General features: G+C 69.9%; 50 protein-coding genes and 1 riboswitch (1 of these 51 cut by a window edge). Of the genes, 34 read left to right on the top strand and 16 right to left on the bottom strand.

Translation table 11 applies throughout. From position 1 onward, the window contains the following. Positions 1-393: the 3' portion of a serine protease gene (locus ACIHFB_RS20275; RefSeq protein ID WP_365285338.1), read on the top strand. Its footprint begins 474 nt before the window's first position; the window shows 393 of its 867 coding nt (coding positions 475-867); the start codon falls outside the window, past its left edge; the stop codon is at positions 391-393. A gap of 102 nt (positions 394-495) precedes the next feature. On the opposite strand, the gene ACIHFB_RS20270 is transcribed toward ACIHFB_RS20275, so the two are convergent. Next, on the bottom strand, positions 496-726 hold the full coding sequence (locus ACIHFB_RS20270) for a hypothetical protein (protein ID WP_400127520.1): 231 nt from the start codon (positions 724-726) through the stop codon (positions 496-498). A gap of 440 nt (positions 727-1,166) precedes the next feature. Between ACIHFB_RS20270 and ACIHFB_RS20265 the strand changes: the two genes are divergently transcribed. The 6 genes from ACIHFB_RS20265 (at position 1,167) to ACIHFB_RS20240 (ending at position 8,164) form a co-directional block, all read left to right on the top strand. Continuing rightward, positions 1,167-3,290, top strand: a complete 2,124-nt coding sequence (locus ACIHFB_RS20265) for a DNA topoisomerase IV subunit B (protein WP_365285342.1) — start codon at positions 1,167-1,169, stop codon at positions 3,288-3,290. Positions 3,291-3,595: 305 nt separating this feature from the next. Beyond that, on the top strand, positions 3,596-4,120 hold the full coding sequence (locus ACIHFB_RS20260; protein ID WP_365285344.1) for a CcdC protein domain-containing protein: 525 nt from the start codon (positions 3,596-3,598) through the stop codon (positions 4,118-4,120). Beyond that, positions 4,117-5,268, top strand: coding sequence for a histidine kinase (locus tag ACIHFB_RS20255; protein WP_365285346.1), 1,152 nt, complete (start codon positions 4,117-4,119; stop codon positions 5,266-5,268). Before ACIHFB_RS20260 ends, ACIHFB_RS20255 begins: the two co-directional genes overlap by 4 nt. Next, entirely contained in the window at positions 5,265-5,951 is a 687-nt protein-coding gene (locus ACIHFB_RS20250) for a response regulator transcription factor (RefSeq protein ID WP_365285348.1), read from the top strand. The genes ACIHFB_RS20255 and ACIHFB_RS20250 overlap by 4 nt, the downstream gene beginning before the upstream one ends. A gap of 69 nt (positions 5,952-6,020) precedes the next feature. Next, positions 6,021-6,575: a DUF485 domain-containing protein gene (locus tag ACIHFB_RS20245; protein ID WP_365285350.1), complete on the top strand. Its 555-nt coding sequence runs from the start codon at positions 6,021-6,023 to the stop codon at positions 6,573-6,575. Beyond that, complete coding sequence (locus tag ACIHFB_RS20240) at positions 6,572-8,164, top strand: cation acetate symporter (protein WP_365285352.1); 1,593 nt, start codon at positions 6,572-6,574, stop codon at positions 8,162-8,164. Before ACIHFB_RS20245 ends, ACIHFB_RS20240 begins: the two co-directional genes overlap by 4 nt. Positions 8,165-8,248: 84 nt before the next feature. Here the strand turns inward: ACIHFB_RS20240 and ACIHFB_RS20235 are convergent, their stop codons facing one another. The 4 genes from ACIHFB_RS20235 to ACIHFB_RS20220 form a co-directional block, all read right to left on the bottom strand. Further along, positions 8,249-8,929, bottom strand: a complete 681-nt coding sequence (locus ACIHFB_RS20235) for a response regulator (RefSeq protein ID WP_365285354.1) — start codon at positions 8,927-8,929, stop codon at positions 8,249-8,251. Beyond that, entirely contained in the window at positions 8,926-10,602 is a 1,677-nt protein-coding gene (locus ACIHFB_RS20230; protein ID WP_400127519.1) for an ATP-binding protein, read from the bottom strand. Before ACIHFB_RS20230 ends, ACIHFB_RS20235 begins: the two co-directional genes overlap by 4 nt. A gap of 88 nt (positions 10,603-10,690) precedes the next feature. Next, complete coding sequence (locus ACIHFB_RS20225; protein WP_365285358.1) at positions 10,691-11,632, bottom strand: sucrase ferredoxin; 942 nt, start codon at positions 11,630-11,632, stop codon at positions 10,691-10,693. Between the two features lie 53 nt (positions 11,633-11,685). Further along, a complete protein-coding gene (locus tag ACIHFB_RS20220) occupies positions 11,686-12,942 on the bottom strand; it encodes a citrate synthase (RefSeq protein ID WP_365285360.1) in 1,257 nt (418 codons plus the stop codon). Positions 12,943-13,052: 110 nt separating this feature from the next. Here ACIHFB_RS20220 and ACIHFB_RS20215 point away from each other — a divergent pair, with 110 nt between their 5' ends. Next, positions 13,053-14,216, top strand: a complete 1,164-nt coding sequence (locus ACIHFB_RS20215; RefSeq protein ID WP_400127518.1) for a citrate synthase/methylcitrate synthase — start codon at positions 13,053-13,055, stop codon at positions 14,214-14,216. An 86-nt stretch (positions 14,217-14,302) separates the two neighbouring features. On the opposite strand, the gene ACIHFB_RS20210 is transcribed toward ACIHFB_RS20215, so the two are convergent. The 3 genes from ACIHFB_RS20210 to ACIHFB_RS20200 all read right to left on the bottom strand — a co-directional run bounded on the left by ACIHFB_RS20210 (position 14,303) and on the right by ACIHFB_RS20200 (position 15,753). Beyond that, positions 14,303-14,536 (bottom strand): hypothetical protein, encoded by a 234-nt coding sequence (locus ACIHFB_RS20210; RefSeq protein WP_400127517.1) that lies wholly within the window; start codon positions 14,534-14,536, stop codon positions 14,303-14,305. Positions 14,537-14,832: 296 nt separating this feature from the next. Further along, positions 14,833-15,069: a hypothetical protein gene (locus tag ACIHFB_RS20205; RefSeq protein ID WP_365285366.1), complete on the bottom strand. Its 237-nt coding sequence runs from the start codon at positions 15,067-15,069 to the stop codon at positions 14,833-14,835. A gap of 132 nt (positions 15,070-15,201) precedes the next feature. After that, complete coding sequence (locus ACIHFB_RS20200) at positions 15,202-15,753, bottom strand: DUF6082 family protein (protein ID WP_365285368.1); 552 nt, start codon at positions 15,751-15,753, stop codon at positions 15,202-15,204. A gap of 681 nt (positions 15,754-16,434) precedes the next feature. Between ACIHFB_RS20200 and ACIHFB_RS20195 the strand changes: the two genes are divergently transcribed. The 3 genes from ACIHFB_RS20195 (at position 16,435) to ACIHFB_RS20185 (ending at position 22,694) form a co-directional block, all read left to right on the top strand. Next, positions 16,435-19,278, top strand: a complete 2,844-nt coding sequence (locus ACIHFB_RS20195; protein ID WP_400127516.1) for a carbohydrate-binding protein — start codon at positions 16,435-16,437, stop codon at positions 19,276-19,278. Between the two features lie 5 nt (positions 19,279-19,283). Beyond that, a complete protein-coding gene (locus ACIHFB_RS20190) occupies positions 19,284-21,455 on the top strand; it encodes a ThuA domain-containing protein (RefSeq protein ID WP_400127515.1) in 2,172 nt (723 codons plus the stop codon). Between the two features lie 171 nt (positions 21,456-21,626). Next, positions 21,627-22,694: a CobW family GTP-binding protein gene (locus tag ACIHFB_RS20185; protein WP_400127514.1), complete on the top strand. Its 1,068-nt coding sequence runs from the start codon at positions 21,627-21,629 to the stop codon at positions 22,692-22,694. Here ACIHFB_RS20185 and ACIHFB_RS20180 read toward each other — a convergent pair. Next, entirely contained in the window at positions 22,691-25,147 is a 2,457-nt protein-coding gene (locus tag ACIHFB_RS20180; RefSeq protein WP_400127513.1) for a DNA topoisomerase (ATP-hydrolyzing) subunit A, read from the bottom strand. The two genes, ACIHFB_RS20185 and ACIHFB_RS20180, sit on opposite strands and share 4 nt — an antisense overlap. A gap of 317 nt (positions 25,148-25,464) precedes the next feature. On the opposite strand from ACIHFB_RS20180, the gene ACIHFB_RS20175 reads away from it, so the two are divergent. The 4 genes from ACIHFB_RS20175 to ACIHFB_RS20160 all read left to right on the top strand — a co-directional run bounded on the left by ACIHFB_RS20175 (position 25,465) and on the right by ACIHFB_RS20160 (position 30,275). Next, positions 25,465-26,856: a pitrilysin family protein gene (locus tag ACIHFB_RS20175; RefSeq protein WP_365285378.1), complete on the top strand. Its 1,392-nt coding sequence runs from the start codon at positions 25,465-25,467 to the stop codon at positions 26,854-26,856. Continuing rightward, positions 26,853-28,241 carry a pitrilysin family protein gene (locus tag ACIHFB_RS20170; RefSeq protein ID WP_365285380.1) on the top strand — a complete coding sequence of 463 codons (1,389 nt, stop codon included), beginning with the start codon at positions 26,853-26,855 and terminating at the stop codon, positions 28,239-28,241. The genes ACIHFB_RS20175 and ACIHFB_RS20170 overlap by 4 nt, the downstream gene beginning before the upstream one ends. A 202-nt stretch (positions 28,242-28,443) precedes the next feature. Beyond that, a riboswitch (cyclic di-AMP (ydaO/yuaA leader) is annotated at positions 28,444-28,610 on the top strand. A gap of 13 nt (positions 28,611-28,623) precedes the next feature. After that, the gene (locus tag ACIHFB_RS20165; RefSeq protein ID WP_365285382.1) at positions 28,624-29,385 is read left to right on the top strand and encodes a M23 family metallopeptidase; all 762 of its coding nucleotides are present in this window, start codon (positions 28,624-28,626) and stop codon (positions 29,383-29,385) included. Positions 29,386-29,579: 194 nt separating this feature from the next. Then, entirely contained in the window at positions 29,580-30,275 is a 696-nt protein-coding gene (locus tag ACIHFB_RS20160; protein WP_365285384.1) for a GntR family transcriptional regulator, read from the top strand. Positions 30,276-30,409: 134 nt separating this feature from the next. Here ACIHFB_RS20160 and ACIHFB_RS20155 read toward each other — a convergent pair whose 3' ends face one another. After that, on the bottom strand, positions 30,410-30,691 hold the full coding sequence (locus tag ACIHFB_RS20155; protein WP_003981826.1) for an HPr family phosphocarrier protein: 282 nt from the start codon (positions 30,689-30,691) through the stop codon (positions 30,410-30,412). 178 nt (positions 30,692-30,869) lie between these two features. On the opposite strand from ACIHFB_RS20155, the gene ACIHFB_RS20150 reads away from it, so the two are divergent. From ACIHFB_RS20150 to ACIHFB_RS20135, 4 genes are read left to right on the top strand one after another with little or no spacing between them, the layout of a single operon-like run. Then, positions 30,870-33,737, top strand: a complete 2,868-nt coding sequence (locus ACIHFB_RS20150) for a GNAT family N-acetyltransferase (RefSeq protein WP_365285387.1) — start codon at positions 30,870-30,872, stop codon at positions 33,735-33,737. A gap of 53 nt (positions 33,738-33,790) precedes the next feature. After that, positions 33,791-34,378, top strand: coding sequence for a DUF5998 family protein (locus ACIHFB_RS20145; protein WP_365285389.1), 588 nt, complete (start codon positions 33,791-33,793; stop codon positions 34,376-34,378). Next, positions 34,378-35,631 (top strand): nucleotide pyrophosphatase/phosphodiesterase family protein, encoded by a 1,254-nt coding sequence (locus ACIHFB_RS20140; RefSeq protein WP_365285391.1) that lies wholly within the window; start codon positions 34,378-34,380, stop codon positions 35,629-35,631. Before ACIHFB_RS20145 ends, ACIHFB_RS20140 begins: the two co-directional genes overlap by 1 nt. A gap of 38 nt (positions 35,632-35,669) precedes the next feature. Continuing rightward, complete coding sequence (locus ACIHFB_RS20135) at positions 35,670-36,317, top strand: thymidine kinase (RefSeq protein WP_365285393.1); 648 nt, start codon at positions 35,670-35,672, stop codon at positions 36,315-36,317. A gap of 2 nt (positions 36,318-36,319) precedes the next feature. Here ACIHFB_RS20135 and ACIHFB_RS20130 read toward each other — a convergent pair whose 3' ends face one another. Next, entirely contained in the window at positions 36,320-37,123 is an 804-nt protein-coding gene (locus ACIHFB_RS20130; RefSeq protein ID WP_400127512.1) for a VOC family protein, read from the bottom strand. A gap of 295 nt (positions 37,124-37,418) precedes the next feature. Between ACIHFB_RS20130 and ACIHFB_RS20125 the strand changes: the two genes are divergently transcribed. Further along, positions 37,419-38,273, top strand: a complete 855-nt coding sequence (locus ACIHFB_RS20125) for a sulfurtransferase (protein WP_400127511.1) — start codon at positions 37,419-37,421, stop codon at positions 38,271-38,273. Between the two features lie 70 nt (positions 38,274-38,343). Here the strand turns inward: ACIHFB_RS20125 and sepH are convergent, their stop codons facing one another. The 3 genes from sepH to ACIHFB_RS20110 all read right to left on the bottom strand — a co-directional run bounded on the left by sepH (position 38,344) and on the right by ACIHFB_RS20110 (position 42,298). Beyond that, the gene (gene sepH / locus ACIHFB_RS20120) at positions 38,344-39,366 is read right to left on the bottom strand and encodes a septation protein SepH (protein ID WP_400127510.1); all 1,023 of its coding nucleotides are present in this window, start codon (positions 39,364-39,366) and stop codon (positions 38,344-38,346) included. Between the two features lie 414 nt (positions 39,367-39,780). Continuing rightward, on the bottom strand, positions 39,781-41,100 hold the full coding sequence (locus tag ACIHFB_RS20115; RefSeq protein WP_400127509.1) for a D-arabinono-1,4-lactone oxidase: 1,320 nt from the start codon (positions 41,098-41,100) through the stop codon (positions 39,781-39,783). Further along, positions 41,060-42,298 carry an MFS transporter gene (locus ACIHFB_RS20110; protein ID WP_365285403.1) on the bottom strand — a complete coding sequence of 413 codons (1,239 nt, stop codon included), beginning with the start codon at positions 42,296-42,298 and terminating at the stop codon, positions 41,060-41,062. Before ACIHFB_RS20110 ends, ACIHFB_RS20115 begins: the two co-directional genes overlap by 41 nt. Before the next feature lie 181 nt (positions 42,299-42,479). On the opposite strand from ACIHFB_RS20110, the gene ACIHFB_RS20105 reads away from it, so the two are divergent. Both ACIHFB_RS20105 and ACIHFB_RS20100 read left to right on the top strand, forming a co-directional pair. Next, complete coding sequence (locus tag ACIHFB_RS20105; protein WP_365285405.1) at positions 42,480-43,607, top strand: ferrochelatase; 1,128 nt, start codon at positions 42,480-42,482, stop codon at positions 43,605-43,607. 8 nt (positions 43,608-43,615) lie between these two features. Beyond that, positions 43,616-44,431 (top strand): inositol monophosphatase family protein, encoded by an 816-nt coding sequence (locus tag ACIHFB_RS20100; protein WP_365285407.1) that lies wholly within the window; start codon positions 43,616-43,618, stop codon positions 44,429-44,431. An 82-nt stretch (positions 44,432-44,513) separates the two neighbouring features. On the opposite strand, the gene ACIHFB_RS20095 is transcribed toward ACIHFB_RS20100, so the two are convergent. Next, positions 44,514-44,687 carry a hypothetical protein gene (locus tag ACIHFB_RS20095; protein WP_167359198.1) on the bottom strand — a complete coding sequence of 58 codons (174 nt, stop codon included), beginning with the start codon at positions 44,685-44,687 and terminating at the stop codon, positions 44,514-44,516. A 417-nt stretch (positions 44,688-45,104) separates the two neighbouring features. Between ACIHFB_RS20095 and ACIHFB_RS20090 the strand changes: the two genes are divergently transcribed. The 4 genes from ACIHFB_RS20090 (at position 45,105) to ACIHFB_RS20075 (ending at position 48,614) form a co-directional block, all read left to right on the top strand. After that, entirely contained in the window at positions 45,105-45,758 is a 654-nt protein-coding gene (locus ACIHFB_RS20090) for a response regulator transcription factor (protein ID WP_365285410.1), read from the top strand. Between the two features lie 4 nt (positions 45,759-45,762). After that, on the top strand, positions 45,763-46,995 hold the full coding sequence (locus ACIHFB_RS20085; protein ID WP_365285412.1) for a HAMP domain-containing sensor histidine kinase: 1,233 nt from the start codon (positions 45,763-45,765) through the stop codon (positions 46,993-46,995). Between the two features lie 394 nt (positions 46,996-47,389). Then, positions 47,390-47,686 (top strand): DUF4193 domain-containing protein, encoded by a 297-nt coding sequence (locus ACIHFB_RS20080; RefSeq protein ID WP_005481602.1) that lies wholly within the window; start codon positions 47,390-47,392, stop codon positions 47,684-47,686. A 13-nt stretch (positions 47,687-47,699) separates the two neighbouring features. Next, positions 47,700-48,614: a hypothetical protein gene (locus tag ACIHFB_RS20075; protein WP_365285415.1), complete on the top strand. Its 915-nt coding sequence runs from the start codon at positions 47,700-47,702 to the stop codon at positions 48,612-48,614. A gap of 56 nt (positions 48,615-48,670) precedes the next feature. Here ACIHFB_RS20075 and ACIHFB_RS20070 read toward each other — a convergent pair whose 3' ends face one another. Further along, entirely contained in the window at positions 48,671-49,135 is a 465-nt protein-coding gene (locus ACIHFB_RS20070; RefSeq protein WP_365285417.1) for a DUF3093 domain-containing protein, read from the bottom strand. 168 nt (positions 49,136-49,303) lie between these two features. On the opposite strand from ACIHFB_RS20070, the gene ACIHFB_RS20065 reads away from it, so the two are divergent. The 8 genes from ACIHFB_RS20065 (at position 49,304) to ACIHFB_RS20030 (ending at position 57,240) form a co-directional block, all read left to right on the top strand. Beyond that, complete coding sequence (locus ACIHFB_RS20065) at positions 49,304-49,888, top strand: PaaI family thioesterase (protein WP_365285419.1); 585 nt, start codon at positions 49,304-49,306, stop codon at positions 49,886-49,888. Then, positions 49,885-50,445 (top strand): dUTP diphosphatase, encoded by a 561-nt coding sequence (dut, locus tag ACIHFB_RS20060; RefSeq protein ID WP_365285421.1) that lies wholly within the window; start codon positions 49,885-49,887, stop codon positions 50,443-50,445. Before ACIHFB_RS20065 ends, dut begins: the two co-directional genes overlap by 4 nt. A gap of 1 nt (position 50,446) precedes the next feature. Further along, positions 50,447-51,214 carry a DUF3710 domain-containing protein gene (locus tag ACIHFB_RS20055; protein WP_365285423.1) on the top strand — a complete coding sequence of 256 codons (768 nt, stop codon included), beginning with the start codon at positions 50,447-50,449 and terminating at the stop codon, positions 51,212-51,214. A 192-nt stretch (positions 51,215-51,406) separates the two neighbouring features. Beyond that, the gene (locus ACIHFB_RS20050; RefSeq protein ID WP_400127508.1) at positions 51,407-52,588 is read left to right on the top strand and encodes an alginate lyase family protein; all 1,182 of its coding nucleotides are present in this window, start codon (positions 51,407-51,409) and stop codon (positions 52,586-52,588) included. A 183-nt stretch (positions 52,589-52,771) separates the two neighbouring features. After that, positions 52,772-55,339 carry a DUF4118 domain-containing protein gene (locus ACIHFB_RS20045; RefSeq protein ID WP_400127507.1) on the top strand — a complete coding sequence of 856 codons (2,568 nt, stop codon included), beginning with the start codon at positions 52,772-52,774 and terminating at the stop codon, positions 55,337-55,339. Next, positions 55,336-56,019 (top strand): response regulator, encoded by a 684-nt coding sequence (locus ACIHFB_RS20040; RefSeq protein ID WP_365285429.1) that lies wholly within the window; start codon positions 55,336-55,338, stop codon positions 56,017-56,019. The genes ACIHFB_RS20045 and ACIHFB_RS20040 overlap by 4 nt, the downstream gene beginning before the upstream one ends. Positions 56,020-56,064: 45 nt before the next feature. After that, positions 56,065-56,463 carry an OB-fold nucleic acid binding domain-containing protein gene (locus ACIHFB_RS20035; protein ID WP_316758537.1) on the top strand — a complete coding sequence of 133 codons (399 nt, stop codon included), beginning with the start codon at positions 56,065-56,067 and terminating at the stop codon, positions 56,461-56,463. 3 nt (positions 56,464-56,466) lie between these two features. Continuing rightward, the gene (locus ACIHFB_RS20030) at positions 56,467-57,240 is read left to right on the top strand and encodes a DUF3159 domain-containing protein (RefSeq protein ID WP_365285431.1); all 774 of its coding nucleotides are present in this window, start codon (positions 56,467-56,469) and stop codon (positions 57,238-57,240) included. Positions 57,241-57,369 lie beyond the last annotated feature (129 nt).

Here is a 57,369-nt window from a genome sequence, read left to right as displayed (position 1 = left end):
GATCAGGCGTACGAGCCGGGCACGGCTGCCACCGTCTACGGCTGGGGCGATGTCAGCGGTGCCGGTGACTACGCGCGCAGCCTGCGGGGGGCACGCGTGCATGTGCTTCGTGATGCCCTCTGCGAGCAGGCGTATCCGGGCAGTGCCGAAGGCACGTATCGCGCCGACACCATGGTGTGTGCCGGGGAGGAGAAGGGCGGCCACGACGCCTGCCAAGGGGACAGCGGAGGTCCGCTCGTCGCACGGGGAAAGCTGATCGGGCTCGTGTCCTGGGGCAGCGGATGCGGCCGCCCGGACAGCCCCGGCGTCTATACGCGGGTGTCCGAGGTCGTGAACACGCTGGGCGGGGAGAAACCTGCGGCGAGCCCTACGAGGTCGTCTGGCAGGGCCTGAGGGGCCATCTCCGGGTATGAGCGCGGGCGGCACCCCTGAGGAGCAGGGGTGCCGCCCGCGGGCCGGCCTGTGCCGGTGCTGGCTCGTCGTGGACGCGAAGTGTCAGCGCTCTTCTTCGGAGGCGGCTGCCGGAAGCTCCGTCAGTCGCTCCGTCTCGTCCTGTATCTCAGCGGCGACCTTCTTGAGTTCCGGCTCGAACTTGCGGCCGTGGTGGGCGCAGAAGAGCAGTTCTCCGCCGCTGAGCAGGACAACGCGCACGTAGGCCTGTGCGCCGCAGCGGTCGCAGCGATCGGCGGCCGTCAGTGGGCTCGCGGGGGTCAGAACAGTAGTCACGTCGCCTCTTCTCTAGCTCGACGAGCTGTCGTACCAGGGTCAACATCCAACCAGCCCGAAAACGTTCCCGCTCGTGGCTTTTCCTCGAAAAAAATCTTCGGGGCGGCTGTCTGCTGCCGGTTGGCGGCGAATGTGCCGTATTGCGTGTCTATGTGTCTTACGGTTTCGCGCTGTCGGTCAAGGTCGGTCCTCCCGGCTGGCTTGCCGGTTGTTCATGAGGACGTGCCCGGAGCCTAAATGGTTCATGCCTGGAAGGGAACGTGATGTGTGCTTCACTCCATCGAGGGATCGAACATGTATGCGACGCTGGGCTACTGTGAGTTTATGACGAGGGTGGCGTTACAACGGCTCTACCAGGCCTCGGTACCCTCTGAGCGGCAACCGAAGCCGCGCCCTTACCCAGAAGGGCCCTACCTGAAATTCAGCGAGGAGCGAACCGCGTGACCGCCGAGACGTCCGTGCCGTCCACAGCGCTGCTGGCAGGAGCAGACCGGGACGGTTCCAACTACACCGCGCGGCACCTGCTCGTCCTCGAGGGGCTCGAGGCCGTGCGGAAGCGCCCGGGCATGTACATCGGGTCGACCGACAGCCGTGGCCTGATGCACTGCCTGTGGGAGATCATCGACAACTCCGTGGACGAGGCCCTCGGGGGCTACTGCGACCACATCGAGGTGATCCTCCACGACGACGGATCCGTCGAGGTCCGGGACAACGGCCGAGGCATCCCCGTCGACGTCGAGCCCAAGACCGGCCTCTCCGGTATCGAGGTCGTCATGACCAAGCTGCACGCCGGCGGCAAGTTCGGAGGCGGCTCCTATGCCGCTTCCGGCGGTCTGCACGGCGTCGGCGCCTCCGTGGTGAACGCCCTGTCCGCCCGGCTCGACGTCGAGGTGGACCGCAGCAGCCACACCCACGCCATCAGCTTCCGGCGCGGTGTCCCCGGCTCCTTTGCCGCGGACGGCCCCGACGCCAAGTTCGAGGCCGCGAGCGGCCTGCGCAAGGCAAAGAAGATCCCCAAGAACCGCACCGGCACACGTGTGCGGTACTGGGCAGACCGCCAGATCTTCCTCAAGGACGCCAAGCTTTCGCTGGAGCACCTGCACCAGCGGGCACGCCAGACGGCCTTCCTGGTGCCCGGCCTGACCATCGTCGTCCGCGACGAGTACGGCCTCGGCCAGGACGGCAGCAAGGGCGAGGAGTCGTTCCGCTTCGACGGCGGCATCAGCGAGTTCTGCGAGTACCTGGCCACCGACAAGCCCGTCTGTGACGTCCTCCGCTTCTCCGGGCAGGGCACGTTCAAGGAGACGGTGCCGGTCCTGGACGACCACGGCCAGATGACGCCCACCGAGGTCACCCGTGAACTCGGCGTCGACGTCGCGATGCGCTGGGGGACCGGCTACGACACGACCCTGAAGTCGTTCGTCAACATCATCGCCACCCCCAAGGGCGGCACCCACGTCGCGGGCTACGAACAGGCCGTGGCCAAGACACTGAACGAGGTCCTGCGGGCCAAGAAGCTGCTGCGCGTCGCCGAGGACGACATCGTCAAGGACGACGCTCTGGAGGGCCTCACCGCGGTCGTCACCGTGCGCCTCGCCGAGCCGCAGTTCGAGGGGCAGACCAAGGAGGTCCTCGGTACCTCGGCGGCCCGCCGGATCGTGAACACCGTGATCTCCAAGGAGCTCAAGGCGTTCCTCACCTCCACGAAGAGGGACGACGCGGCCCAGGCCCGCGTCGTGATGGAGAAGGCCGTCGCCGCGGCCCGTACGCGAATCGCCGCTCGCCAGCACAAGGACGCGCAGCGCCGCAAGACGGCCCTGGAGTCCTCGTCGCTGCCCGCCAAGCTCGCCGACTGCCGCAGTGACGACGTCGACCGCAGCGAGCTGTTCATCGTCGAGGGAGACTCCGCGCTCGGTACCGCCAAGCTCGCCCGGAACTCCGAGTTCCAGGCGCTGCTGCCGATCCGCGGCAAGATCCTCAACGTTCAGAAGTCGTCCGTGACCGACATGCTCAAGAACGTCGAGTGCGGCGCGATCATCCAGGTCATAGGAGCGGGGTCCGGCCGGACCTTCGACATCGACGCGGCCCGCTACGGCAAGATCATCATGATGACCGACGCCGATGTGGACGGCTCCCACATCCGGACGCTGCTCCTGACCCTGTTCCACCGCTACATGCGGCCCATGGTGGAGGCCGGCCGGGTCTTCGCGGCCGTGCCACCGCTGCACCGTGTCGAGCTCATCCAGCCCAAGAAGGGTCAGGACAAGTACGTCTACACGTACTCGGACCGTGAGCTGCGCGACAAGCTGATGGAGTTCGAGAGCAAGGGCATTCGGTACAAGGACTCCATCCAGCGGTACAAGGGTCTCGGTGAGATGGACGCCGACCAGCTGGCCGAGACGACCATGGACCCGCGTCACCGCACGCTGCGCAGGATCAACCTCGGCGACCTGGAATCCGCCGAGCAGGTCTTCGATCTGCTGATGGGCAACGACGTGGCACCGCGCAAGGAGTTCATCTCCAGCTCGGCGGCGACGCTGGACCGGTCCCGTATCGACGCGTAGCCGCAGCGCTCGCCCGGGCGGGGAAGCGGCGTCGGTGGCGGGCGGCGGTCCCGTCGGGCGAGCGCCACGGCGCTGTCGGGCGGAGGCGCTGTGGCCGCCGACGCGCTGTCGAACAAGGCGTCGCAGGTGGCCGTCGACCGGAGTCACGGTCGGCCGTCTCCACCCGTGGGTGGAGACGGCCGCCGTCATGGATCCACCCGTGATCCACCCTGGCTCCGATCTTCCGACCTGGGAATTTCCGTAGCGTCGAAGGCGTCGGCAGCACTCGCTGTCGGCACAGTCCTTCTTCGCTCACGGAGGCTTCGATGCCCGGGCTTGTCGACGCGTTGGTGATAGTGGCCGTTGCCGCTCTGGTGATCGTGCGCCAGTTCCGCGCAAGCAGGATCGACACGGAGAAGCGCTGGTGGCTGGTCCCTGTGATCCTGGCCGTCATCGCGCTGCGCGACTCCGCCATGATCGACACCGACCACCGCACCGAGTCGGTGCTTCTGCTCGGCGCCGAACTTGTCATCGGCCTCGCCATGGGAGCAGCGTGGGCGTGGACCACCCGCATATGGGTGGAGTCGGACGGCATGGTGTGGAGCAAGGGCACCAAGGCGAGTGCGGCCGTCTGGGTCGCCGGTATCGCCCTGCGCGCCGCGCTCTTCGGCCTGGGCGCGGTGCTGGGGGTGAAGCAGGACACGTCCGCCCTGCTGCTCGCCCTGGCGATCACGCTGCTGGTCCGCGGGGGAATCCTCGCCTGGCGCGTTCAGTCCCTGCACTCGGCCCCCGAGCGGAGCCCGGCGTACGGTGACGACATGTCCCGGCCCGCGTGGAAGGAACGTGTGTGACGGAGAACGCCTGGACAAGGTGGCCTTCCCGGGAAGCGCTCGGCCGCAAGGAACGCACCCGCCCCCGTCGACTGTTCACCTCGGCCGTGCGGCTCGTGGTGCTCGCCATTGTGCTGTGGGGCGCCTCCACCAGCAGCGTGGTCCATGGCTGGGGTGCGGTCGGGGCCACGGCCGGTGTGCTGGTTGCAGCCTTCGTCACCTGGGCCTTCCATCGAACGACGTTCGAGCACCGGCTCTGGTCGTCCCTGGCGCTCGTCACGGTGCTCCTCGGGATTGCCCTCGCCGCCCAGGCCGTTGGGTTCAGAGTCCCCGCCCTCGTCATCTGGTGCGGCTGCGCCGTGATCGCACTGGAGCGGCTGCCGCTCGCGGCCGCGCTGCCGATGGCCTCGGCCGGCCTCGCGTCGTATGCCGCTTTCAACGACGATCCCTGGCTGAACAGCGCGGCCACGGCAGCGGGGCTCGCGCTCGTCGGCTACGTTCTGCGGCTCGACGCCGAGGCCCGGGGCAGCGCCGAGCGGCTGCTCGCCCAGGAGCGGGCGGCGCTGGCGGCCGAAGCCGAGTCGGCGGCGCTCGGGGAGCGGGCCCGTATTGCCCGGGAGATCCATGATGTGCTGGCGCACAGCCTCTCGGCGCAGCTCGTGCACCTGGAGGCGGCCCGGCTGCTGATCGAGCGGAACGCCGGCCGGGACCAGATCCTTGAACGCGTGGTCGCGGCACGAGGGATGGCCCGCGACGGACTCGAGGAGACCCGGCAGGCCCTCTCGGCGCTGCGCGGCGAACTGACGCCGCTGGAGGACTTCCTGGCTCAGCTGGTGGACACGAACGCCGGGGCCGAGGTCACCATTGCGGGTGAGCACAGACCTCTGCCGGCCGAGGCGTCACAGGCCGTTCGGAGGGTCGCGCAGGAAGCGCTGACGAACGTGCGCAAGCACGCCCCGGGCGCCAAGGTGCAGGTGCGGCTGGAGTACGGCGAACACCAAGTCATGCTGGACGTAAGGGATTCGGGTGGCTCGGCAGGCGAGCTCGCCGGCTCCGGTGCCGGGTACGGTCTGCTCGGCATGCGGGAGCGTGCCGAACTGCTGGGCGGCTCGCTGCAGGCCGGGCCGGACAAGGAGGGGTTCGTGGTGACGCTGAAGGTGCCCGTATGACGGAGGAGACGGAGGTCGGGCCCGCGCGGGTGGTGGTCGCGGACGACCAGACCGTCGTCCGTGAGGGCATCGTGATGCTGTTGGGGCTGCTCCCCGGGATCGAGGTCGTCGGCGCGGCGGGAGACGGGGAGGAGGCTGTGAGGCTCGTCGCCGAACTCGCCCCGGACGTGGTCCTGATGGACCTGCGCATGCCGCGCTGCGACGGGGTGGAGGCGACCCGACGGATCAGGAAGGAGTATCCCGGGACGCAGGTCGTGGTGCTCACCACCTACGCGGACGACGAGTCGATGTTTCCGGCGCTGAGAGCGGGAGCGCGCGGCTACCTCACCAAGGACGCGGGCGGTGACGAGATCGTACGGGCGGTGCGCAGCGTGCTGTCCGGGGACGCGGGACTGTCGCCGAGCATTCAACGGCGGTTGCTGGAGCGACTGTCGGAACCGGAACCGAAGCCGGCGGCGGCACCGGCGGAGCCGCCGGACGGGCTCACCGCTCGGGAGACAGAGGTCCTGGGACTGATCGCCGAAGGACTCAACAACCAGGAGATCGCCCGGAAGTTGCATGTCTCCATCGCCACGGTGAAGACCCATATCAACAACATATTCGCCAAGACGGGGCTCTCGGACCGGGCCCAGGCGGTGCGTTACGCGTTTACGAAAGGGCTGGCGAGGCCGCCGGCGGGGTGAGTCACCTGATGGGGTGAAGAGCGGAGGGAAGAAGAGTCGGGGATCTTCCCGTTCTGTCCATCCTTGGGCATGCACTCAAGCAACGGTCGCCCCGGTGAAGGCGGGGGTGGACCCGAGAGTACGGCCGAGCGGTACGACGGTCGTGCAGCGGACTTCTCCCAGACGCCCGGAAGCGTGCGGTACGACGATCCCTGGTACGACGCGCTCGCCTCCGGCTGGGGTGAGTCGGGCGGTGCCGACGTACCCGTTTCCGCAGTTCCGCCCACGCGTGAGGAGCGTGAGCGGAAGGCGGCGGCCGATGTGTACCTCGAGGTGCAGCGGAGTGCGGCCTTCCAGGAGGTGCGCAGTCGGTACCGGCGGTTCGTGATACCGGCGTTCGCCGGATTCTTCGCCTGGTATGTGGGGTACGTCGTGACGGCCACGACCGCTCCGGGGCTGATGGCCCGGCCCGTGGCGGGCGCGGTGAACGTGGCGATGGTCGCAGGGCTGGGGCAGTTCCTCACCACGTTTGTGCTCACCTGGGCGTACGTCCGGCATGCGCGGCTGCGCAGGGACCGGGCCGCGCTCGAACTGCGCTGGGACACCCAGGAACTGACGCGCGGCGCCCGAGGCGGTGCTTCGTGACGGACAACCATCAGACGCTTGCGCTGCTCCTGTTCAGCGCGTTCGTCGCCGTCACCTTGGGCATCACGACGTGGGTGAGCGGCAAACGGCACGGTTCGGCGGAGGAGTTCTACGCGGGCGGGCGGCTCTTTTCTCCGATGGAGAATGGTTTTGCCATCGCGGGCGACTACATGTCGGCCGCTTCCTTCCTCGGCATCTCCGGGCTCATCGCCCTCTACGGCTACGACGGGATGCTCTACTCGGTGGGCTTCCTGGTGGCCTGGCTCGTGGTGCTGTTTCTCGTCGCCGAACTGGTCCGCAACTGCGGGAGGTTCACGCTCGCCGACGTGGTCGCGGCGCGGATGAGCGAGCGGCCGGTGCGGATCGCGGCGGGAACCTCCTCGGTCACCGTGTCCGTTCTGTATCTGGTGGCGCAGATGGTCGGTGCGGGCAGTCTGGTCGCACTGCTGCTGGGCGGCACCAGCGAGGCGGCGCAGGCCTGGACGGTCATCGGTGTCGGCGCGCTGATGGTGATCTATGTGTCGTTGGGCGGGATGCGGGCCACCACCTGGATCCAGATCGTGAAGGCGGTTCTGCTGCTCAGCGGCACCATTGCGCTGACCGTGCTCGTACTGACGCGTTTCCACGGCGACTTCGACAGGCTGCTGCTGACGGCAGCGGAACGCAGTGGTCATGGTGAATCGTTCCTGGTGCCCGGGCTGAAGTACGGCGGCGACTGGACCGCTCGTTTCGACTTCATCAGCCTCGGACTCGCCCTGGTGCTGGGCACGGCGGGGCTGCCGCACATCCTGTCCCGCTTCTACACCGTGCCGACCGCGCGAGCCGCACGGCGTTCGGTGGTCTGGGCGATCGGACTCATCGGCGGCTTCTACCTGATGACGATCGTCCTGGGCTTCGGCGCGGCAGCGATCGTCGGTCCGGATGCCGTACGCGGGTCGAACGCGGCCGGGAACACGGCGGTTCCGCTGCTCGCGCTCGATCTGGGCGGCGGTGCCGACTCCACTGGCGGAACGGTTCTGTTCGCGATGGTCGCCGCCGTCGCGTTCGCCACGATCCTCGCGGTGGTCGCCGGCATCACCCTCGCGTCCTCGGCGTCAGTGGCCCATGACCTCTACGCGTCCCTGCGACGCCGGCACGCCAAGCCGCGCAGCGAGGTGGCCGTCGCCCGTGTTGCCGCCGTCGGTATCGGCGTGGTCGCCATCGCCCTCGGCCTGCTGGCCCGCGACCTCAACGTCGCCTTCCTGGTGGGGCTCGCCTTCGCCGTAGCCGCCTCGGCCAACCTGCCGGTGCTGCTCTACTCGCTGTTCTGGCGCGGCTTCACCACGCGCGGCGCGGTATGGGCCGTATACGGCGGGCTGATCCCTGCCCTGGTCCTCGTGGTGCTGTCGCCGGTGGTGTCGGGCAGCCCTGACTCGCTGTTCCCCGGTGTCGACTTCCAGTTCTTCCCGTTGCAGAACCCCGGCCTGGTCTCCATCCCGCTGGGCTTCGTCGCGGGCTGGCTCGGCACCGTCACGTCGGCAGAGGAACCGGACGAGGCCAAGCACGCGGAGGCCGAGGTGCGGTCGCTGACCGGGGCGGGAGCGGTGTAAGCGGTGCCACGGAGACGGGGGCGCCCGGCATCCGTATGAGAGGGCGACACGGTCCCTTCCCCCGCCCCCACCCGGGCCGTGTCCTCAGGCGCGGGTCGCCCACACGTAACGGTGTTCCGGGCGGCCCGCGTCGCCGTACTTGAGGGTGAGGCGAGCCCGTCCGGTGCGTTCCAGGAGCTTGAGATAGCGCTGGGCGGTCTGCCGGCTCACCCCGGTCCGCTCGGCGATCTCCTGGGCCGACAGCGGGCCGTCGGCGTTCATCAGGGACCGGCGGACGAGCTCCGCGGTCGTGGGGGAGTGCCCTTTGGGCAGGTCGGGCTCGGTCTGTGCCGACAGCGCGCCGAAGATACGGTCCACCTCGGCCTGCTCCGCCTCGCCCCCGCCGTCGAGGGTGCGGCGCAGCTCCGCATACGCCTCCAGCTTGGCCCGCAGCCCCGCGAAGGCGAACGGCTTGACCAGGTACTGGAGCGCGCCGTGCCGCATCGCCGCCTGCACGGTCGTCACGTCCCGGGCCGCCGTCACCATGATCACGTCGGTCTGATGGCCGCGGCGGCGCATCTCCTGGACGACCGCAAGACCCGTCTCGTCGGGCAGATAGTGGTCCAGGAGGACGAGGTCCAGCCGAGGCAGCAACTCCACCTGGCGCAGCGCCTCCTCCGCGCTGTGCGCCTCGCCGGCCACATGGAAGCCCGGCACCTTCTCGACGTAGGCGGCGTTCACCCGGGCGACCCGGATGTCGTCGTCCACGACCAGGACCTCGATCATCGCGACTCCTCCTTGGCGACGCTCGTCGGCGCCGACGGGACCGTGAGCGCCGGTTCGAGGTCGGGCTGGGCCAGCGCCTCGGGCAGGATGACGGTGAACTCCGCACCCCCGCCGTGCGCCTCGCCGACGGTCGCGCTGCCACCCTGCCGCTCGGCCAGCCTGCGCACCAGGGACAGTCCGATCCCGCGCTTGCCGTGCGCCGGCGGCCTCTTGGTGGACCATCCCTCGGTGAAGACCAACTCCCGCTGCTCGGCCGGGATTCCGGGGCCGGTGTCGCGCACCCTGAGGACGACGGTCCGCCCCTCGGCGCGCAATTCGACCTCCACGCGCGCGTGCGTCGTGCCCGCGACGGCGTCGAGAGCGTTGTCGACCAGGTTGCCGACGACCGTGACGAGCCCACGGGGATCGACCAGCCGGTCGGGGAGCCGCGTGCGGTCCGATATTCGCAGGGCGACCGCGCGCTCCGCGGCGACGGTGGCCTTGCCGACCAGCAGCGCGGCGAGCAAGGGATCCTCGATCTTCTCCGTGACCTGTTCGGACGTCGCCCGGTGATCGCCGACGACCTCACCCACGAAGTCCACGGCGTCGTCGTACATCTCCAGTTCGAGCAGTCCCAGGAGCGTGTGCATGCGGTTGGCGTGCTCGTGGTCCTGGGCGCGCAGGGCGTCGATCAGACCGCGCGTCGAGTCGAGTTCCCGGCCCAGCTGCTCCAGCTCGGTGCGGTCGCGCAGGGTGGCGACGGCACCGCCGTCGTCGGTGGGCATCCGGTTGGCGATCAGGACGCGCTGGCCGCGCACCGTGAGCAGATCGGTGCCCGTGACCCGCCCGGCCAGGACATCGGCCGTACGCCCCTCGCCGAGCGCCTCGTCGGGGGAGCGGCCGACAGCCTCCTCGCCGATGCCCAGCAGGCGCTGCGCCTCGTCGTTGAGGAGACGGACACGTCCCGCGCGGTCCAGGGCGACGACACCCTCCCGGATGCCGTGCAGCATCGCCTCACGCTCCGCGAGCAGTCCGGAGATGTCGGAGAAGGCCAGGTCCCGGGTCTGCCGCTGGACCCGCCGGGAGATGAACCAGGCCGCCAGCGCACCGACGGCCAGGGCTCCGCCCGCGTACGCCAGCAGCTCCGGGATCGCGTGGATCAGCAGGGCCCGGACGCTGTCGTAGGCGATCCCGACCGAGACGGCCCCGACGATCTCCCCGTCGCCGTCGCGCAGCGGCACCTTGCCGCGCGCGGAGCGGCCCAGGGTGCCCTCGTCGATCTCCATGACCTCCTGGCCGGCGAGCGCGTCGCTGGGGTCGGTCGAGACATGCCTGCCGATCTCCGCCGGCTCGGTGTGCGACCAGCGCACACCCCGCGTGTCCATCACCACGATGTACTCGGCCCTGGTGGCCTTGCGGATCTTCTCCGCCTCCCGCTGGACCGGCCCGCCGACCGTCGGAGGAGTGTTCTCGACCTCGTCCGCGAGCTGCGGCTGGGCCGCGGTGGTCTGCGCGATCGAGAGCGCCCGGCGCATCGCCTGGTCGTCCAGCTGATCGCTGAGCGGCGCGAGGAACAGCCCGGTCGCGAGTACCGCGACGCCCGCGGCGATCGCCACCTGCATCAGCAGCACCTGCGAGAACACCCGGCGCGGCAGACCGAGCCGCAGACGGCGTGCGGGAGGAGTGGAGCTCATATCCATGACGTTACGCGGGCGTGCCGCAGCAGCCGTAGGGGTGTGGCATGGATCTCTTGATCAACGCATGGACAGGCGATGGCGCGGGTCAGCTCGCGAGCGCCGTCGGCGTCAGCTCGCGCACCGCCACGACGTCCATTCGCGCGGGTGAGCCGAGCACCGACGCGCCGCAGCTCTCCGCGCGGGGCGGCAGGGACGCGCCCTGGGCCACGACCACGCGCCAGTGACGCCCGTCCACGTGCGCGACGGTCACCTCCCAGCGGGGTGCCGCGCCGTCCGTGTGCACGACCGTCAGAGCGTCCGCGGCGTACTCGTACGCCGCCATGCGCACGGCGAGCTCGGCCGCCTGAGCGGGCCGCGCCCAGGCCGAGCTGCCCCGACACCCCTCCAGGACGATCCGCCCCTCCTGGACGCCGTGCAGGATCTCCTTGACCGCGTGGGCGTCCGACCTGCCGTACGCGTAGCCGTACGGCAGGACGAGCAGCGTCGGCGAGAAGCGGTGACCACCCAGATGGGTGACCTCCCAGACTCCTTCGACCCCGGAGGCGGCGAGCTCGGCCGCCAAAGGCCGGCCGAGGAGCGCGCAGCAGCGGTCGCGCTTGCCGTTGGTGCACACGAGCGCGAGCGGATCACCGGTGTGGGGGCGCCCGCCGAGTGCCGTACCGAAACTGCGGTGGTCGCCCCTGCCGAGCGCGGCGAAGTCGAGGTCGAGCAGGCATTGCGGGTCGCGGACGGTGGCACCGTGCAGCCACACGTTGCCGGGCACGGTGTGAGCCGCGTACACATGACGCTCGGTGGGGGTGCCGAGGTCGGCGTGGCGCCCGGGGCGCCGGATGAGTGCGATGCGTACGCCCGTGCCCTCGGCGGCGGCCTCCAGGGCGCGGCCCAGCGCGGGATCCAGGTGGCTCGAAGTGAGCGCTTTGGCACCCCAGGGACCGGGCTGTTCCAGCAGCAGCCACGTCGTCGCGGTCGCCGCTGTTCCCGAAATGGGCTCGTCGAGGTCTCGAGAGACGCTTGCACACGTACTCACAGAGGTGAGCCTAACCTGACTTGGGACAGGGCGACTTCCGGCCCGCTCGTCCCCTACTCGGGCAGGGGTTGAGGCGGCCTCGGCCCCTCGTAGAGTCCGCTCGGGCGCATACGCAGCGGGCGCTCGCCGTACTCCTCCAGGGCGTGGGCGATCCAGCCCGCCGTTCGGGCCACCGCGAAGATCGTCTCGCCCGCCGTGGAGGGCATGCCGCTGGATGCGGTGAACACGGCGAGTGCCAGGTCGACGTTGGCGTGCAGCGGGGTGTGGCGGGCGGTGGTGGCCACGATGTCGCGGGCCGCGGCGAGGGCGGGAGCGGCTCTGGGGATCTCCCCGAGAAGGGCGAACAGCGCACGCGCGCGTGGGTCCTCGCCGGCGTAGAGCCGGTGGCCGAGTCCCGCGATACGGCGTCCGGAACGGAGTTCGTCCGCGATGACGGGCCCGGCGTCGCCCTGGTCGAGCACGTCCAGCAGCAGCCGGTGGGCGAGTCCGCTCGCGGCGCCGTGCAAGGGGCCCTCGAGGACTCCGAGGCCCGCGGAGACGGCTGCGTAGGCGTGTGCGCGGGCCGATGCGGCGACGCGCACCGCGAGCGTGGAAGCGGCCAGGTCGTGGTCGACGAGCAGCCCGAGCGCGGTGTCCAGGACGCGCAGCGAGGCCTCGTCGGCCTGCCGTCCGCTCAGCCGCGCCCACAGCCGGTGGGCCAGCGGGCCCTCGTCGCGGTGACCGGGGTGGATCGGCGGCAGCGCGGCGACGAGCGTGGGGATGAGGATGCGGGCGGTGCCGAGCACGGCCTCATCGGACAGGTCGAAGCGCAGCGGATCCGCCGTCGCGGCGGCGATCGCTGCGACCCGCAACCGGTCGGTCGGGTCGGTGTGTTCGGGCAGGGCGGCGACGGCGCGGCGGGCGACGGCGACGGATGCCTCGGGGGCGGTGAACGCGGTGCCGTGGCGCATCCGCCCGGTCCACAGCCACTCGGCGACCTCTTCGTAGGAGTGGCGTGCAGTCAGCTCCGTCGCGTCGACGCCCCGGTAGTAGTACCGGTCCGTGTCGATGAGCGTGATGCGAGTGCGCACGGACAGCTCGCCGCCCGACGCCGAACTCCCGCCGCCCGCCCTTCTGTTGCGCCGTGCGAGAGCCTCGACCTCCTTCGCGTCGAAGGTGCTGCTCCGGCTGCCCGGCACCCGTCGGCTGCTGAGCTGACCGCGGCTCACGTAGGCGTACACGGTCTCGGGCTTCACGCCCAGCAGCTCCGCGGCCTCCTTGGTGCTCAGCCGCCGTTCGGAGCGACTGGGGACGGGTTCTTGATCGCGCATGGAGGTCACCGTATCCGTATCGCAGAACCATGGATCGGAGGTTGATTCAATCAATATTGACAGAGGTTGAGTCAAGAGTGGACAGTCAGATCAAGTTCAGGGAGGAAATCATGCTCGTCAACAGGTCCGCAGCCGCTCTTGTCGACGTACCCCGGGGGCTCGCCGGTGTCGTCGTGACCGACACCGAGATCGGCGACGTCCGGGGGCTCGAGGGCTTCTACCACTACCGCCAGTACTCGGCCGTCGAGCTCGCGCAGACCCGGAGCTTCGAGGACGTCTGGTATCTCCTGGTCCACGGTGAGATCCCCGATGCCGAGCGCGCTGCCGCGTTCGGCGCAGAGACCGCTGCCCTGCGCCGGCTGCCCGACGAGGTGCGTGCGGTGCTGCCCGCCATCGCGGCGGCGAGCGCACGGTCCGGGCCGCTCGCCGGGATGCGTACGGCACTGTCGCTGCTGGGGGCGGTCAAGGGCTTCCGGCCGGTGTACGACATCGACGCGGACCGGCGTCGCCAGGACACCCTCCTCGCGGCCGCCGCCGTACCGACGCTGCTGACCGCGCTGTACCGGCTGGGGCAGGGGCTCGAGCCGGTGGAGCCGCGCGAGGACCTCTCGTACGCGGCCAACTACCTCTACATGCTGACGGGTTCGGAGGACCCGCAGCGGACGCGGGCGATCGAGCATTACTTGATCTCAACCATTGATCACGGCTTCAATGCGTCAACCTTTACGGCGCGCGTCATCACATCAACGGGAGCGGATGTGGCCGCCTGCCTCGTGGGAGCCGTGGGCGCGTTGTCCGGCCCGCTGCACGGCGGGGCGCCCAGCCGTGCGCTCGACACCCTGGACGCCATCGGCACGCCCGAACACATCGACTCCTGGATCCGCGAGCGCGTCCTTGCCGGCGACCGCATCATGGGCTTCGGGCACCCGATCTACCGCACGGAGGACCCCCGATCCCGGATGCTCCGCGAGATCGCCCAGCGCTTCGGCGGCCCGCGTGTCGACTTCGCCGTCGAGGTCGAGCGCCGAGTCGAGGCGATCCTCGCCGAGCTGAAGCCGGGGCGCGAACTCCACACGAACGTCGAGTTCTACGCGGGTGTGGTGATGGAAATCTGCGGTCTGCCCCGCGAGATGTTCACGCCGACGTTCGCGGCGGCACGGGTGGTGGGCTGGAGCGCCAACATCCTGGAACAGGCGGAGGACTCGAAGATCATTCGGCCGGTGGCGCGGTATGTGGGGCCGGAGGCGCCGACGGCGGTGCCGAAGGCGGCCTGACGTGCGTGAGGGCCCGGCGTCGGGGGGACGCCGGGCCCGGGTCTGCCGCCGACCGTCAGGCGGCCGTCAACCTGATCGGGTGGGATCTACCTGCGGAACACGTTGATGGTCACGGTGGCCGCGGCATCCCCGACGAACACGCTGCCACCGAAAGCCGCCACCGAGGTGACGTGCTCTGTCTGGCCTGTGACGATCAGCAGGATGATGCCGATGGCCGCGAGCAGGGCGACGATGCCGGGCAGCAGATGAAAGATCGGCGTCGGTGATCGCTGCTCCGGTGGCCGGCCTGCGGTACCGTCGTGCGGCGTCGGGTTGGACATGCCTGCTCCTGAACTGTGAGTTCTTGGTGGTTCGGCCCGACTACGGGGGGCCCTCTGCGCGCTACTCGTCGCTCGCCAAAGTCATCGAGTGCCGCGATTCAAGGGGGCTCCCCTTGTGTGCCGTGGGGAACTGCGCTGCGGCATCCAGGTGGGTTGTGCCGCAGTGGGAGCGAACCGCCCGACTCAGTTGTCGTGGCCCGCGGATGAAGTCTTCCGTGGAGATGATGGCTGTTGGCCGCACGTCCACGGCGTGCCCCGATCCGTGCGGGGTGCGCAGCGGATCCGGGACGCTTCTGCTATGCGTCGGGGATGTCGCTCTTCGCGCGAATGAGTGTCTCGCGGCTGATGACCACGATGCGTTCGTAGTCGGCGCGGGAGGCGTCGGCGGGTAGCTCACGCTCAAGCGTTTCGGTGGCCTCGGTGCCGATCACGGCAAAGTTGCCGTCACTCAGCTCGAACAGGTCCGGGCAGTTGGCGCCTGAGGCGCTGCCGCGGGCAGTTGGGGGCACACCGATGCGGCGCACGATCTTCAAGGGACTACCGATCCTTACGAAGGTTCTGGGCGGGTGGTCGGCAGCACGTTACTGGTGTTCCTGGGGAGGTGCGGGAAAAGTCACTCGGCTCGTGTCGGTGCGTTGACCGGCTTTGCCCGGTGACATGGATGATCAAGCTGGTGGTGGGTTGCCCACCACCCACCACTCGTCCGTGTCAGCCTCGTCGAGGTCCTTGATCAGATCGTCGACCATGCGCCCGAGCCGGGCCTCGTCGGACGAGTCCTTCAAGGTCGCTCGTTGACCCTTCGAGGCCTCCCAGTACTCACGCATCAGGGGGTTCTGGAAGAGCTCGCGTGCATGCCCGTAGAACGCCTTCTCGTCCAGGATCCCTGCCCGATAGAGGTGGTAGAGGTTGACGTACCAGGCATTGGCATAGAAGTACTGTCGCCGCCTCTCCGCCGGAATGTCCGGGGCATAGGTGTCGATCACAGCGGCCAGCGAAGGGTCGTCGATCGCCCTCGACAACAACTCCCAATGCATGCGCTGCTGGTGAGCCAGGGCGCTGCGCCGAGAGGCGAGTTCGTCGAGTTCCAGGCGCCTGACCTGAAGCTGCTCCGCTTCGAGGCGTCGCTGGTGTGCGGCCAGCATCGTCCCCGCGGTGGCGAGTATCAGACCGGAAGCAGCGGAGACCAGACCCACCGCGGTGATTTTCCATGTGGTCATGCCAAAACCCCCGAATCAGGCGGCCGTCCGCCGGTCGTCGGGTGCGGGTCGACTGATGGGGACCGGCGAGCGATGGGCGGCGCTTGCCGCCTCCAGGGTGCCGAGCGGCTCTGGTCGGCGGGGAGGCGGAGAGGAGGCGCATGGAGGGAAGCGAGGGTCGCACACTCCGGCGCCTTGCCCAACGTCTGCCCCCCAAATGCTGCTAACAATCGTTCACTTCACCGCGATTCCTGTGGTCGGCATCATGGTTCGGCATTCCGCGTTCGGGCGGGTGCCGGGGTCCTGAGCCGGTGTGCGCGTCGGCGTGCGGGAGGGCGCACCGTGGTCCCGGGCCGCTGTGGTTCACCGGACCCCGTTGTGTCGTCCCGGCGCCGTTCCTGAACGAATGCGGCCGTTCGATACCCCGCACACGGTGACCTGGGCAGTTTTGTCAGGCTCTTGACAAATTGGTCGGGTCTCGTCAGCATGCAACTCGCCCGCAGAAGCTCGCAATTCTGCTCTCAAATATCGCAAGAACCCCGCTTCCGCACCCCTCGAAGCGCCCGCAAGTCCCCGAAGCACGGCAGAAGCACGGCAAAAGCACGGCTGATTCGCGACTGAAGCACGACTGAAGCACGCGGCAAGCGCGGCCGGCGCGCGCCTTGCCTGACATCCCCCACCGTCAGGAAGGAAAGCCCCTTCATGTCTCAGCGCCTTCGCGCAGGGCTCAGATGGCTCACCGCCCTCGCGCTCCTCGTGGCCGGAACGGCGGCGGCCGCCCCGCCGGCAGCCGCCGCGGTCAACGCCCCGGCGGACATCCCGGCCGCCGACTACCAGCAGGTCCAACTCGCCACCGGTGCCGCGGAACTGGGCGAGCCGATGTCGCTGACCGTGCTGCCCGACCGGTCCGTCCTGCACACCGCCCGCGACGGCACGATCCGGTACACCGATCCGGCGGGCAACACCAAGGTGGCCGGCAAGCTCAACGTCTACACACACGACGAAGAGGGCTTGCAGGGAATCGCCGCCGACCCCGGCTTCGCCGGCAACCGGTATGTCTACGCCTACTACTCGCCGACGCTGAACACCCCGGCAGGCGACGCCCCCGTCACCGGGTCCGCCGCCGACTTCGAGCCCTGGAAGGGCCACCTCAACCTGTCGCGGTTCACGCTGAAGGCCGACAACACCCTCGACCTGGCGAGCGAGAAGGTCGTACTCGAAGTGCCCAACGACCGCGGACAGTGCTGCCACGTCGGCGGTGACATCGACTTCGACGCGGCCGGAAACCTGTATCTGACCACGGGCGACGACACCAACCCGTTCGACTCCGCCGGGTACGCGCCGATCGACGAACGCACCGACCGCAACCCGCAGTTCGACGCCCAGCGCAGCTCCGGCAACACCAATGACCTGCGCGGCAAACTGCTGCGGATCAAGCCCACCGCCGCCGGCGGGTACACGGTCCCGTCCGGCAACCTCTTCGCCGCGGGCACCGCCAACACCCGGCCGGAGATCTACGCGATGGGCTTCCGCAACCCGTTCCGGATGTCCGTCGACCGGGCCACCGGAGTGGTCTACCTCGGCGACTACGGCCCCGATGCCGGCACCACCGACGCGGGCCGCGGCCCCGGCGGCCAGGTCGAGTTCAACCGCATCACCGCACCGGGCAACTTCGGCTGGCCGTACTGCACCGGCACGAACACCACCAACGAGATCTACAACGAGTACACCTTCCCCAGCGGCCCGTCCGGCGCCAAGTACGACTGTGCGGGCGGCCCGGCCAACAACTCCTTCCGCAACTCCGGCCAGGCCAAGCTGCCGCCGGTCAAGTCCAGCTGGATCAAGTACGGACTGGACGGTTCGCCGCCCGAGTTCGGCACCGGCTCGGAGTCCCCGATGGGCGGCGAGGTCTACCGCTACGACCCGAACCTGAACTCGGCGGTGAAGTTCCCGCAGTCCCTCGACGGCCGCTACTTCGCCGGTGAGTACGGACGCCAGTGGATCAAGTCCGTCGAGGTCAAGAGCGACGGCTCGTACGGGACGATCGAGGACTTCCCCTGGAACGGCACGCAGGTCATGGACACCGACTTCGGCCCCGACGGGGCGCTGTACGTCCTGGACTACGGCACCGGAAGCAACAACCAGGCGCTGTACCGCATCGAGTACATCGCGGGCAGCAACCGCAACCCCGTCGCCAAGGCGGCCGCCGACAAGACCTCCGGCACACTGCCGCTGGCCGTGAAGTTCTCCTCCGCGGGCAGCTCCGACCCCGAGGGGCAGGCCCTGTCGTACTCATGGAACTTCGGTGACGGCGCCACCTCCACCGAGGCCAACCCCAGCCACACGTACACCACGAAGGGGACGTACACCCCGACCCTGACCGTCAAGGACCCCGAAGGCCTCACCGGTACGGCCAGTCTGGTCGTCACCGCAGGCAACACCGCGCCGACCGTCACCCTGCAACAGCCCACCGACGGGAAGCTGTTCTCCTTCGGTGACACCGTGCCCTTCACGGTCCAGGTCAGCGACCCCGAGGACGGCACGGTCGACTGCTCCAAGGTGAAGGTCACCTATCTGCTCGGCCACGACAGCCACACCCACGCCATCACCTCGGCGAACGGCTGCAACGGGTCGATCGCCGTGCCTCAGGACGGTGAACACGACAGCGCCGCCAACCTCTACGGAGTCTTCGACGCCGAGTACACCGACGCCGACGGACTGACCACGCACTCCGTACGCACCCTCCAGCCGCGACACCGGCAGGCCGAGCACTTCAGCGCCCAGTCCGGCATCGAGATCGCCGGTCACGGCACCGCCGAAGGCGGCAACACGGTCGGCTTCACCGACGACGGCGACTGGATCTCCTTCCAGCCCTACACGCTGGGCAACGCGACGAAGTTCACCGCCAGGGTCGCCTCCGCCGGCGCCGGCGGCACCATCGAGGTGCGGGCCGGGTCCACGACCGGGACGCTGCTCGGCACGGCCACGGTCCCGGTGACCGGCGGCTGGGAGACGTACACCGACGTCACGGCCAACCTGACCGGCGCGCCGTCCGGTGCCACACAGCTGTTCCTCGTCTTCCACGGTCCGACCGGCAACGGCAACCTCTTCGACGTCGACGCCTTCACCTTCACGACGGCCGACACCGCCGGCGCGACCCACGAAGGGGAGTCGTACACATCGGGGTCGGGGGTCCAGGCGGCTGCCCATGCGTCGGCCAGTGGTGGGAACACGCTGGGTTATATCGAGAACGGTGACTGGGCGGGTTATTCGTCGGTGTCGACGGCGGGTGCCACGTCGTTCTCGGCGAAGGTGTCGTCGGCGGGTGCGGGCGGGACGATCGAGGTTCGTTCGGGTTCGGCGACGGGTACGTTGCTCGGTTCGGTGAGTGTGCCGGTGACCGGTGGCTGGGAGACGTTCACGACGGTGAACACGGCGTTGACCGCTGCCGCTTCCGGGCCGTTGTTCCTGCGTTTCACCGGCGGTTCGGGCTCCCTCTTCGACATCGACACCTTCACACTCACCGCCACGGCACGAAAGGGCTGAGGACCATGAGAACTCTGCTCCGACGGCTGCGCCGCGCGCCGGCTGCTGTGGCGCTGGCACTGACCTGCGGACTCGCCGCACCGATCCAGGCGGCGGAGGCCGCCCCCGAGCAGCAGGCCGCGTCCTACGACGTCCTGGTGTTCTCCAAGACCGCCGGATTCCGGCACGACGCGATCCCGGCCGGCATCAGCGCCCTGCAGACGCTGGGTCAGCAGAACGACTTCGCTGTCACAGCCACCGAGGACGCGGGCGTCTTCACCGCCGCGAACCTCGCCACGTACGAGACGGTGGTGTTCCTCAACACCACCGGTGACGTCCTGAACGACAGCCAGCAGACCGCCCTCCAGTCGTACGTCGACAACGGCGGCGGATACCTCGGCGTGCACGCGGCCGCCGACACCGAGTACAGCTGGCCGTACTACGGGCAGCTGGTGGGCGCCTGGTTCAAGAGCCACCCCGCGATCCAGCAGGCCGTCGTCAAGAACGAGGACCGGACCCACCCGGCGACCGCGCACCTGGGCGCGACCTGGACGCGCACCGACGAGTGGTACAACTACCAGACCAACCCCCGCTCCAGGGTCCACGTGCTGCAGAGCCTGGACGAATCCACCTACAGCGGTGGGGAGATGGGCGGGGACCACCCCATCACCTGGTGCCACAGCCAGGGCCAGGGCCGCTCCTTCTACACCGGGCTCGGCCACACCATCGAGTCCTACAGCGACCCGGCCTTCCGCTCCCTGCTGCTCGGCGGTGTGCGGTACGCGGCCGGACAGGCACCCGGCAACTGCGCCCCACCCGCGGGCACCGGCCAGGTGGAGGCCGAGTCGTACACGTCGGGGTCGGGGGTCCAGATAGCTGCCCATGCGGCGGCCAGTGGTGGGAACACGCTGGGTTATATCGAGAACGGTGACTGGGCGGGTTATTCGTCGGTGTCGACGGCGGGTGCCACGTCGTTCTCGGCGAAGGTGTCGTCGGCGGGTGCGGGCGGCACGATCGAGGTTCGTTCGGGTTCGGCGACGGGTACGTTGCTCGGTTCGGTGAGTGTGCCGGTCACCGGTGGTTGGGAGACGTTCACGACGGTGAACACGGCGTTGACCGCTGCCGCTTCGGGGCCGCTGTTCCTGCGTTTCACCGGCGGCTCCGGCTCCCTCTTCGACATCGACACCTTCACCCTCACCGCCACCCCGAGTGAGGTCACGCCGTCGCAGGACGTCCACCTCTTCTACTACCCCTGGTACGGCAGCCCCACGGTCAACGGCAGCTGGCGCCACTGGCAGCAGGGCAACCGCACCCCGCCCGACGACATCGGCGCCGACCTCTACCCGGCGCTCGGCCCGTACGACTCCGGTGACTTCGCCGGAGCGGTGGCCCAGCACATGAAGTGGGTCGCGCAGTCCGGGGCCGGCGTCATCGTCTACAGCTGGTGGGGACAGGGCAGTTACGAGGACAGGCTCGTCCAGGGAGTCCTCGACGCCGCCCAGAAGGAGGGCGTCAAGGTGGCCTGGCACCTGGAGCCGTACTCCGGACGAACCGCCTCCTCGACGGTCGCCGACATCAAGTACATCAACAACACCTACGGCAGCCATCCGGCCTTCTACCGGTCCGCCGACCACGGCGGGAAGAGCGCCTTCTACGTCTTCCAGAGCCTGGACATCACCGAATGGGCGCCGTTGGACCAGGTCATGGGCAGCAGCATCGTGCTCGCCCAGACCACCGACACCACGAAGATCGCGCACTTCTCCGGCCTGTACACCTACGACGGCATCGCCGGCGCCACCGCCCCGGGCTGGAAGCAGGCCGGGGACTACGCCCGCGCGAACAACCTCATCTGGTCCCCGTCCGTCGCCCCCGGCTACCTCGACGACCGCGCCGTGCCGGGCAACACGACACCCACCGTGGACCGCGCGAACGGCGCCGCCTACGACAGGCAGTGGAACAACGCCCTCGATCCCGCGATCGGCGGCTCACCGACCTGGGTGTCGGTGACCTCCTTCAACGAGTGGCACGAGGGCAGTTCGATCGAACCGGCCGACTCCACCCCGCCCGCCGGCCACGGCTACCTCACCTACGAGGGTGCCTACGGCAAGACGGGCGAGGCCGCCCAGACGGCCTACCTGGACCGCACCGCGTACTGGGTGAGCCGCTTCCAGGCCGCTCAGGCGGCCCTGAGCGACTGACGGCCGCCCCCGTCCACCAGGGCGTCCGGTCCGCACACGCCGGACCGGGCGCCCTTCGACCTGCGACGCGACATCGATGGAGGCGTCCGCGGATTTCACGGGCTCGTATCCTGGGCGGCGCATCTTTGTACCGCTCCCTGGATTTGTACAGCTCCCTGAAGAGGTCGCACGTTGGGTCACACGCCGAGTCCGCAGATCCCGCACAACATCCCGGTCGTCGTTCTCGCCGGATTCCTGGGCTCCGGCAAGACGACGCTGCTCAACCATCTGCTCCACCGCAGCGGCGGCAGCCGTATCGGTGCCATCGTCAATGACTTCGGCGCCGTCGAGATCGACGCGATGGCCGTGGCCGGCGCGCTCGGCGACTCCACCGTGTCCCTGGGCAACGGGTGTCTGTGCTGCGCCGTGGACGTGAGCGAACTCGACCTCTACCTCGACCGGCTCGCCAGGCCCTCCGCCGGTATCGACGTCATCGTCATCGAGGCCAGCGGTCTGGCCGAGCCGCAGGAGCTCGTGCGGATGGTGCTCGCCAGTGAGCATCCGGGGATCGTGTACGGCGGGCTGATCGAGGTCGTCGACGCCGTCGAGTTCGACGACACGCGCGCGAAGCACCCCGAGATCGACCGCCATCTCGCCCTCGCCGACCTGGTCGTCGTCAACAAGGTCGACCGGGCGCCCGACGGGGAGCGGGTCCTCGGGCTCGTCCGGTCCCTCGTCGAGAGCGCCGCCGTCGTCCCGGCCTCCTACGGGCGCATCGACCCGGAGTTCCTCTTCGACTGCCGTCCCGCGGGCGAGCGCATCGGGCAGCTCTCCTTCGACGACCTGCACGACCATGGCGGCGCCGACCATGCCGCCCATCTGCACTCGGCCTACGACAGCCTGTCCTTCACCTCCGAAGTTCCCCTGAATCCACGCCGGATGATGGAGTTCCTCGACAGCCGGCCCGAAGGGCTGTACCGGATCAAGGGGTACGTCGACTTCGGCCCCCACGACACGAACAACCGGTACGCCGTCCACGCTGTCGGACGGTTCCTCCGCTTCTATCCGGAATCCTGGGCGGGCACCGAAGCACGCGTGACCCAGCTCGTGCTCATCGGCGCCGGCATCGACGTCCCCGCGCTGCGCAAGGAGTTGGAGGCGTGCAAGGACGACGCCCCACACGCCGACGAGCACGGCATGTGGGGCGTCCTGCGCTACGTACAGGACCCCGAAGGGGATCTCGCGGAGCCCGGACTCTAGACCGGCCCGGCCACCACCGACACGGTCTTCGGCAGGGACACGCCCGAGCCGTCCCGGCGCGGGTCGATCTCCGGGAGGTCGACCGGCGTGCCGTTCTTCTGCGCGGCCCGCGCCGGGACCGGACCTGCCCAGGCCAGGGACAGACAGTCCTCGCCCTTGAGGAACCGCTGGCAGCGCACACCGCCGGTGGCTCGGCCCTTGCGCGGGTACTGGTCGAACGGCGTCAGCTTGGCCGTCGTCTGCACGGAGTCGTCCAGTGTGCCGCGCGAGCCGGCAACCGTGAACACCATCGCGTCGACCGCCGGATCGACCGCTGTGAACGAGATGACCTTGGCGCCCTCGGTGAGCTTGATGCCCGCCATACCGCCGGCCGGACGGCCCTGCGGACGGACCTGCGAGGCCTGGTAGCGCAGCAGCTGTGCGTCGTCCGTGATGAAGACCAGGTCCTCCTCGCCGGTGCGCAGCTCCACCGCGCCGACGATCCGGTCACCCTCCTTGAGGGTGATGACCTCCAACTCCTCCTTGTTGGACGGGTAGTCGGGGACCACCCGCTTGACCACGCCCTGCTCGGTGCCGAGAGCCAAGCCCGGGGACGACTCGTCGAGCGTGGCCAGGCACACCAGCGTCTCGTCGTCCTCCAGGGAGACGAACTCGGTCAGCGGGGCGCCGCCCGCGAGGTTGGGCGCGGACGCCGTGTCCGGGAGCTGCGGCAGATCGATCACGTTGATCCGCAGCAGCCGGCCGGCCGAGGTGACCGCGCCGATCTCACCACGGGCCGTGGCCGGCACCGCCGAGACGATCACGTCATGGTTGGTGCGCCGGGCGTCGGCGTCCTCCGGGAAGGGCTCGCCGTTCGCCGTACGCGCCAGCAGGCCCGTCGAGGACAGCAGCACCCGGCACGGGTCGTCCGCCACCTGGAGCGGAACGGCGGTCACCGCGGCGCCCCCCGACTCCAGCAGGACCGTACGCCGGTCGGTGCCGAACTTCTTGGACACCGCGGCCAGTTCGGCGGAGACCAACTTGCGCAGCTCCGCGTCCGACTCGAGGATCCGGGTCAGCTCCTCGATCTCCGCCTTGAGCCGGTCCTTCTCGGACTCCAGCTCGATCCGGTCGTACTTGGTGAGGCGGCGCAGCGGCGTGTCGAGGATGTACTGCGTCTGGATCTCGCTCAGCGAGAACCGCTCCATCAGGCGCTGCTTGGCCTGCGCGGAGTTGTCGCTGGAGCGGATCAGACGGATGACCTCGTCGATGTCCACCAGGGCGGTGAGCAGACCCTCGACCAGGTGCAGCCGGTCGCGCCGCTTGCCACGGCGGAACTCGCTGCGGCGCCGCACCACGTTGAAGCGGTGGTCGAGGTAGACCTCCAGGAGCTCCTTGAGGCCCAGCGTGAGGGGCTGCCCGTCGACCAGCGCCACGTTGTTGATGCCGAAGGACTCCTCCATCGGCGTCAGTTTGTAGAGCTGCTCCAGCACGGCCTCCGGCACGAAGCCGTTCTTGATCTCGATGACCAGGCGCAGTCCGTGCTGACGGTCGGTGAGGTCCTTGACGTCGGCGATGCCCTGAAGCTTCTTCGAGCCGACCAGGTCCTTGATCTTGGCGATCACCTTCTCCGGGCCGACCGTGAAGGGCAGTTCGGTGATGACGAGGCCCTTGCGGCGGGCGGTCACGTCCTCCACGGCGACCGTGGCGCGGATCTTGAAGGTGCCGCGGCCCGTCTCGTACGCGTCCCGGATGCCGGTCAGGCCGACGATCCGGCCGCCGGTGGGCAGGTCGGGGCCGGGGACGTGCCGCATCAGCGCTTCGAGATCGGCGCCCGGGTGCCGGATGAGGTGGCGGGCCGCCGCGATCACCTCGCGCAGGTTGTGCGGCGGCATGTTCGTGGCCATGCCGACCGCGATGCCCGAGGCGCCGTTGACCAGCAGGTTCGGGAAGGCGGCGGGCAGGGCCACCGGCTCCTGCTCCTGGCCGTCGTAGTTGGGAGTGAAGTCGACCGTGTCCTCGTCGATGGACTCCGTCATCAAGCCCGTGGCCTCGGCCATACGGCACTCGGTGTACCGCATGGCGGCGGGCGGGTCGTCGTTGCCCAGCGAGCCGAAGTTGCCGTGGCCGTCCACGAGGGGGACGCGCATCGAGAAGGGCTGGGCCATGCGCACCAGGGCGTCGTAGATCGACGCGTCGCCATGGGGGTGCAACTTACCCATGACCTCGCCGACGACGCGGGCGCACTTCACATAGCCGCGGTCGGGGCGGACGCCCATCTCGTTCATCTGGTAGACGATGCGGCGGTGCACCGGCTTGAGGCCGTCACGGGCGTCCGGCAGGGCTCGGGAGTAGATGACCGAGTACGCGTACTCGAGGAAGGAGCCCTGCATCTCGTCCACGACGTCGATGTCGAGGATCCGCTCCTCGTACGAGTCGTCGGGCGGCGGGGTCTTCGTGCTGCGGCGGGCCATCGCTGCCTGGCTCCTCTGTCTCCTGGTCGCTCGCCTTCGGGGCGCGCTCTTGCTGAAGCGTTAAGTGAATCTGATGCGGACCATTGTGGACCGCCCCACTGACAACGCGTACCAGGGCCCGACGTAAGCCGTCCCGCCCGGCGTTCGCAGGTGCCGTCAGCCTTCGGCGGGACAGCACGCCCGCAGGCTACGCGATCTCGCTCTGGGCGTACGTCGGCCGGGAACTTCGCCGCGCCTGCGCACGCTTGCATACAGTGGCAGGACCGGCGGGATTTCCGCAGTTACGACGAGTGTTTTCCGCGATCGAAGGGACGTACATGCCCATGGGTCACACGGCCACAGACCAGGCAGGCACCGGGGGCCTGACAGCGACGGAGCACCGCCTGGCCAACGGCCTGCGCGTGGTGCTCTCCGAGGACCACCTGACCCCGGTCGCGGCGGTGTGCCTCTGGTACGACGTCGGATCGCGCCACGAAGTCAAGGGCCGTACCGGCCTGGCTCACCTTTTCGAGCACCTGATGTTCCAGGGCTCCGGCCAGGTGAAGGGCAACGGCCACTTCGAGAAGGTCCAGGGCGCCGGCGGCTCGCTCAACGGCACCACCAGCTTCGAGCGCACCAACTACTTCGAGACCATGCCCACCCACCAGCTGGAGCTCGCCCTCTGGCTGGAGGCCGACCGCATGGGGTCGCTGCTCACGGCTCTCGACGACGAGTCCATGGAGAACCAGCGCGACGTCGTGAAGAACGAGCGGCGGCAGCGCTACGACAACGTCCCCTACGGCACGGCGTTCGAGAAGCTGACCGCCCTCGCCTACCCGGAGGGCCACCCCTACCACCACACGCCGATCGGCTCGATGGCCGACCTGGACGCGGCGACCCTGGAGGACGCGCGGGCGTTCTTCCGGACGTACTACGCGCCCAACAACGCGGTTCTCTCCGTGGTCGGCGACATCGACCCGGAGCAGACGCTCGCCTGGGTCGACAGGTACTTCGGCTCCATCCCCTCGCACGACGGCAAGCCCGCCCCGCGCTCCGGTGAACTGCCCGAGACCATCGGCGGGCAGCTGCGCGAGATCGTCGAGGAAGAGGTCCCCGCGCGCGCGTTGATGGCCGCCTACCGGCTCCCGGAGGACGGCACGCGCGCGTGCGACGCGGCGGACCTCGCGCTCACCGTCCTCGGCGGCGGCGAGTCCTCCCGCCTCTACAACCGGCTGGTACGACGCGACCGTACGGCCGTCGCCGCCGGGTTCGGTCTGCTGCGGCTGGCCGGCGCGCCCTCCCTGGGGTGGCTGGACGTGAAGACGTCCGGTGACGTCGAGGTGCCGGTCATCGAGACCGCCATCGACGAGGAGCTAGCCCGGTTCGCCGCGGAGGGCCCCACGGCCGAGGAAATGGAGCGCGCCCAGGCCCAGTTGGAGCGCGAGTGGCTGGACCGGCTTGGCACGGTCGCGGGCCGCGCCGACGAACTGTGCCGGTACGCCGTCCTGTTCGGTGACCCGCAGCTCGCCCTCACGGCCGTCGGGCGGGTGCTCGAGGTCACCGCCGAGGAGGTCCAGGAGGTCGCCAAGGCGCGCCTGCGGCCCGACAACCGCGCGGTGCTCGTCTACGAGCCGACCGTCCCCACGGAGACCGTCGAGGAACCCACCGAAGACCTGGAGTCCGCGGCGACCGTGGAAGCCACCGACGACAACGAGGAGGCGGCCAAGTGACCGAGCTCGCCGCTATGGAATTCCACCCCGAGCCGCAGGCCGGCGAGGCCAGGCCGTGGGCGTTCCCGGCCCCCGAGCGCGGGACCCTCGACAACGGCGTGACCGTTCTGCGCTGCCACCGCCCCGGCCAGCAGGTCGTCGCCGTAGAGGTGCTCCTGGGCGCGCCGTTGGACGCCGAACCGGCCGGCCTCGACGGCGTCGCCACGATCATGGCGCGGGCCTTCTCCGAAGGCACCGACAAGCTCTCCGCCGAGGAGTTCGCCGCCGAGCTGGAGCGCTGCGGTGCCACGCTCGACGCGCACGCCGACCACCCCGGCGTCCGGGTGAGCCTCGAGGTCCCGGTCTCGCGTCTGCCCAAGGCGCTCGGGCTGCTCGCCGACGCCCTCAGGGCGCCCGCTTTCGCGGACAGCGAGGTCGAGCGGCTGGTCCGCAACCGCCTCGACGAGATCCCGCACGAGCTGGCCAACCCCTCCCGCAGGGCCGCCAAGGAGCTCTCCAAGGAGCTGTTCCCGGCGGACTCGCGCATGTCGCGCCCGCGCCAGGGCACCGAGGACACGGTCGCGGCCATCGACTCCGCGGCCGTCCGTGCCTTCTACGAGAAGCACGTCCGTCCCGCCACGGCCACCGCCGTGGTCGTCGGCGACCTCACCGGCATCGACCTGGACGCGCTGCTCGGCGAGACGATCGGCTCCTGGACGGGCTCGCCCGCGCAGCCGCGCCCGGTGCCTCCGGTGACCGCCGACGACACCGGCCGGGTCGTCATCGTGGACCGCCCCGGCGCCGTCCAGACGCAGCTGCTCATCGGCCGGGTCGGTCCCGACCGGCACGATCGCGTGTGGCCCGCGCAGGTGCTCGGCACGTACTGCCTCGGCGGCACCCTCACCTCCCGGCTGGACCGCGTCCTGCGCGAGGAGAAGGGCTACACCTACGGAGTGCGGGCGTTCGGACAGGTGCTGCGGTCCGCCCCGGACGGCTCGGGCGCCGGGATGCTCGCCATCAGCGGCTCCGTCGACACCCCGAACACCGGCCCCGCACTCCAGGACCTGTGGACGGTGCTGCGCACGCTCGCCGCGGACGGGCTCACCGACGCCGAGCGCGATGTCGCCGTACAGAACCTCGTCGGGGTGGCGCCGCTGAAGTACGAGACCGCTGCCGCCGTGGCCGGCACGCTCGCCGACCAGGTGGAGCAGTACCTGCCGGACGACTATCAGGCCACGCTCTACCGCGAGCTCGCCGCGACCGGCACCGTCGAGGCCACCGCGGCTGCCGTACGAGCCTTCCCCGTGGACCGTCTGGTGACGGTTCTCGTGGGCGACGCGGCGCAGATCAAGGAGCCGGTCGAGGCCCTCGGCATCGGCCAAGTCACCGTCGTGTCCGCCGAGTAGAGGCGAACGTTCGGGCACGCGCGTGTGGAGCCCTGGTGACGGAAGCGTCACCAGGGCTCCTTTATGTCCGAATTACGGGAGAGGTTGCCTGTCTGGCCTGTGGCATGCGCTACAAAAGCCGTGATCCGTTTGGGGATTGAAAGATGTCCCGTTTAGCGTCTTCCGGGCTGTCCGTCAGGCAGTGCGCCGCATCCGCGGCACCGGACAGCCATCGCCGAGTCCCCAGACGGCGCGAGCCAGGGGAGCCGGGGACCCACATACGTAGTCCCTGGGGTGAATCGGACGCCCGCGCGTGCAGCGAGGGGGTCCGTAGGAGACCTTCCTGCTCCGAACCCGTCAGCTAACCCGGTAGGCGAGAAGGAAGGAAAGGACCAGCCACCACATGGCGTTCACCTGCGCCACCGGGAAGCACCGCCGTCCCAGCCGGATCCAGCGCACCACCGCCCGCGCGGCGGGCGTCGCGGCCCTCACCACCACCGGCGTCATCGGCACCCTGGCAGCACCCGCGCTCGCGGCCGAGTCCGCCGCCGAGACGACCGGCCTGATCCCGGTCATCAGCATCGCCGACTCCGCCGACCCGATCGCGGAGCAGGCCGCCGCGCAGAAGGAGGCCGCCGAGGAGGCCGCAGCCGAGAAGAGGGCCGAGGCTGCCGCCAAGAAGGCCGCCGCGGAGAAGGCGAAGAAGGCCCGCGAGGCCAAGGAGCGTGCCGCCCGCGAGGCCGAGCGCAAGCGCCTCAACAGCTATGTGGCACCGATCACCGGCTCGTACGTCTCCACCGGCTACCAGACCGGCGGCTCCCTGTGGTCCTCCGGCAGCCACACCGGCGTCGACTTCCACGCCGCGAGCGGCACCTCCGTCCACGCGGTCGGCCGCGGCACCGTCGTCGAGGCGGGCTGGGGCGGCTCGTACGGCAACGAGGTCGTGATCAAGATGAACGACGGCACGTACACCCAGTACGGCCACCTGTCGTCCATCGGCGTCTCGGTGGGCCAGAGCGTCACCCCCGGTCAGCAGATAGCCCTCTCCGGCGCGACCGGCAACGTCACCGGACCGCACCTGCACTTCGAGGCCCGTACGACCGCGGAGTACGGCTCCGACATCGACCCCGTCGCCTACCTGCGCTCGCACGGCGTGGGCGTCTGACGACCGACCCACCGATCGCTCCGCGTCCCGAGGCCCCGGCTCCCGAGCCGGGGTTTCGGCGTTTCACACGCCCGGTTGTCCAAAAAATATCCATGGATTCCGGCCCGCCATCGGAAATTCCGGCTCATTGCAATAGAGTCACGGAACACACGTCAATCATCGACGTTTCACGGGGATTAAGGCGGAGGTCGGTCATGCGTATTCCGGCGCACTCGGTATGCACGGCGATCCGGGACGACATCGTCGCCGGTGTCTACGAGCGCGGCGGCAGGCTCACCGAGGAACTCCTCGCCCGCCGCTACGGCGTCTCGCGCGTCCCCGTCCGTGAGGCCCTGCGCACGCTGGAGGCCGAGGGCTTCGTGGTCACCCGGCGGCACGCGGGCGCGTGCGTCGCCGAACCGACCGAGCAGGAGGCCGCCGACCTGCTGGAGATGCGGATGCTCCTGGAGCCGCTCGGCGCGTCCAGGGCCGCCCAGCGGCGCACCGAGGCCCACCTCAAGGTGCTGCGGGGCCTGGTCAGGCTGGGCCAGGAGCGGGCCAGGCGCGGCAACAGCGAGGATCTGCGCTCCCTGGGGGGCTGGTTCCACGAGACGCTCGCCCAGGCCTCCGGCAGCCCCGCGCTGACCTCGATGCTGACCCAGCTGCGGCACAAGATCGCCTGGATGTACGCGGTGGAGGCGCCGGCCAACCCCGCGGAGTCCTGGGCGGAGCACGGCGCGATCGTCGACGCGGTGGCGCGCGGTGACGGCGAGCGCGCCCGGGCGATCACCGCCCTGCACACCGAGCGCGCGGGCGCCGCGCATCGACTGCGGTTCAACGGCGGCGCCGATCGCACGGACCGTGTGAGGAATTCGCAACATCCCGTAAACATGCCGAGCCTGCGGCATTAACACGGGCGCCGTATACAAAGAGGGGTTAATTCGCGGGGGATTATTTCTGCTGCCCGTAAGCGGGAAATGCGAAGGGCCCGCCCGGTAATTCGGGCGGGCCCTTCGGCGCTGCGATGAAAGTCGCAGCCCGGAATTCAGACGGTCTCGGGAAGCTCTTCGAGACCCTCGGCGACCAGCTTCGCCAGCCGGTCGAGGGCGGCGTCCGCGCCCTCGGCGTCGGAAGCGAGCACGATCTCCTCGCCGCCCTGGGCGCCGAGCCCGAGGACGGCCAGCATGGAGGCCGCGTTGACGGGGTTGCCGTCGGCCTTGGCGATCGTCACGGGGACCCCAGAGGCCGTGGCGGCCCGGACGAAGATGGAGGCGGGGCGGGCGTGGAGACCCTCGGCCCAGCCGACGTTGACGCGGCGCTCAGCCATGTGATGCTGCCCTTCGAGTGTTCAGGGTTGTCTAGACCAGTTTCCCATACCGTGAAGCAAGCCCGGAACGGTCCTGCGTCCCGTCCGGAAGTGTCGTCGCACCGCGGCCTCGGCCCGACTCCCGTCCTCCACAGACTGCCTCGCGCCGTTGTCGTACGCGAGCCGTACTCTGGGCCCCATGCAGAGCGCGCCGGACCGGCACGAATACCCCGCCCACTGGGAAGCCGACGTGGTGCTGCGCGACGGCGGCACCGCACGCATCCGCCCCATCACCGTTGATGACGCCGAGCGCCTGGTCAGCTTCTACGAGCAGGTGTCGGACGAGTCGAAGTACTACCGCTTCTTCGCGCCCTACCCGCGCCTGTCCGCCAAGGACGTCCACCGCTTCACGCACCACGACTTTGTGGACCGGGTGGGACTCGCGGCCACCATCGGCGGCGAGTTCATCGCCACCGTACGCTATGACCGAATCGGCACCGACGGAATGCCCGCGTCCGCACCGTCCGACGAGGCCGAGGTCGCCTTCCTCGTGCAGGACGCCCATCAGGGCCGCGGCGTCGCCTCCGCCCTCCTGGAACACCTCGGCGCCGTCGCCCGTGAGCGCGGCATCCGCCGCTTCGCCGCCGAGGTGCTCCCCGCCAACACCAAGATGATCAAGGTGTTCACGGACGCGGGGTACACCCAGAAGCGCAGCTTCGAAGACGGCGTCGTGCGCCTGGAGTTCGACCTCGAACCCACGGACCGGTCCCTCGCCGTGCAGTACGCGCGCGAGCAGCGCGCCGAGGCACGGTCCGTGCAGCGGTTGCTGATGCCCGGCTCCGTCGCCGTCATCGGGGCCGGCCGCACTCCCGGCGGAGTGGGACGCAGCGTCCTGGGCAACATCCGGGAGGCCGGGTTCACGGGCTCTCTGTACGCCGTGAACAGGGCGTTCCCGGAGGAGTTCAAGGAGTTCGACGGGGTGCCCGCGCACCGCTCCGTGCGGGACATCGAGGGGCCCGTCGACCTCGCGGTCGTCGCCGTGCCCGCGGACCTCGTCCCCGAGGTCGTCACCGAGTGCGGCGAGCATGGCGTGCAGGGGCTCGTCGTGATCTCCGCCGGGTACGCCGAGAGCGGCCCCGAGGGGCGCGAGCGGCAGCGGGAACTGGTCCGGCACGCGCGTGCGTGCGGCATGCGGATCATCGGCCCCAACGCGTTCGGGATCATCAACACCGCGGAGGGCGTACGGCTGAACGCGTCCCTCGCTCCCGAGATGCCCCGTCCCGGACGGATCGGGCTCTTCGCCCAGTCCGGCGCCATCGGGATCGCGCTGCTGTCCCGGCTGCACCGGCGCGGCGGCGGGGTCACCGGGGTCACGGGTGTGTCCACGTTCGTGTCCTCCGGCAACCGCGCGGACGTGTCCGGGAACGACGTACTCCAGTACTGGTACGACGATCCCGACACCGATGTGGTGCTGATGTACCTGGAGTCCATCGGCAACCCCCGCAAGTTCACCCGGCTCGCGCGGCGTACGGCAGCGGCGAAGCCGTTGGTCGTCGTGCAGGGCGCGCGGCACGGAGGCGCGGCGCCGCAGGGGCATGCGGTGCGGGCGACGCGGTTGCCGCATGCCACGGTGTCCGCGCTGCTGCGGCAGGCCGGGGTGATCCGGGTGGACACGATCACCGAGCTGGTCGACGCGGGGCTGCTGCTCGCGCGTCAGCCGTTGCCGGCGGGCCCTCGCGTGGCGATCTTGGGGAACTCGGAGTCGTTGGGGTTGCTGACGTACGACGCGTGTCTCTCCGAGGGGCTGCGGCCTCACCCTCCGCTGGATCTGACGACGGGAGCTTCGGCGGACGACTTTCATGCGGCGCTGTCGAGAGCTCTGGCCGACGACACGTGCGACGCGGTGGTGGTGACCGCCATACCGGCGGTGGGGGAGGGGCCCGCTGAGGATGCGGCGCTGGCCGAGGCACTGCGGTCGGCTGCGGCAGAGGTTCCCGGCAAGCCGGTGCTGGTGGTGCATGTGGAGCTCGGCGGGCTCGCGGAGGCGCTGTCGGCCGCGGCCAGTACCGCACCACAGGCAGGTCGAACGGCACCCGGCGTTGCAGACCGCGCTCACCTTCCCCCACTCCCGGCTTCGCCGGAGCGGACGGACCCCCATCTCCCTGCGGAACGACTGCCGGCCGCGGCGCCGGTACCTGACGAAGCGGGGCTCATCCCCGCCTACCCCGCCGCCGAGCGCGCCGTCCGCGCCCTCGGTGAAGCCGTCAGGTACGCCCAGTGGCAGCGTGATGCCGTTGAACCCGGCAAGGTGCCCGAGTACGAGGACATCGACGAGAAGGGGACCGCCGAGCTGATCGACGGGCTGCTGGCACGGGGCCAGGGGCTGACCCTGGGGACCGAAGAGACGTGTGAGCTGCTGGGGAAGTACGGGATCGGGGTCCACCGGGCGCTGCCCGCGCTGTCGCCCGATGACGCCGCCGCGGCGGCCCGCACCCTCGGCTATCCCGTAGCTCTCAAGGCCACCGCCCCGCACCTCAGGCACCGGGCCGATCTGGGCGGCGTACGGCTGGATCTGGCGGACGAGGAGCAACTGCGCAGAGGGTATGCCGAGTTGACGGAGCTGTTCGGGAAGCCGGAGGAGCTGCGGCCGGTGGTGCAGGGGATGGCGCCGCGCGGTGTCGACACCGTGGTGCGTGCGGTGATCGATCCGGCGGCCGGGGCCGTGCTGTCGTTCGGGCTCGCCGGTGCCGCCTCCCAGCTGCTCGACGACACGGCGCACCGGCTCGTCCCGGTGACCGACCGGGAGGCGGCCTCGCTGGTGCGGTCGATCCGGACGGCACCGCTCCTGTTCGGCTGGCGTGGTTCGACGCCGGCCGACACCCCGGCCCTGGAGGAACTGCTGCTGCGCGTGTCTCGGCTGGTGGACGATCATCCGGAGGTGGTCGCGGTGACCCTGGAGCCGGTGGTCGTGGCCTCGCGCGGATTGAGCGTGCTCAGCGCGTCCGTACGCCTGGCGCCTCCGCCCGCCCGTGACGACCTCGGTCCGAGGACGCTTCCGGTGTACTAGAGACCGGTGTGAGCGGTGCCTCGCAGTCAGTGTGCCCCCTTAGGATGGGCGTCATGGCCAAGACCAGTACGACGACCCAGGGGCTGCGAGCGGCGATCGAGCGCAGCGGCTACTACCCGGCCCTCGTGGCCGAGGCGGTGGAGGCCGCTGTGGGCGGCGAGCCCATGCGGTCGTTCCTGGTCCACCAGGAGACGACGTTCGACCAGAACGAGGTGCGGCGGCATGTGACCGTGCTCGTCCTCACCGGCAACCGCTTCATCGTCAGCCACACCGATGAGCAGGCCGCCGACAGCACCTCCCCGACGCCGTACGCCACCACCTCCACCGAGTCGGTCAAGCTCGGCCGGATCTCGTCCGTCGTGGTCAGCCGGGTCGTCGCCAACCCGGAGTCGTACACGCCGGGCACGCTGCCCCGCGAGGTCGTGCTGACCATCGGCTGGGGCGCCGTCTCCCGTCTCGACCTGGAGCCCGCCGCCTGCGGCGACCCCAACTGCGAGGCGGATCACGGCTACACGGGCAGTTCGACGGCCGACGACCTCAGCCTGCGCGTCAGCGAAGCCGGCGACGGCCCCGAGACGGTCCGCCAGGCCCTCGTCTTCGCCCAGTCGCTCTCCGAGGCCACCGCGGGCCTCGACCACTGATGGCCCACCCGTCTCCCCCCGCCGCCCATGATGGAGGGCGCTCCGCGCCCACACCTCCTGACTCCGCCTCCTGGGACACCCACCCGGAACCCCTCGCCGTCGACTCCGCCCCCCGGCCCGAGTACGGCACCGGCTCACTCGCCGACCTGCTGCCCACGCTGGCCGCGGGCATGGCCGTACCGGAAATGACCGCGGCCATTCCTGAGCTGACCGCGGCCGACCGCAACTGCGTGTTCCTGATCGACGGCCTGGGCTGGGAGCAGCTCAAGGCGCACCCACAGGACGCGCCCTTCATGACCTCCCTGATCAGCAGCTCGCGCGGCGGCACCGGCCGTCCGCTCACCACCGGATACCCGGCGACCACCGCGACCTCCCTCGCCTCCGTCGGCACCGGACTCCCGCCGAGCGCGCACGGCCTGCCCGGATACACCGCCCGCAACCCGGCCACCGGCGAGCTGATGAACCAGCTGCGCTGGCAGCCCTGGACCGATCCGCGGGCCTGGCAGCCGTACCCCACGGTCTTCCAGCTCGCGGACGCGGCCGGTGTGCACACCGCCCAGGTGTCCTCACCCCACTTCCAGAACACCCCCCTGACCAAGATCGCGCTCAGCGGCGGCACCTTCCACGGGCGGCTGACCGGTGAGGAGCGCATGGACCTCGCGGCCGAGCAACTGGCCGGCGGCGACCGCGCGCTCGTCTACACGTACTACGCCGAACTCGACGGCGCCGGACACCGCTTCGGCGTCGACTCCGACACCTGGCGCGGCCAGCTCATGCACGTCGACCGGCTCGTCCAGCGCCTCGCCGAGCAACTCCCCGCCCGCACCGCGCTCTACGTCACCGCCGACCACGGCATGATCGACGTCCCCTTCGACGAAGAGCACCGCATCGACTTCGACGAGGACTGGGAACTCCGCGCCGGCGTCGCCCTGCTCGGCGGCGAGGGCCGCGCCCGGCACGTCTACGCGGTGCCGGGTGCCGAGAACGACGTACTGACCTGCTGGCGTGAAGTGCTCGGCGAGCAGTTCTGGGTGGCCTCGCGGGACGAGGCGATCGCGGCGGGCTGGTTCGGTCGGCCCGGTGAGTGCGATGAGCGGGTCCACGGCCGGATCGGCGATGTCGTCGCGGCCGCACGGGACGACGTACTGATCATCGCCTCCGAGCGGGAGCCGAAGGAGTCGGCGATGGTCGGCAACCATGGCTCGATGACCCCGGCCGAGCAACTGATCCCGCTCCTCGAAGTACGCTCCTGACAACCGTCCGCCCTGCCCTGAAAGGTGCTCAACCCGCCATGCCCGAGCTCGTGTTCTTCTCCGGAACGATGGACTGCGGGAAGTCGACGCTGGCTCTCCAGATCGAGCACAACCGCTCGGCGCGTGGTCTGGCCGGCATGATCTTCACCCGTGACGACCGGGCCGGCGAGGGCAAGCTGTCGTCACGGCTCGGGCTGGTCACGGACGCGGTGGAGGTCGAGGACGGGCAGGATCTGTACGCGTATCTCGTCGACCACCTCTCGCAGGGCGGCCGCGCGGACTACGTCATCGCGGACGAGGCGCAGTTCCTCGCGCCGCAGCAGATCGACCAACTCGCGCGCGTGGTCGACGACCTGAGCCTCGACGTCTACGCCTTCGGCATCACGACCGACTTCCGCTCCAAGCTGTTCCCCGGCTCCCAGCGCCTCGTCGAACTCGCGGACCGCGTCGAGGTCCTCCAGGTCGAGGCCCTGTGCTGGTGCGGCTCCCGGGCCACGCACAACGCCCGCACGATAGGCGGCGAGATGGTCGTCGAGGGTGCTCAGGTCGTCGTCGGCGACGTCGACCAGGCCGACGACATCGGCTACGAGGTCCTGTGCCGCCGCCATCATCGCCGCCGCATGACCGCGGCGACGGCACGGGCGGCGGCGCTGTCACCGGACGTACTGCCGGTCTCCCCGGGCTGACTTCAGCGCGGGCTCTGGACCAGGCAGAACCTGGCTCCTTCCGGGTCCGCGACCGTTGCCACGCGGCCGTGTTCGCTGTCGTGGGCCGGTTTGAGGACATGCCCGCCGAGGTCGGTGATCCGGGCGAGGCTCGCGTCCGTGTCGGCGACTTCGAAGTACGTCATCCAGTGCGGACCCCGGTCGCGGGGCAGGGCGTTGCCGACGCCGTGGATGCCGGCGACCGGGCGGCCGTCGATGAGCAGGGTCACGTAGTCGAAGTCGGCGGAGACCACCGGCTCCTCCTCGTAGTCGAACACGGTCTCGTAGAACTTGGCGACACTCGCCGTCTCGAAGGTCAGCAGTTCGTGCCAGGCCGGTGTGCCGGGCACCCCGGCGATGGCCGTGCCGGCGTGCGCCGCCGCCTGCCACACGCCGAAGACCGCGCCCGACGGGTCCGAGCCGATCACCAGCCGCCCGGCATCCTCCGCGTCCAGCGGGCCCACCCCGACGGTGCCGCCGCACAGCCGTACCGTCTCGGCGGTCAGGTCGACGTCGTCCGAGGCGAGGTAGGGCGTCCAGGCGATGGGGAGGTGCCGGTCCGGCGGGAGCTGGCCGATGCCCGCCACCTCGGAGCCGTCGAGCAGCGCCCGCGCATAGGGGCCGAGCTGCTGGGGGCCCGGCTGGAACTCCCAGCCGAACAGCGCTCCGTAGAACTCCTGGGTCGTGGCCAGTCCGTGCACCATCAGACTCACCCAGCAGGGCGTGCCGGGCGCGTGCCGAGCGTGCGTTTCGCCGTTCGGGCCGGCCGACCCCCGTGCCTCGGTCATCGTCACTCTCTCCTCGACCCCTTGCGGCGGCCGTGTCGCCGCCGCTCTGCGGACCCCGTGCCGATGCTCGCACCACCCGTGGGACCGCGCGCTCCGGGCGCGCCGCCGTCATCGGCCTGTGCTCGGAGAATGCCCGGTGTGCGGTCTCTCGTCCATTTCCGTGCGATTGCCGACGGATGTCGATCGGCTGTACAGCATGTGCCCGATCCCGTACGCCTCGTGATCGGTGCTGTCCGGCGGAGCACAGTAGCCGGACATGAGCGATGCGGCCACCCCGTACGCAAGGATGGTGGCCATGAACGCCATCATTTCCGCAACCGAACTCGCGAGCGATATGGCGGGGCCGAACCCGCCCGTCCTCCTGGATGTCCGCTGGCAGTTGAGCGTGGCCAAGGCCGCAGGGGAGCCCCCCTTCGACGGGCGCGCCGCATACGAGGCCGGGCATGTTCCCGGCGCCGTCTTCGTCGATCTGGACCGGGAACTCGCCTCGGCGCCGGGCGGGCGTGGCCGCCATCCGCTGCCCGACTTGGCCGAATTCGGTACGGCCATGCGTCGGGCCGGCGTGTCGTCCGCGGTGCCCGTGGTCGTGTACGACGGCGGGCAGGGGTGGGCCGCGGCGCGCGCCTGGTGGCTGCTGCGCTGGACGGGGCACCCCGATGTACGGGTCCTCGACGGAGGTCTGCCCGCTTGGGAGGGGCCCCTGGAGACGGCCGCGCCCGTTCCTCGGGAGGGGGACTTCCGGCCGGCGCCTGGGGCGGTGGGGATGCTGGACGCGGACGGGGCCGCGGCGTTGGCCCGGAGCGGCGTGCTGCTCGATGCGCGGGCGGGGGAGCGGTACCGGGGGGACGTCGAGCCGATCGATCCGGTGGGCGGGCACATTCCGGGGGCCGTGTCCGCGCCCACGAACGAGAACGTGGGTACGGACGGCAGCTTCCTCGCCGCGGACGACCTCAGGGCGCGGTTCAAGACGCTCGGGGTGTCGGGCGACGGTACAGAGGTGGGCGTCTACTGCGGTTCGGGGGTCTCCGGGGCGCACGAGGTGCTCGCGCTGGCCGTCGCGGGGATTCCGGCGGCGCTGTACGTCGGGTCGTGGTCGGAGTGGTCGTCGGATCCTTCCCGGCCGGTTGCCGTGGGGCCGGATCCTCAGTAACCCGCAGCCGTACAGGCACAAATGTGAGGGCCGCGCTCGAACTGCGCGGCCCTCACTCTCGTACGACTGACTACTCCTGCTTCTTCCGCCGTGTCCCGAACACGATCTCGTCCCAGCTCGGGACCGCTGCCCGGCGGCCGGGGCGGACGCCGTCGGCCTCGGCCTGGCGGTCGGTGGAGCCGATGAGGCGGTCGCGGTGGCTGCCGACGGACCGGGGCATCAGGACGTCGGCGTAGGCGGAACCGGCCGAGGCGGCGGGCGCCGGCGGTTCCTCCGGAGTGGGTTCGGCGGCGGGAGGTTCCTCCACCGGGTCCGGCGCCGGGCGCTCCGGGACGACCATGTCGCCGCGGAAGCTCGGCACCGCCTCCAAGAGGCTGGTCAGCGAGTCGCGTTCGCTGGTGGACTCCACCTCGGGTTCGGGTGAGGGCGACGGCAGCACCGGACGGTCCAGCGGGCGGTCGCGCGGCAGCCGGGCGATACGCGGCACGAACGGGAAGCTGGGCTCCGCCGCGGCGAGGTCCTCGGACTCGCCGATCAGCGAGCGAGCCTCCTCGTCGACGGCCTGGACGAGCCGCCGGGGCGGGTCGTACGTCCAGCTCGCCGAGTGCGGTTCGCCCGCGACGAGGTACACCAACAGGACTTCCCAGGTGCCGTCGTCGCGGCGCCACGAGTCCCACTGGACGGTGTCCTTCTCGGCGCCGCGCAGCAGCAGTCGCTCCTGGACGGCCTCGCCGAGCTGGGGTCCGGCGGCGTTCTCACCGGGGCGACGGACGGGTGTCTTGCGGGCCCGCTCGGCCATGAAGGCACGCTCGGCCAGCACGGGGCCCTCGAAGCGGCGCACGCGGTCGACCGGAATTCCGGCCATCTGTGCGACCTCTTCCGCGGTCGCACCCGCGCGTATCCGCGCCTGGATGTCTCGGGGGCGGAGATGGCTCTCCACCTCGATCTCGATCTGGCCGAGGCGGGGACGGTCGCCGCGGACCGCGGCGCGCAGACGCTCGTCGATCGGAAGCGTGTACTCCGTCGCGTCGGCAGCCTTGAGCACCAGCCGTGTGCCGTCATTGGAGACGGCCACGACACGCAGTTCGGGCATGGGGACCTCCCGGGTGGTGCCTGCCGACGTCACGTGCGTCGCTGCTTCCGCTAGTCGAGTGTGGCCTGCCCGGGTGCAGCCTGCCACAACCTTGCCGAGTTGCCCGGCGTGTCGGGCCAGGGCCCTGGATCGCCGTTATGGCACGGTTACCTATTCGCAACGCTAAGTGACAAACTCCGTCACCCTGTGCAACTAGCCCCCTCCCGGCGGTCCTTGAAGGCCACGGACGCCCTGGCGGGAGACCGGACCCAGGGCTCGCAACAGTACTCCATTTGGACCACGTGCGTGGATTGGCACGCCGCCCAACTTCTCGCAAGGGGCGGGACTTGGCCGCTCGGAGCGCCGTTTTCGGGATCTTGAACGTGGCGTACTTCACGCAAACGGGAGAAACGGAACGCCGTGGCCGCGCGACCGCTACGGCCCCAACACCCGCCGCAGGTAGTCGTTCTGGAACCGCCGTTCCGGATCGAGCCGGTCCCGCAACGCCGTGAACTCGCCGAACCGGGGGTAGGCCCCGGCGAAGTACTCGGCGTCCCGGGTGTGCACCTTGCCCCAGTGCGGCCGGCCCTCGTGCGCGGTGAAGATGCGCTCGGCGGCGGTGAAGTACGCCTGATAGGGCGTCCCCTTGAACATGTGGACGGCAATGTAGGCGGTGTCCCGGCCGGAGGCGGTCGACAGGGCGATGTCGTCGGCCGGGGCGGTGCGGACCTCGACCGGGTAACTGATCCTGAGATCTGAACGGTCGACCATCGCCTTCAGTTCCCGCAGCGTGTCCACCAGAGCCGCACGCGGGAAGGCGTACTCCATCTCGACGAACCGCACCCGGCGGGGCGAGGTGAAGACTTTGTAAGGGATGTCCGTGTACGTCCGCGTGGACCAGGCCCGGGTGGAGATCCGGGCGATGGTCGGGATGGTCGCGGGCACCGTGCGGCCGACCCAGTTGGCCGCCTGCCAGAGGCCGTTGGAGACGAACTCGTCCTCGAACCAGCCCGAGACCCGGCCCACCGGCTGCTCCGGGCCGGCGCTGCGGTTGTTGCGCTTGGTGTTGGTGCTGCCGGTGTGCGGGAACCAGTAGAACTCGAAGTGCTCGTTCTCCGTCCAGAGTTCCTCGAACCGGCTGGTGACCTGGTCGAAACTCATCGGCTCCTCACGGGCCGTGAGGAGGAAGACCGGTTCCACGGCGAAGGTGATCGCGGTGACGATGCCGAGGGCGCCGAGGCCTATGCGCGCGGCGGCGAAGACCTCCGGGTTCTCCTTCTCGGAGCAGGTGAGCACCGAGCCGTCGGCCGTGACCAGCTCAAGGCCCTTGATCTGGGCGGCGATCGAGGCCGAGTCGCGGCCCGTGCCATGGGTGCCGGTGCTGGTGGCCCCGGAGACCGTCTGCTCCATGATGTCGCCCATGTTCGTGAGCGACAGGCCCTCGCGCGCGAGAGCCATGTTGAGTCTCTTGAGCGGGGTGCCGGCCTCCACCGTGACCGTGCCGGCTTCGCGATCAATGTTGCGGATGCCGGTCAACAGTTGAGGGCGGATCAACACACCGTCGGTGGCGGCGATGGCCGTGAACGAATGTCCGCTGCCGACGGCCTTCACGGTCAGCCCGTCCTCCGCCGCCTTCCGTACGGCCGCGGCGAGTTCGTCCACGGAGGCGGGTTCGACCTCCCGCACGGGACGGGCCGCGACGGTGCCGCCCCAGTTACGCCACGTGCCGCTTTTCCCGCTCACTGTGCTGCTCAACGGTGCCTCCCCGCCGTGGAGCCGGCCTGGTGAGCCGGCGGTACCCGAGAAAACCGACCGCAGCCGCGACGGCCCCGGACACCGCCGGAACCCCGTACCCGGCACGCGCCCCGGCCGCGTCGATCACCCAGCCGGCCACGGAGGAGCCGAGGGCGACCCCGACCGCGAGCCCGGTGCTCACCCAGGTCATGCCTTCGGTGAGCTGCGCGCGGGGTACGTGCTTTTCGATGAGGGACATGGTCGTGATCATCGTGGGAGCGATGGACAGACCCGCAACGAACAGCGCCACGGCCAGAAACGGCAAGTTTCCGACCAGTAGGAGGGGGATCATACTCACGGACATCATGGATACGCCCAGCAGCCAGCGACGTTCGGGCGCCCCGTGGAACCGCAACAGTCCGAATACGGCTCCTGCAACGCAGGAGCCCGCCGCGTAGATCGCCAGCACGAGGCTCGCGGCGCCCTTGTGCCCCTGCTCCTCGGCGAAGGCCACGGTGACGACGTCGACGGCCCCGAAGATCGCTCCGGTCGCCGCGAAGGTCGCCACCAGGACCTGAAGGCCGGGTGCGCGCAGCGCGCTGCCGCCGCTGTGCTGCTCGCGCGGATGCGGCTTCGGCTCGGTGGCGCGCTGCGCCGTCAGCCAGAAGACGCCGGCCGCCAGGAAGCAGGCGGCGAGGAGCGGCCCCGCCTCCGGGAACCACGCCGTGGACAGGCCGATGGAGACGATCGGCCCGAAGATGAAGCAGATCTCGTCCACCACGGACTCGAAGGAGTACGCGGTGTGCAACTGCGGGGTGTCCCGGTACAGGGCCGCCCAGCGGGCGCGGATCATCGCCCCGATGCTCGGCACGCAGCCGATCCCGACGCACGCCACGAACAGCACCCAGTCCGGCCATCCGTAGTGCGCGGCGAAGAGCAGCAGGGCCGCCGCGGCGAGCGACACCAGAGTCGCCGGGCGCAGCACCCGCCGCTGTCCGTACTGGTCCACCAGCCGTGAGACCTGCGGGCCCGCGATCGCGGCCGCCAGCGCGATGGTGGCCGACAGGGCGCCCGCGAGCCCGTACCGTCCGGTCAGCTGGGAGATCATCGTGACGACGCCGATGCCCATCATCGACAGCGGCATCCGCCCGAGGAAGCCAGCGGCGGCGAAGCCCTTGGAGCCGGGTGCGGCGAACAGGGCGAGGTAGGGGCTGGGCACGGGGTCTCCGGTACGGCGGGCGCGGGTGCCCGTCAGCCGGGCACTGACCCGGCGCGGGCTTTGGTAAGGCGTGAAGAGGGTTGATACAGGTTACGGGCCATGTCACCCACTTGCACTACCGGGACCGGGCCGGTCACCCCGCCGTTTCCCGGCTGTCAGTGCCGGGTGGCAGGATCGAGCTATGCCAGACGCGCTCGATGCCAACCCCTACGACGCCCTGCTCCTGCTCTCGTTCGGCGGCCCCGAGGGCCCGGACGAGGTGGTTCCGTTCCTGGAGAACGTGACGAGAGGGCGAGGCATCCCCAAGGAACGCCTCAAGGAAGTCGGACAGCACTACTTCCTGTTCGGCGGGGTCAGCCCGATCAACGACCAGAATCGCGCCCTCCTGGACGTCCTCCGCAAGGACTTCGCCGACCACGGCCTGGATCTGCCGGTCTACTGGGGCAACCGGAACTGGGCGCCCTATCTGACGGACACCCTGCGCGAGATGGTCGCCGACGGCCGCCGCCGCATCCTGGTCCTCGCCACCAGCGCCTACGCCTCGTACTCGGGCTGCCGCCAGTACCGCGAGAACCTCGCCGACTCGCTGGCCGCGCTGGAGGCCGAGGGCCTGGAACTGCCGAGGATCGACAAGCTGAGGCACTACTTCAACCACCCAGGGTTCCTGGAGCCGATGATCGACGGTGTGCTCCGGTCGCTGGCCGACCTCCCCGAGGACGTGCGGGACGGCGCGCACATCGCCTTCACCACGCACTCGATCCCGACGGCCGCCGCGGACACCTCCGGCCCCGTGGAGGACCACGGCGAGGGCGGAGCGTACGTCGAACAGCACCTGGACGTCGCAGCGCTGATCGCCGACGCCGTCCGTGAGCGCACCGGCATCGACCACCCCTGGCAGCTCGTGTACCAGTCGCGTTCCGGAGCCCCGCACATCCCGTGGCTGGAGCCCGACATCTGCGACCACCTGGAGGAGCGGCACGCGGCCGGGGTCCCGGCGGTGGTCATGGCGCCCATCGGGTTCGTCTCCGACCACATGGAGGTCCTGTACGACCTCGACACGGAGGCGAAGGCGAAGGGCGAGGAGCTGGGGCTGCCGCTGCGCCGCTCCGCCACCGTCGGCGCCGACCCGCGGTTCGCCGCCGCGATCAGGGACCTCGTGCTGGAGCGGGCCGCCGTCGAGCGCGGCGAGGAGGTCACGCCGTGCGCCCTGGGCGGACTCGGCGCGAGCCACCACCTCTGCCCGGTGGGCTGCTGCCCGGCCCGCGCCCTTCGTCCCGCCGCCGCGGGCGCCGACAGCACGTACGCGTGAGGAGCGCCGTGACCGACCCCCTGCACTCGGACCTGCTCGCCCTTGCCCAGGAGGCCGCCCGACAGGCGGGTGAGCTGCTGCGCGACGGCCGTCCGGCCGACCTGGCCGTCGCCGCCACCAAGTCCAGCCCGATCGACGTGGTCACGGAGATGGACATCGCGGCCGAGAAGCTGATCACCGGCCTGATCGCCGACCGCCGCCCCGACGACGGCTTCCTCGGCGAGGAAGGGGCCTCCGTCGAAGGTTCGAGTGGAGTCCGCTGGGTGATCGACCCGCTCGACGGCACGGTGAACTACCTGTACGGGCTGCCGACTTGGTCCGTCTCCATCGCGGCCGAGCAGGACGGCGAGCGGGTAGTCGGCGTCGTCGCGGCGCCGATGCGCGGCGAGACGTACCACGCGATACGCGGCGGTGGCGCGTGGGCCACCGGTGCCTGGGACGGCGAGCGGAGGCTGACCTGCCGCCCGGCGCCCCCGCTCGAACAGGCCCTGGTCTCGACCGGCTTCAACTACGTCACCGAAGTCCGTGTGCACCAGGCCGACGTCGCCCGGAAGCTGATCCCCCTCCTGCGCGACATCCGGCGCGGCGGCTCGGCCGCGGTCGACCTGTGCGACGTGGCCTGCGGCCGGCTCGACGGCTACTACGAGCGTGGACTGCACCCTTGGGACATGGCCGCGGGCGACCTCATCGCGAGGGAGGCGGGCGCGCTGACCGGTGGCCGCCCCGGAGAGGCCCCGTCGAACGACCTGACGGTCGCAGCCACCCCCGGGGTCTTCGAGCCGCTCCAGCGGCTGCTCGAGGACTTCGGCGCCTGGCACGACTGAGAGGCGGCAGGACAGCCCGTCGTACGACACAGAGGAGCCCCGGCGCTGGATTCGCCGGGGCTCCTCTTTCGTGCGTGCTTGATCAGACGCGTGACGCGCCGACCTCCACACCGTGCTCGGCGGCGAGGCGGCGCAGGTCGTCGAGTTCGGCCTGCTCCACCTCGACGAGGAAGTCGTCGCCCTCGTCACGAGCCCGCGTCAGGTCGGACTCGGTCGCCCTTATGCGCTGCAGAAGTCCTGCGGTGAATGCGTCCATGCTGCGCCCCCTCGTCCTGGGTCGTGGGTCGGTGGCACGGGGGTGTGCCGTTCGGAAGGGGCGATCACGTCTCCTGTGGATGCCCAGCGCTGCCCGGGCTGGGCGGCGACGGTGCCGGACACCCACGCCCGCTCTGCGGAAAGCGGATTGCGGCGTACCGCATGGTGCTGCGGTACATGCAGAGCGTGATCGCGGGGTGTAAACGGTCCTCCCCCCGCTCCCTTCCACGGAAACCTCAACCCGGGGAGAAAATCTCGTATTCCCGGGTCCTGCACCCCTCCCGCACGAGCCCGGTCCCCCGACTTACAGCCGACTTATGACCGAAAAGGGCAGGATGGAGGTCAACACACCCACGTAGACCCTGCCCGCGTGTGCCCGAGAGGCGCTACGCGGGTGGACACAGGAAGGACAAGCGACGTGCGCGTACTCGTCGTCGAGGACGAGCAGCTGCTCGCCGATGCGGTGGCCACCGGACTGCGCCGGGAGGCCATGGCCGTCGACGTCGTGTACGACGGTGCGGCCGCCCTGGAGCGCATCGGCGTGAACGACTACGACGTGGTGGTCCTCGACCGCGACCTCCCGCTGGTGCACGGCGACGACGTCTGCCGCAAGATCGTCGAACTCGGCATGCCCACCCGCGTGCTGATGCTCACGGCCTCCGGCGATGTCAGCGACCGTGTCGAGGGCCTGGAGATCGGCGCCGACGACTATCTGCCCAAGCCCTTCGCGTTCAGCGAGCTGACGGCACGCGTGCGTGCCCTCGGCCGGCGCACCAGTCTGCCGCTGCCGCCGGTCCTGGAGCGGTCCGGCATCAAGCTCGACCCGAACCGCCGCGAGGTCTTCCGCGACGGCAAGGAGGTCCAGCTCGCGCCGAAGGAGTTCGCCGTCCTGGAGGTGCTGATGCGCAGCGAGGGCGCGGTCGTCTCCGCGGAACAGCTCCTGGAGAAGGCCTGGGACGAGAACACCGACCCGTTCACGAACGTCGTGCGCGTGACCGTCATGACCCTGCGCCGCAAGCTGGGCGAGCCGGCCGTCATCGTCACCGTCCCCGGTTCCGGCTACCGGATCTGATCCAGTGACCACGACACCGGCGCCTCCCCAGGCGCCCCCCAAGCCCACGTGGGACCCCCGCAGGCCGGAGGCCCCCTTCCCCTGGCTCCGCCCGACCATCCGGATACGGCTGACGTTGCTGTACGGCGGCATGTTCCTGATCGCGGGCATCCTGCTGCTGTCGATCATCTATCTGCTGGCGGCACAGGCGCTGAACGTGGGCAGCGACCTCCCGTTCAAGATCGTCTCCGGCAAGGTCACGAGCGCCAGCTGCAACCTGCCCGCGAGCGGTGACGCCAGTGTGTTCAACGAGGCGATGAACGACTGCGTCAACGAACAGCGTCAGCACGCCCTGGACAATCTGCTCAGCCGTTCACTCCTGGCCCTGCTCGGTCTCGCCGTGATCGCCTTCGCCTTCGGCTACGCCATGGCGGGCCGCGTCCTGTCGCCGCTCGGCCGGATCACCCGCACCGCCCGCGCGGTGGCGGGCTCGGACCTGTCCCGCCGTATCGAGCTGGACGGCCCGGACGACGAGCTCAAGGAGCTGGCGGACACCTTCGACGACATGCTGGACCGGCTCCAGAGGGCCTTCACCGCCCAGCAGCGCTTCGTCGGCAACGCCTCGCACGAGCTGCGAACCCCGCTCGCGATCAACCGCACGCTCCTGGAAGTGCATCTGTCCGATCCGGGCGCGCCGGTGGAGCTCCAGCAGCTCGGCAAGACGCTGCTGGCCACCAACGAGCGCAGCGAGCAGCTCGTGGAGGGCCTGCTGCTGCTCGCCCGCAGCGACAACCAGATCGTCGAGCGCAAGCCGGTGGACCTCGCCGAGGTCGCCTCGCAGGCCGTCGACCAGGTGCACGGCGAGGCGCAGGCCAAGGGCGTGCGGATCCGGGGCGAGCAGAAGGCCGCGGTCGTCCAGGGCAACGGCGTGCTGCTGGAGCGCATCGCCCTGAACCTGGTGCAGAACGCGGTCCGGTACAACATCCCGGAGGACGGCTGGGTGGAGGTCAGTACCGATGTCCAGCACGGTCAGGCGGTCCTGGTCGTCACGAATACGGGCCCGGTCGTGCCCGCGTACGAGATCGACAATCTTTTCGAGCCCTTCAGACGGCTTCGCACGGAGCGCACGGGCAGCGACAAGGGCGTCGGCCTCGGGTTGTCCATCGCCAGGTCCGTGGCGAGGGCGCATGGCGGGCACATCTCCGCCCAGCCGCGTGAGGGAGGAGGGCTCGTGATGCGAGTTGCCCTGCCGATCTGAGATCATGCCGCGACACATTCGGGGATGTTCGCTTTGCGCGGAATTTTCACGTCCCGCTCTGGGTATCCCCGTGTGTGATCGATCACAAGGGCAACTTTCCGGCCATCTACTCTCAGTGATCATGCACCCTGTCGGAAAGCCGGGAAAATCCCGGTTTTCGAGGGGCTTGATCACGGGAAGTACACGGTGAGACGCCTTTGAAGTGCGGTATTCGGACCGTGTACGGTCCCCATCGCCATCCAAGCCGATCACTCGTGAGGAGTCCGGTTGGGTGTCGATTGAGTAACAGACCTTGATGTGAGGCAAAATCTCCGCCTCGGGTCGGGCACAAGTCCGGCCTCTCACGCGTTACGTGCGCTGGAGACACCGCAGACACCCAGAGGGGGAGAGCGACATGGCAACGGATTACGACACCCCACGCAAGACCGACGACGACGTCGACTCGGACAGCCTTGAAGAGCTCAAGGCCCGTAGGAACGACAAGTCGACTTCCGCAGTGGACGTCGACGAGTTCGAGGCCGCGGAAGGCCTGGAGCTGCCCGGCGCGGACCTCTCGAACGAGGAGCTGGCCGTCCGGGTGCTGCCCAAGCAGCAGGACGAGTTCACTTGCATGAGCTGCTTCCTGGTGCATCACCGCAGCCAGCTGGCCCGAGAGAAGAACGGTCAGCCGATCTGCCGCGACTGCGACTGAGGACGGGTCGGCCGTGACTGGCTCGACCCCTCCTTGGAAGCGCCGCTTCCCCGTGGGGGGAGCGGACGAAGGGCCGCAGTTCAAGGGCCCTCATGGCGCGCGTGACGACGAGCGGGGCTCATCCGACACCGGATCGGCCTCGCTCGAACCGGCGGCCGACCGGGCTGACCTCCCGGTCCCGACGGAGGGTCCCGCGCCCGTCGCGAGGCGACGGGCGGCGGTGGTCCGTGACAAGGCTGTGGAAGGCGTCCGTAAGGGCGGCAGCCGGGCCCGGGCCGGCCTGGCGTACCTCGCCGACCGGCTGATCGAGATCGCCCCGCGGATCCCCGTACGCGACCTCGCGACGCTGCGCAGACAGTTCCCGGGTCTCGGGCCCGAGGAACTCGCGGACAAACTCGTGGCGGGCGCGGCGAACGCGACGTCCACGGTCGGCGCCGGGATCGGTGCGGCGGCCATGCTGCCGGTACCGCCGGCGATGCCGACGGAACTGGCGGCGGAGGTCACCGGCGTCGCGGCGATCGAGCTGAAGCTGATCGCCGAGCTGCACGAGGTCTACGGCGTACGACCGCCCGGCAACCTCAAGCAGCGCAGCACCGCGTATCTGAACTCCTGGTCGGGAGAGCGCGGGATCGACGTGACGAAGCCGTCGACATTCAGTGCGGCACTGAACGGCCAGATGAAGCGCGAACTGCGCCAGCAGATCATGAAGCGCATGGTCCGCAATCTGCCGAACCTGATGCCGTTCATGGTCGGCGCCGCGGTCGGGGCGGTCATGAACCGCAGAGACACCCGGAAGCTCGCCGAGCGCATTCGCAAGGACCTGCGCAAGGAGCAGGTGCCGTGGGAGACGCTGACCGGGCTGCCACCGCTGGAGGCCCCGGCGGATCCGCTGCGCATCGGCGAGATCCCCAAGGACCTCGGGCACTGAACCCGAGACTCCGCCCGGTGGGAAGAATCCGGTAAGAAACTCCGCCTAGACGTCGCCTAGACGTCCGCTGCCCGCGCCGCCTTCAGCGCCTCCGCCAGCCGCTCCGGCTCCCGCGTCGACAGATACAGGTAGGGCGTCGGGTCGTCCGGGTCGGTGACCTCGACCTTCAGCGCGGTGGGGATATAGGCGCGCAGCAGCAGGAACGCGCGCGTGTCCGCCTTGTACGTGCGCCAGGCGCGCGCCTCCTCCCGGTCCAGGATCTCCGTCTCGCCCAGGGCCGTCACCGGGATCTTCGCCTCGCCCGCGATCAGCGAGCCACCGACGACGCGGATGCGCTGCGAGCCGTAGGAACTGGCGACGACGGCCGCGGCCGCGGTGCCGCCGGCCAGGCCGCCGAGCATCGGCAGCGTGCCGAAGGGCAGCAGGATCAGGGCCATGGAGAGCCCGACGAGCAAACTGATCAGCCACCAGGAGCGGGGCGCGGTCAGGCGTTCTTCGTACGGGGTGGCGGAGAGCTGCATACGGCCAAGCTTGGCACGGTGCCGGTATGAGGCCGAGATCGGGGCGGTCGGCGCGAAGCGCTGTCAGGCAGGGTGGCGGTGGGTGACGGGCGAGATCGGGCAGTCGGCGCGAAGCGCTGTCAGGCAGGGTGGCGGTGGGTGACGGGTGGGCGGGTAAGGTCTGCGCCTGTGAGTGGTTCGTCCGCAGTCCTCAAGCCCCCTGCCGATGCCAGGAAGCCGGTGCGTCATCCTGACGCCCCCGCGCCCGGTGAACTGCTCGGCGCGCACTACGGCCAGTGCTTCGGCTGCGGCGGCGAGCAGCCCCATGGACTGCATCTGGAGGCGCGGGCGGGGGAGGGTGTCACCCTCACCGCCGAGTTCACCGTGCGGCCCGAGCACCAGGGTGCCCCCGGTCTCGCGCACGGCGGTGTGCTGACGACGGCCCTGGACGAGACCCTCGGCTCGCTGAACTGGCTGCTGCGGACGATCGCCGTGACCGGACGCCTGGAGACGGACTTCGTCAGGCCGGTGGCGGTGGGCACCACGCTGTACCTGGCGGCCGAGGTCGTGGCGGTGGCCGGGCGGAAGATCTACTCGACCGCCGTCGGACGCATCGACGGCCCCGACGGACCCGTGGCAGTCCGTGCCGACGCGCTCTTCATCGAGGTGAAGGTCGATCATTTCGTCGACAACGGCCGCCCGGAGGAGATCCGGGCCGCCATGGACGACCCGGACCAGACCAGGCGCGCCCGCGCCTTCGAGGTGAACCCGTGAGCCGTGCCCTCCGTCAGGAACTCGATGTGCTGATCCGGCGCGTCGACGCCGACGTACCGCTTCCGTCGTACGAGCACCCCGGTGACGCCGGAGCCGATCTGCGCACCACCGAGGCGTGCGAACTGAAGCCCGGCGAACGGGCCGTGCTGCCCACTGGGGTGTCTGTCGCGCTCCCTGAGGGGTACGCGGCCTTCGTGCACCCACGATCCGGTCTCGCCGCCCGCTGCGGTGTCGCCCTCGTGAATGCCCCGGGGACGGTTGATGCCGGGTACCGTGGAGAGATCAAGGTGATCGTGGTGAATCTCGACCCGCGCGAGGCTGTGCGGTTCGAGCGCTTCGACCGGATTGCCCAACTGGTCGTCCAGCAGGTCGAGAGGGTCCGCTTCCAGGAGGTGGCGGAGCTTCCCGGGTCGGCGCGGGCCGAAGGGGGCTTCGGATCCACCGGCGGCCATGCCGCGGTGACCGGAACAAGCAGCACAAGCGGTCAGGCCGTCATGGGCGGCGCGACGGGTGGGAATCGATACGCTTCGGCCGTATCCGACCGGGAAGGACAGTGACGTGTTCGGACGTCGCAAGAAGAAGGGTGCCGCCGACGACGCGGCCGGCGAGGCCGAGCAGGTCGTCGACAGTGTCGACACTGAGGCGGACGAAGAGGACGAGGGCACGCGCGAGCGCGTGCGGCTCGAGCCGGAGCCGCGGCCCGACGGGCCCTGGGACAGCACCGAGGTGAGCGATCCGGCCGAGGGCCGGGTCGATCTGGGCGGCATCTTCGTGCCGGGTGTCGAAGGCATGGAGCTGCGGGTCGAGGTCGCGGGCGACGCGATCGTCGCGGCGACCGTGGTGCTGCGTGACAGTGCGGTCCAGTTGCAGGCTTTCGCCGCTCCCAAGCGCGAGGGCATCTGGGGCGAGGTACGCGAGGAGATCGCGGGCGGTATCACTCAGCAGGGTGGCATCGTCGACGAGGTCGAGGGTCCGCTGGGCTGGGAGCTGCGCGCCCAGGTGCCGGTGCAGTTGCCGGACGGCACGGGCGGCTTCCAGGTCGTGCGGTTCGTCGGTGTGGACGGGCCCCGCTGGTTCCTGCGCGGAGTGATTTCCGGGCAGGGCGCGGTGCAGCCGCAGGCCGCGGGGCTGTTGGAGCAGATCTTCCGGGACACGGTCGTGGTCCGCGGCGAGGGCCCGATGGCGCCCCGCGACCCGATTGTCCTGAAACTGCCGAACGACGCTCAGATGGTCCCCGAGGGTGTCCAGCAGGAGGAGGCCGGTTCGCGCTTCTCCGGTGGCATGGGGCAGTTGCAGCGCGGGCCGGAGATCACCGAGGTCCGCTAGTCAGACGAGAAAAGGGCCGCACCCCGGACAGGGGTGCGGCCCTTTTTCTGCGTCGATTCCTGTTTTTTGTGCGCGGATTCTTGACGGGTTCATGCATAGACCCTTGACGTCAGATTGGTCTGTACCTACGGTCTCCGCTCAACGCCTCGTTCATAAAGGCGCCCCGTGTTCATGTATGAGAACGGAGCTGCCATGCGTCGCACCCCCCTCCTCGCGATCGTCGCCTCCCTGGTCCTGGGTGGCGTCGTCGCGCAGCCGGCCGCGCAGCGCGCCGATGCCGCCCCGGCCACGTTCGTTCATCCCGGAGTCACCGTCTCCAAGGGCCAGTTGGACTTCACCCGCAGCCAGGTCAACGCCGGCGCCCAGCCCTGGAAGGGCGCCTTCGACCAGATGATGGCGAGCAAGTACGCCGATCTGAACCGCACCCCCAAGCCGCGCGCCACCGTCGAGTGCGGCTCGTACTCCAACCCGAACTACGGCTGCACCGATGAGCGCGAGGACGCCATCGCCGCGTACACCGACGCCCTCGCCTGGTACATCACCCGCGACGAGCGGTACGCGCAGAAGTCCATCGCGCTGATGGACGCCTGGTCGGCCACCATCAAGGACCACACCAACAGCAACGCGCCCCTCCAGACCGGCTGGGCGGGTTCCTCCTGGCCCAAGGCCGCCGAGATCATCAAGTACACGTACACCGGAACCTGGGCCAACTCCGGCCGCTTCGCCACCATGCTCCGGAACGTCTACCTGCCCGAGATCATCAACGGCTCGAACTCCAACGGAAACTGGGAGCTGTCGATGATGGAGGCCGCCCTCGGCATCTCCGTCTTCCTCGAGGACAAAACGTCGTACGACAAGGCCATGGCGAAGTTCCGCACACGCACCGCCGCCTTCGTCTACCTCTCGTCCGACGGCGCGCTGCCCAAGACGGTGCCGAGCCAGAACCTCGACACCCGGGACAAGATCGTCAACTACTGGCAGGGTCAGTCAACCTTCGTCACCGGCCTCACCCAGGAAACCTGCCGCGACCTCACCCACACCGGGTACGGCATCTCCGCGATCTCGCACGTCGCCGAGACCAGCCGGATCCAGGGGCAGGACCTGTACGGCACCGATGTGGGCGAGAGGCTGCAACAGGCGCTCGGGTTCCAGGCGAAGTACGAGCTGGGGACGGCCGTGCCGAGCTGGCTGTGCGGCGGGACGATGCATCTCGGGCTCGGCCCGGTCACCGAGGTCGGCTACAACGCCATGCACAACCGCCTCGGCCACGCCATGACCAACACCCAGACCCTCACGCAACGTAATCGACCGGCCGGCAGCAACAACCTCTTCGTCGCCTGGGAGACGCTCACCCACGGGGACAACCCGAGCTGAGCCGGCGTGCGGCCGGGCGTCGGAGGGTGACCTCGGTGCCCGGTTGCACCCCCGCTGCCCGACGCATCAGGGTTCCGTCAAAGGCGCCCCTTGCCGCGCAACCTGTCCCTTTTGTTCACATCGTTGGCCGTAAGGTCGACGCTGCGTACGCGTACGCAGCAGTGATGGGAAGACAATGGGGCCATGGGACGCGGCAAGCTTCGGATCTATCTGGGTGCGGCACCGGGTGTGGGCAAGACCTACGCGATGCTCTCCGAGGCGCATCGGCGTGTGGAGCGGGGCACGGACTGCGTGGTGGCCTTCGTGGAGCATCACGACCGGCCGCGTACCGAGGTGATGTTGCACGGTCTGGAGCAGATTCCGCGCAGGGAACTTGAGTACCGCGGCGGCGTCTTTCCCGAAATGGACGTGGACGCTGTGCTGCGCCGGGCCCCGGCCGTGGCTCTGGTCGACGAGCTGGCGCATACGAACATCCCCGGGTCGCGCAACACGAAGCGCTGGCAGGACGTGGAGGAGTTGCTGGCGGCCGGGGTTGATGTGATCTCGACGGTGAACATCCAGCACCTGGAGTCGCTGGGTGATGTCGTGGAGTCGATCACGGGGGTCCGGCAGCGGGAGACGGTGCCGGACGAGGTGGTGCGGCGGGCGGACCAGATCGAGTTGGTGGACATGTCGCCGCAGGCGCTGCGGCGGCGGATGGCGCACGGCAACATTTACAAGTCGGACAAGGTCGACGCGGCGCTGTCGAACTACTTCCGGCCCGGGAATCTGACCGCGCTGCGCGAACTGGCGCTGTTGTGGGTGGCCGACCGGGTTGATGAGTATTTGCAGCAGTACCGCAGTGAGCATCGGGTGTCGGCGATCTGGGGTTCGCGGGAGCGGATCGTGGTGGGGCTGACGGGTGGTCCGGAGGGGCGGACGTTGCTCCGGCGGGCCGCGCGGTTGGCGGAGAAGGGCGCCGGCGGTGAGGTGCTGGCGGTGTATATCGCCCGTAGTGACGGCCTGACCTCCGCCTCACCCAAGGAACTCGCGGTCCAGCGCACGCTCGTCGAGGATCTGGGTGGAACCTTTCACCACGTGGTCGGCGAGGACATTCCGGCGTCGCTGCTGGACTTCGCGCGCGGAGTGAACGCCACGCAGATCGTCCTCGGCGTCTCGCGGCGCAGGAGCTGGCAGTACGTGTTCGGGCCGGGTGTCGGTGCGACGGTCGCCCGGGAGTCGGGTCCCGACCTCGACGTCCACCTGATCACGCATGACGAGGCGGGCAAGGGACGGGGACTGCCCGTCACCCGGGGCGCGCGGCTCGGCCGGGCCAGGATCATCTGGGGCTGGCTGGTCGGACTGGTCGGCCCGGCGATCCTGGCGGTGCTGCTGAACGCCGTGGACATCGGCATGGCCAACAACATGCTGCTGTTTCTGACGGTGGTCGTGGCAGCGGCGCTGCTCGGCGGACTCTTCCCGGCGCTCGCCTCGGCGGCCTTCGGGTCGCTGCTGCTGAACTACTTCTTCACCCCGCCACTGCACCGGCTGACCATCTCGGACCCGAAGAACATCGTCGCCATCGTGATCTTCGTGGGTGTGGCGGTGTCGGTGGCGTCGGTGGTGGATCTGGCGGCCCGGCGTACGCAGCAGGCGGCCCGGTTGCGGGCGGAGTCGGAGATCCTGTCGTTTCTGGCGGGCAATGTGCTGCGCGGTGAGACGAGCCTGGAGGAGCTGCTGGAGCGGGTGCGGGAGACCTTCGGTATGGAGTCGGCCGCGTTGTTGGAGCGGCAGAGCGACGTGGAGCCGTGGACGTGTGCGGGCAGTGTGGGGCCCCGGCCGTGTGTGAATCCGGACGACGCGGATGTGGATGTGCCGGTGGGGGAGCACATGGCGCTGGCGTTGACGGGGCGGGTGCTGCCGGCGGAGGACCGGCGGGTGCTGGCCGCGTTCGCCGCGCAGGCGGCGGTGGTGTTGGACCGTCGGCGCCTGCGGGAGGAGGCCGACCGGGCGCGGGCGCTGGCGGAGGGCAATCGGATCCGGACCGCGTTGCTGGCGGCGGTGAGCCACGACCTGCGGACGCCGTTGGCGGGGATCAAGGCGGCGGTGTCCAGTCTGCGTTCCGAAGACGTGGCGTGGTCGGAGGAGGACCAGGCGGAGCTGTTGGAGGGCATAGAGGAGGGTGCCGACCGCCTCGACGGCCTGGTGGGCAATCTGCTCGACATGTCGCGGCTCCAGACCGGCACGGTGACGCCGATCATCCGGGAGATCGACCTGGACGAGGTGGTGCCGATGGCGCTGGGCGGGGTGCCCGAGGACAGCGTGGAGCTGGACATCCCGGAAACCCTGCCCATGGTGTCTGTCGATTCCGGGCTCCTGGAGCGTTCCGTCGCCAACCTGGTCGAGAACGCCGTCAAGTACAGCCCGGACGGCACGCCCGTCCTGGTGGCCGCCAGCGCCATCGCCGACCGGGTGGAGGTACGGGTCGTCGACCGCGGACCCGGCGTCCCCGACGAGGCCAAGGAACGCATCTTCGAGCCCTTCCAGCGCTACGGCGACGTCCCGCGCGGTGCGGGCGTCGGCCTCGGCCTGGCGGTCGCCCGCGGTTTCGCCGAGGCCATGGACGGCACCCTGGACGCCGAGGACACCCCCGGCGGCGGCCTCACCATGGTCCTCACCCTCCGTGGGACGGGAAACCGCCCGCAGGACACGGCGGAACCGCACACGCAGGAACCTCTTCACCCCGCTCAACCCGAAAGGCAGGCCCTATGACCAGGGTGCTCGTGATCGACGACGAGCCGCAGATCGTGCGCGCCCTTGTGATCAACCTCAAGGCACGGAAGTACGAGGTCGACGCGGCCCACGACGGTGCCACCGCCCTCCAGCTCGCCGCCGCCCGCCACCCCGACGTGGTGGTGCTCGACCTGGGGCTGCCCGACCTGGACGGCGTCGAGGTGATCAAGGGACTGCGCGGCTGGACCCGGGTGCCGATCATCGTGCTCTCCGCCCGGCACACCTCGGACGAGAAGGTCGAGGCGCTGGACGCGGGCGCCGACGACTACGTGACCAAGCCCTTCGGCATGGACGAGCTGCTGGCCCGGCTGCGGGCCGCCGTGCGGCGCGCCGAGCCCACCGGGAGCGGCGAGGACGACGTGCTGGTGGAGACCGACGGGTTCACCGTCGACCTGGCCGCCAAGAAGGTCAACCGCGACGGCAAGGACGTACGGCTGACCCCCACGGAGTGGCACCTCCTGGAAGTCCTCGTACGCAACACCGGCCGCCTGGTCAGCCAGAAGCAGCTGCTGCAAGAGGTGTGGGGGCCGTCGTACGGGACGGAGACGAACTATCTGCGGGTGTACATGGCCCAACTGCGCCGGAAGCTGGAGGCGGACCCCTCGCACCCTGAGCACTTCATTACCGAGCCCGGGATGGGCTACCGGTTCGAGCGCTAGCACGGGGGGTACGTAGCTGTCGGCGGGCCCCGGTACGCTTCAGATATGAGTGCTGTTCCTCGTTCCGAAAAGCCGGTGGGCCGGTTCCGGCGCATGCTTGACCGGCTCTCCTCGTCGCAGGAGGACCTGGAGTCGGAGGAGCTGCGTGAGGACGCCGACACCGCGGGCTGTATCCGCATCGGTGACTGCCACGACCGCCAGATAGTGACGGTTACTGGTACCTTGCGCACGGTCACCCTGCGGCCGCGTGCCGGAGTCCCGGCCCTGGAGGCCGAGCTGTTCGACGGCTCCGCCGCGCTGGATGTGGTGTGGCTCGGTCGGCGCTCCATCGTGGGGATAGAGCCCGGGCGCAAGCTGATCGCATCGGGCCGGATCTCGATGAGCCGGGGCCGCCGCGTGCTGTTCAATCCCAAGTACGAACTGAGACCCCTCGGACGGGAGTAGCCGGTGACGTCGCTCGACAAGCCGACCACAGGCACCGAAGACACCGCAGCCGCCGCGCAGGACGCCCGGGCGGTGACCGAGGCAGCGCTGTTCGAGGCGTTCGGCGGCCTGCGGGGCATGATCGAGACGGTGTTGCCCGGTCTCCTCTTCGTCACCATCTACACGATCAACAAGGACCTGCACCTGTCGGCGATCGCAGCCCTCGGTGTCTCTCTGCTGCTGGTCGTGGTCCGCCTGGTGATGAAGGACACCGTCAAGCACGCCTTCAGCGGCGTCTTCGGCGTCGCGTTCGGTGTCGTCTTCGCGATGATGACCGGCAACGCCAAGGACTTCTACCTGCCCGGCATGCTCTACACGCTCGGCCTGGCGCTCGCGTACATCATCACGACGCTGGCCGGTGTCCCGCTGCTCGGTCTGATCCTCGGCCCGGTCTTCAAGGAGAACCTCTCCTGGCGCACCCGCAACCCGGGCCGCAAGAAGGCGTACTCCAAGGCCAGTTGGGCCTGGGGCCTGATCCTGCTCGCCAAGTGCGCGATCCTCTTCCCGCTGTACTGGTGGGCCGACACCACCCAGCTCGGCTGGGTCCTGGTCGCCTTGAAGATCCCGCCGTTCCTGCTGGCCGTCTGGCTGACCTGGGTGTTCCTGGCGAAGGCCCCGGCGCCCATCGACGTCTTCGCGGAGATGGAGGCGGAGGAGAAGGCCGAGGAGGAGCGAAAGGCCGCCCACGCCCAGGAGCACGGTGAGGCCACGGCCGGACGGCACCGCCGGGACGCCTAGCAACAAGCGGCTCTACGACGGCGGAGGGGGGCCCGGGGCTCCCGGGGGCCCCCCCCGGAGGTGAGGGAGCGGGGGGGGCGTGGGGGGGGGGGCGGGGGGGCCCCGCAGCCACTGCCACCCGCGGTCCCG

It is taken from the genome of Streptomyces sp. NPDC051963 (assembly GCF_044593495.1).
GTDB lineage: Bacteria > Actinomycetota > Actinomycetes > Streptomycetales > Streptomycetaceae > Streptomyces.
Note: the sequence above shows the minus strand (reverse complement) of the source record. Positions and strands in the feature narration are given on the sequence as shown.

What these genes read in the sequence shown, in the direction of transcription:
- ACIHFB_RS20040 (WP_365285429.1), top strand. Translation starts at nt 55,336, where the DNA reads ATGACCAGGGTGCTCGTGATCGACGACGAGCCGCAGATCGTGCGCGCC.
- ACIHFB_RS20250 (WP_365285348.1), top strand. Translation starts at nt 5,265, where the DNA reads ATGACGGAGGAGACGGAGGTCGGGCCCGCGCGGGTGGTGGTCGCGGAC.
- ACIHFB_RS20155 (WP_003981826.1), bottom strand. Translation starts at nt 30,691, where the DNA reads ATGGCTGAGCGCCGCGTCAACGTCGGCTGGGCCGAGGGTCTCCACGCC.
- ACIHFB_RS20135 (WP_365285393.1), top strand. Translation starts at nt 35,670, where the DNA reads ATGCCCGAGCTCGTGTTCTTCTCCGGAACGATGGACTGCGGGAAGTCG.
- ACIHFB_RS20095 (WP_167359198.1), bottom strand. Translation starts at nt 44,687, where the DNA reads ATGGACGCATTCACCGCAGGACTTCTGCAGCGCATAAGGGCGACCGAG.
- ACIHFB_RS20180 (WP_400127513.1), bottom strand. Translation starts at nt 25,147, where the DNA reads ATGGCCCGCCGCAGCACGAAGACCCCGCCGCCCGACGACTCGTACGAG.
- ACIHFB_RS20050 (WP_400127508.1), top strand. Translation starts at nt 51,407, where the DNA reads ATGCGTCGCACCCCCCTCCTCGCGATCGTCGCCTCCCTGGTCCTGGGT.
- ACIHFB_RS20045 (WP_400127507.1), top strand. Translation starts at nt 52,772, where the DNA reads ATGGGACGCGGCAAGCTTCGGATCTATCTGGGTGCGGCACCGGGTGTG.
- ACIHFB_RS20245 (WP_365285350.1), top strand. Translation starts at nt 6,021, where the DNA reads ATGCACTCAAGCAACGGTCGCCCCGGTGAAGGCGGGGGTGGACCCGAG.
- ACIHFB_RS20150 (WP_365285387.1), top strand. Translation starts at nt 30,870, where the DNA reads ATGCAGAGCGCGCCGGACCGGCACGAATACCCCGCCCACTGGGAAGCC.
- ACIHFB_RS20200 (WP_365285368.1), bottom strand. Translation starts at nt 15,753, where the DNA reads ATGACCACATGGAAAATCACCGCGGTGGGTCTGGTCTCCGCTGCTTCC.
- ACIHFB_RS20175 (WP_365285378.1), top strand. Translation starts at nt 25,465, where the DNA reads ATGCCCATGGGTCACACGGCCACAGACCAGGCAGGCACCGGGGGCCTG.
- ACIHFB_RS20215 (WP_400127518.1), top strand. Translation starts at nt 13,053, where the DNA reads ATGCTCGTCAACAGGTCCGCAGCCGCTCTTGTCGACGTACCCCGGGGG.
- ACIHFB_RS20140 (WP_365285391.1), top strand. Translation starts at nt 34,378, where the DNA reads ATGGCCCACCCGTCTCCCCCCGCCGCCCATGATGGAGGGCGCTCCGCG.
- ACIHFB_RS20105 (WP_365285405.1), top strand. Translation starts at nt 42,480, where the DNA reads ATGCCAGACGCGCTCGATGCCAACCCCTACGACGCCCTGCTCCTGCTC.
- ACIHFB_RS20160 (WP_365285384.1), top strand. Translation starts at nt 29,580, where the DNA reads ATGCGTATTCCGGCGCACTCGGTATGCACGGCGATCCGGGACGACATC.
- sepH (WP_400127510.1), bottom strand. Translation starts at nt 39,366, where the DNA reads ATGCCCGAACTGCGTGTCGTGGCCGTCTCCAATGACGGCACACGGCTG.
- ACIHFB_RS20260 (WP_365285344.1), top strand. Translation starts at nt 3,596, where the DNA reads ATGCCCGGGCTTGTCGACGCGTTGGTGATAGTGGCCGTTGCCGCTCTG.
- ACIHFB_RS20130 (WP_400127512.1), bottom strand. Translation starts at nt 37,123, where the DNA reads ATGACCGAGGCACGGGGGTCGGCCGGCCCGAACGGCGAAACGCACGCT.
- ACIHFB_RS20235 (WP_365285354.1), bottom strand. Translation starts at nt 8,929, where the DNA reads ATGATCGAGGTCCTGGTCGTGGACGACGACATCCGGGTCGCCCGGGTG.
- ACIHFB_RS20035 (WP_316758537.1), top strand. Translation starts at nt 56,065, where the DNA reads ATGAGTGCTGTTCCTCGTTCCGAAAAGCCGGTGGGCCGGTTCCGGCGC.
- ACIHFB_RS20080 (WP_005481602.1), top strand. Translation starts at nt 47,390, where the DNA reads ATGGCAACGGATTACGACACCCCACGCAAGACCGACGACGACGTCGAC.
- ACIHFB_RS20230 (WP_400127519.1), bottom strand. Translation starts at nt 10,602, where the DNA reads ATGAGCTCCACTCCTCCCGCACGCCGTCTGCGGCTCGGTCTGCCGCGC.
- ACIHFB_RS20210 (WP_400127517.1), bottom strand. Translation starts at nt 14,536, where the DNA reads ATGTCCAACCCGACGCCGCACGACGGTACCGCAGGCCGGCCACCGGAG.
- ACIHFB_RS20195 (WP_400127516.1), top strand. Translation starts at nt 16,435, where the DNA reads ATGTCTCAGCGCCTTCGCGCAGGGCTCAGATGGCTCACCGCCCTCGCG.
- ACIHFB_RS20220 (WP_365285360.1), bottom strand. Translation starts at nt 12,942, where the DNA reads ATGCGCGATCAAGAACCCGTCCCCAGTCGCTCCGAACGGCGGCTGAGC.
- ACIHFB_RS20070 (WP_365285417.1), bottom strand. Translation starts at nt 49,135, where the DNA reads ATGCAGCTCTCCGCCACCCCGTACGAAGAACGCCTGACCGCGCCCCGC.
- ACIHFB_RS20145 (WP_365285389.1), top strand. Translation starts at nt 33,791, where the DNA reads ATGGCCAAGACCAGTACGACGACCCAGGGGCTGCGAGCGGCGATCGAG.
- ACIHFB_RS20165 (WP_365285382.1), top strand. Translation starts at nt 28,624, where the DNA reads ATGGCGTTCACCTGCGCCACCGGGAAGCACCGCCGTCCCAGCCGGATC.
- ACIHFB_RS20190 (WP_400127515.1), top strand. Translation starts at nt 19,284, where the DNA reads ATGAGAACTCTGCTCCGACGGCTGCGCCGCGCGCCGGCTGCTGTGGCG.
- ACIHFB_RS20125 (WP_400127511.1), top strand. Translation starts at nt 37,419, where the DNA reads ATGAACGCCATCATTTCCGCAACCGAACTCGCGAGCGATATGGCGGGG.